Origin of the sequence: Nitratireductor sp. XY-223, from assembly GCF_004959855.1 — a bacterium.
Taxonomy (GTDB): domain Bacteria; phylum Pseudomonadota; class Alphaproteobacteria; order Rhizobiales; family Rhizobiaceae; genus Hoeflea_A.
The window spans coordinates 285,224-340,804 of record NZ_SPNT01000003.1 but is presented as its reverse complement, the minus strand read 5'-3'; the positions used below and the strand labels follow the sequence as shown (position 1 = coordinate 340,804).

The 55,581-nt window shown below is 62.1% G+C and carries 57 protein-coding genes (2 of these 57 only partly in view); 32 read left to right on the top strand and 25 right to left on the bottom strand.

The annotated features are described in order from the left end of the window. The 3 genes from E4M07_RS13165 to E4M07_RS13155 form a co-directional block, all read left to right on the top strand. On the top strand, positions 1-20 hold the 3' portion of the coding sequence (locus E4M07_RS13165) for a metallophosphoesterase (protein WP_136658806.1). Its footprint begins 871 nt before the window's first position; only the last 20 of its 891 coding nucleotides appear in the window; its start codon lies off the left edge, out of view; the stop codon is at positions 18-20. A gap of 96 nt (positions 21-116) precedes the next feature. Beyond that, positions 117-995: a metallophosphoesterase gene (locus tag E4M07_RS13160; RefSeq protein ID WP_136658805.1), complete on the top strand. Its 879-nt coding sequence runs from the start codon at positions 117-119 to the stop codon at positions 993-995. 107 nt (positions 996-1,102) lie between these two features. Beyond that, on the top strand, positions 1,103-1,876 hold the full coding sequence (locus E4M07_RS13155; RefSeq protein WP_136658804.1) for an SDR family oxidoreductase: 774 nt from the start codon (positions 1,103-1,105) through the stop codon (positions 1,874-1,876). 20 nt (positions 1,877-1,896) lie between these two features. Here the strand turns inward: E4M07_RS13155 and nusB are convergent, their stop codons facing one another. The 7 genes from nusB to E4M07_RS13120 form a co-directional block, all read right to left on the bottom strand. After that, positions 1,897-2,376, bottom strand: coding sequence for a transcription antitermination factor NusB (gene nusB, locus E4M07_RS13150; protein ID WP_136658803.1), 480 nt, complete (start codon positions 2,374-2,376; stop codon positions 1,897-1,899). Continuing rightward, positions 2,373-2,840, bottom strand: a complete 468-nt coding sequence (gene ribH / locus E4M07_RS13145) for a 6,7-dimethyl-8-ribityllumazine synthase (RefSeq protein ID WP_136658802.1) — start codon at positions 2,838-2,840, stop codon at positions 2,373-2,375. The genes nusB and ribH overlap by 4 nt, the downstream gene beginning before the upstream one ends. Before the next feature lie 103 nt (positions 2,841-2,943). Continuing rightward, positions 2,944-3,561 (bottom strand): riboflavin synthase, encoded by a 618-nt coding sequence (locus tag E4M07_RS13140; RefSeq protein WP_136658801.1) that lies wholly within the window; start codon positions 3,559-3,561, stop codon positions 2,944-2,946. Beyond that, positions 3,561-4,670, bottom strand: coding sequence for a bifunctional diaminohydroxyphosphoribosylaminopyrimidine deaminase/5-amino-6-(5-phosphoribosylamino)uracil reductase RibD (gene ribD / locus E4M07_RS13135; RefSeq protein WP_136658800.1), 1,110 nt, complete (start codon positions 4,668-4,670; stop codon positions 3,561-3,563). Before ribD ends, E4M07_RS13140 begins: the two co-directional genes overlap by 1 nt. A gap of 5 nt (positions 4,671-4,675) precedes the next feature. Then, positions 4,676-5,158: a transcriptional regulator NrdR gene (gene nrdR, locus E4M07_RS13130; protein ID WP_136658799.1), complete on the bottom strand. Its 483-nt coding sequence runs from the start codon at positions 5,156-5,158 to the stop codon at positions 4,676-4,678. Between the two features lie 198 nt (positions 5,159-5,356). Further along, a complete protein-coding gene (gene glyA / locus E4M07_RS13125) occupies positions 5,357-6,670 on the bottom strand; it encodes a serine hydroxymethyltransferase (RefSeq protein ID WP_169054208.1) in 1,314 nt (437 codons plus the stop codon). A gap of 223 nt (positions 6,671-6,893) precedes the next feature. Continuing rightward, a complete protein-coding gene (locus E4M07_RS13120) occupies positions 6,894-8,174 on the bottom strand; it encodes a L,D-transpeptidase family protein (protein WP_136658798.1) in 1,281 nt (426 codons plus the stop codon). A 291-nt stretch (positions 8,175-8,465) separates the two neighbouring features. Here E4M07_RS13120 and E4M07_RS13115 point away from each other — a divergent pair, with 291 nt between their 5' ends. Continuing rightward, on the top strand, positions 8,466-9,533 hold the full coding sequence (locus E4M07_RS13115) for a saccharopine dehydrogenase (protein WP_136658797.1): 1,068 nt from the start codon (positions 8,466-8,468) through the stop codon (positions 9,531-9,533). Between the two features lie 3 nt (positions 9,534-9,536). Here E4M07_RS13115 and E4M07_RS13110 read toward each other — a convergent pair whose 3' ends face one another. The 4 genes from E4M07_RS13110 to E4M07_RS13095 all read right to left on the bottom strand — a co-directional run bounded on the left by E4M07_RS13110 (position 9,537) and on the right by E4M07_RS13095 (position 12,830). Continuing rightward, positions 9,537-10,529 (bottom strand): 2OG-Fe(II) oxygenase family protein, encoded by a 993-nt coding sequence (locus tag E4M07_RS13110; RefSeq protein ID WP_136658796.1) that lies wholly within the window; start codon positions 10,527-10,529, stop codon positions 9,537-9,539. 168 nt (positions 10,530-10,697) lie between these two features. Next, on the bottom strand, positions 10,698-11,207 hold the full coding sequence (locus tag E4M07_RS13105) for a MarR family winged helix-turn-helix transcriptional regulator (RefSeq protein WP_136658795.1): 510 nt from the start codon (positions 11,205-11,207) through the stop codon (positions 10,698-10,700). Positions 11,208-11,349: 142 nt separating this feature from the next. Then, complete coding sequence (locus E4M07_RS13100; protein WP_136658794.1) at positions 11,350-11,775, bottom strand: DUF6163 family protein; 426 nt, start codon at positions 11,773-11,775, stop codon at positions 11,350-11,352. Then, on the bottom strand, positions 11,772-12,830 hold the full coding sequence (locus E4M07_RS13095) for an enoyl-CoA hydratase/isomerase family protein (protein WP_136658793.1): 1,059 nt from the start codon (positions 12,828-12,830) through the stop codon (positions 11,772-11,774). Before E4M07_RS13095 ends, E4M07_RS13100 begins: the two co-directional genes overlap by 4 nt. Before the next feature lie 197 nt (positions 12,831-13,027). On the opposite strand from E4M07_RS13095, the gene hemB reads away from it, so the two are divergent. The 4 genes from hemB to E4M07_RS13075 all read left to right on the top strand — a co-directional run bounded on the left by hemB (position 13,028) and on the right by E4M07_RS13075 (position 17,721). After that, positions 13,028-14,035, top strand: a complete 1,008-nt coding sequence (hemB, locus tag E4M07_RS13090; protein ID WP_136659195.1) for a porphobilinogen synthase — start codon at positions 13,028-13,030, stop codon at positions 14,033-14,035. 428 nt (positions 14,036-14,463) lie between these two features. After that, a complete protein-coding gene (locus E4M07_RS13085; RefSeq protein ID WP_246660444.1) occupies positions 14,464-14,940 on the top strand; it encodes an RDD family protein in 477 nt (158 codons plus the stop codon). Positions 14,941-15,092: 152 nt separating this feature from the next. Continuing rightward, positions 15,093-16,931: an SLC13 family permease gene (locus tag E4M07_RS13080; protein WP_136658792.1), complete on the top strand. Its 1,839-nt coding sequence runs from the start codon at positions 15,093-15,095 to the stop codon at positions 16,929-16,931. Between the two features lie 40 nt (positions 16,932-16,971). Continuing rightward, entirely contained in the window at positions 16,972-17,721 is a 750-nt protein-coding gene (locus E4M07_RS13075) for an arginyltransferase (RefSeq protein ID WP_136658791.1), read from the top strand. A 47-nt stretch (positions 17,722-17,768) separates the two neighbouring features. Here the strand turns inward: E4M07_RS13075 and E4M07_RS13070 are convergent, their stop codons facing one another. Together E4M07_RS13070 and E4M07_RS13065 are read right to left on the bottom strand one after the other, a co-directional pair. Continuing rightward, positions 17,769-19,511 (bottom strand): adenylate/guanylate cyclase domain-containing protein, encoded by a 1,743-nt coding sequence (locus E4M07_RS13070; protein ID WP_136658790.1) that lies wholly within the window; start codon positions 19,509-19,511, stop codon positions 17,769-17,771. Positions 19,512-19,721: 210 nt separating this feature from the next. Next, on the bottom strand, positions 19,722-20,891 hold the full coding sequence (locus E4M07_RS13065; protein WP_136658789.1) for a M20 aminoacylase family protein: 1,170 nt from the start codon (positions 20,889-20,891) through the stop codon (positions 19,722-19,724). A gap of 532 nt (positions 20,892-21,423) precedes the next feature. Here E4M07_RS13065 and E4M07_RS13060 point away from each other — a divergent pair. Together E4M07_RS13060 and E4M07_RS13055 are read left to right on the top strand one after the other, a co-directional pair. Then, complete coding sequence (locus E4M07_RS13060) at positions 21,424-21,993, top strand: hypothetical protein (protein WP_136658788.1); 570 nt, start codon at positions 21,424-21,426, stop codon at positions 21,991-21,993. Between the two features lie 142 nt (positions 21,994-22,135). After that, positions 22,136-23,851, top strand: a complete 1,716-nt coding sequence (locus tag E4M07_RS13055; RefSeq protein ID WP_136658787.1) for an AAA family ATPase — start codon at positions 22,136-22,138, stop codon at positions 23,849-23,851. Between the two features lie 311 nt (positions 23,852-24,162). Here E4M07_RS13055 and E4M07_RS13050 read toward each other — a convergent pair whose 3' ends face one another. Continuing rightward, positions 24,163-25,197, bottom strand: coding sequence for a hypothetical protein (locus E4M07_RS13050; RefSeq protein ID WP_136658786.1), 1,035 nt, complete (start codon positions 25,195-25,197; stop codon positions 24,163-24,165). A gap of 655 nt (positions 25,198-25,852) precedes the next feature. On the opposite strand from E4M07_RS13050, the gene E4M07_RS13045 reads away from it, so the two are divergent. Then, positions 25,853-26,485, top strand: coding sequence for a hypothetical protein (locus E4M07_RS13045; RefSeq protein ID WP_136658785.1), 633 nt, complete (start codon positions 25,853-25,855; stop codon positions 26,483-26,485). Between the two features lie 52 nt (positions 26,486-26,537). Here the strand turns inward: E4M07_RS13045 and E4M07_RS13040 are convergent, their stop codons facing one another. Next, complete coding sequence (locus tag E4M07_RS13040; RefSeq protein ID WP_136658784.1) at positions 26,538-27,665, bottom strand: aminotransferase class V-fold PLP-dependent enzyme; 1,128 nt, start codon at positions 27,663-27,665, stop codon at positions 26,538-26,540. A gap of 251 nt (positions 27,666-27,916) precedes the next feature. Between E4M07_RS13040 and E4M07_RS13035 the strand changes: the two genes are divergently transcribed. From E4M07_RS13035 to E4M07_RS13005, 7 genes are all read left to right on the top strand, one after another. Further along, complete coding sequence (locus E4M07_RS13035; RefSeq protein WP_136658783.1) at positions 27,917-28,615, top strand: GntR family transcriptional regulator; 699 nt, start codon at positions 27,917-27,919, stop codon at positions 28,613-28,615. Positions 28,616-28,637: 22 nt separating this feature from the next. Further along, complete coding sequence (locus E4M07_RS13030; protein ID WP_136658782.1) at positions 28,638-29,723, top strand: cupin domain-containing protein; 1,086 nt, start codon at positions 28,638-28,640, stop codon at positions 29,721-29,723. 77 nt (positions 29,724-29,800) lie between these two features. Beyond that, positions 29,801-31,003, top strand: a complete 1,203-nt coding sequence (locus E4M07_RS13025) for an ABC transporter substrate-binding protein (RefSeq protein WP_136658781.1) — start codon at positions 29,801-29,803, stop codon at positions 31,001-31,003. A 20-nt stretch (positions 31,004-31,023) separates the two neighbouring features. Further along, on the top strand, positions 31,024-31,797 hold the full coding sequence (locus E4M07_RS13020; protein WP_136658780.1) for an ABC transporter ATP-binding protein: 774 nt from the start codon (positions 31,024-31,026) through the stop codon (positions 31,795-31,797). Then, positions 31,794-32,510: an ABC transporter ATP-binding protein gene (locus E4M07_RS13015; RefSeq protein WP_136658779.1), complete on the top strand. Its 717-nt coding sequence runs from the start codon at positions 31,794-31,796 to the stop codon at positions 32,508-32,510. Before E4M07_RS13020 ends, E4M07_RS13015 begins: the two co-directional genes overlap by 4 nt. Beyond that, a complete protein-coding gene (locus E4M07_RS13010; RefSeq protein ID WP_136658778.1) occupies positions 32,507-33,400 on the top strand; it encodes a branched-chain amino acid ABC transporter permease in 894 nt (297 codons plus the stop codon). Before E4M07_RS13015 ends, E4M07_RS13010 begins: the two co-directional genes overlap by 4 nt. Next, a complete protein-coding gene (locus E4M07_RS13005) occupies positions 33,397-34,374 on the top strand; it encodes a branched-chain amino acid ABC transporter permease (RefSeq protein ID WP_136658777.1) in 978 nt (325 codons plus the stop codon). The genes E4M07_RS13010 and E4M07_RS13005 overlap by 4 nt, the downstream gene beginning before the upstream one ends. Positions 34,375-34,444: 70 nt before the next feature. On the opposite strand, the gene E4M07_RS13000 is transcribed toward E4M07_RS13005, so the two are convergent. Beyond that, positions 34,445-35,035, bottom strand: coding sequence for an OsmC family protein (locus E4M07_RS13000; protein ID WP_206057244.1), 591 nt, complete (start codon positions 35,033-35,035; stop codon positions 34,445-34,447). A gap of 137 nt (positions 35,036-35,172) precedes the next feature. Between E4M07_RS13000 and E4M07_RS12995 the strand changes: the two genes are divergently transcribed. Then, positions 35,173-36,246 carry a helix-turn-helix domain-containing protein gene (locus E4M07_RS12995; RefSeq protein WP_136658776.1) on the top strand — a complete coding sequence of 358 codons (1,074 nt, stop codon included), beginning with the start codon at positions 35,173-35,175 and terminating at the stop codon, positions 36,244-36,246. A gap of 42 nt (positions 36,247-36,288) precedes the next feature. On the opposite strand, the gene E4M07_RS12990 is transcribed toward E4M07_RS12995, so the two are convergent. Continuing rightward, on the bottom strand, positions 36,289-37,386 hold the full coding sequence (locus E4M07_RS12990; protein WP_206057243.1) for a TIGR03032 family protein: 1,098 nt from the start codon (positions 37,384-37,386) through the stop codon (positions 36,289-36,291). Between the two features lie 421 nt (positions 37,387-37,807). On the opposite strand from E4M07_RS12990, the gene E4M07_RS12985 reads away from it, so the two are divergent. After that, positions 37,808-40,261, top strand: coding sequence for an autotransporter outer membrane beta-barrel domain-containing protein (locus tag E4M07_RS12985; RefSeq protein ID WP_136658774.1), 2,454 nt, complete (start codon positions 37,808-37,810; stop codon positions 40,259-40,261). A gap of 28 nt (positions 40,262-40,289) precedes the next feature. On the opposite strand, the gene E4M07_RS12980 is transcribed toward E4M07_RS12985, so the two are convergent. Further along, on the bottom strand, positions 40,290-41,282 hold the full coding sequence (locus tag E4M07_RS12980) for a 4Fe-4S dicluster domain-containing protein (protein WP_136658773.1): 993 nt from the start codon (positions 41,280-41,282) through the stop codon (positions 40,290-40,292). Positions 41,283-41,440: 158 nt separating this feature from the next. On the opposite strand from E4M07_RS12980, the gene E4M07_RS12975 reads away from it, so the two are divergent. The 4 genes from E4M07_RS12975 (at position 41,441) to E4M07_RS12960 (ending at position 43,685) form a co-directional block, all read left to right on the top strand. Continuing rightward, entirely contained in the window at positions 41,441-42,052 is a 612-nt protein-coding gene (locus E4M07_RS12975; RefSeq protein WP_136658772.1) for a DUF922 domain-containing protein, read from the top strand. A gap of 156 nt (positions 42,053-42,208) precedes the next feature. Continuing rightward, the gene (locus E4M07_RS12970; RefSeq protein ID WP_136658771.1) at positions 42,209-42,697 is read left to right on the top strand and encodes a twin-arginine translocation pathway signal; all 489 of its coding nucleotides are present in this window, start codon (positions 42,209-42,211) and stop codon (positions 42,695-42,697) included. Between the two features lie 5 nt (positions 42,698-42,702). Continuing rightward, positions 42,703-43,350: a ferric reductase-like transmembrane domain-containing protein gene (locus E4M07_RS12965; protein ID WP_136658770.1), complete on the top strand. Its 648-nt coding sequence runs from the start codon at positions 42,703-42,705 to the stop codon at positions 43,348-43,350. A gap of 71 nt (positions 43,351-43,421) precedes the next feature. Beyond that, complete coding sequence (locus E4M07_RS12960) at positions 43,422-43,685, top strand: hypothetical protein (protein ID WP_136658769.1); 264 nt, start codon at positions 43,422-43,424, stop codon at positions 43,683-43,685. A 41-nt stretch (positions 43,686-43,726) separates the two neighbouring features. Here E4M07_RS12960 and E4M07_RS12955 read toward each other — a convergent pair whose 3' ends face one another. Further along, entirely contained in the window at positions 43,727-44,182 is a 456-nt protein-coding gene (locus E4M07_RS12955) for a luciferase family protein (protein ID WP_206057242.1), read from the bottom strand. Between the two features lie 126 nt (positions 44,183-44,308). Then, positions 44,309-44,902 carry a LysR family transcriptional regulator gene (locus E4M07_RS29855; RefSeq protein WP_136658767.1) on the bottom strand — a complete coding sequence of 198 codons (594 nt, stop codon included), beginning with the start codon at positions 44,900-44,902 and terminating at the stop codon, positions 44,309-44,311. A gap of 148 nt (positions 44,903-45,050) precedes the next feature. Between E4M07_RS29855 and E4M07_RS12945 the strand changes: the two genes are divergently transcribed. The 3 genes from E4M07_RS12945 to E4M07_RS12935 all read left to right on the top strand — a co-directional run bounded on the left by E4M07_RS12945 (position 45,051) and on the right by E4M07_RS12935 (position 46,445). After that, complete coding sequence (locus E4M07_RS12945) at positions 45,051-45,434, top strand: RidA family protein (RefSeq protein WP_136658766.1); 384 nt, start codon at positions 45,051-45,053, stop codon at positions 45,432-45,434. After that, the gene (locus tag E4M07_RS12940; RefSeq protein WP_136658765.1) at positions 45,431-45,958 is read left to right on the top strand and encodes an L-2-amino-thiazoline-4-carboxylic acid hydrolase; all 528 of its coding nucleotides are present in this window, start codon (positions 45,431-45,433) and stop codon (positions 45,956-45,958) included. Before E4M07_RS12945 ends, E4M07_RS12940 begins: the two co-directional genes overlap by 4 nt. A 64-nt stretch (positions 45,959-46,022) precedes the next feature. Further along, positions 46,023-46,445, top strand: a complete 423-nt coding sequence (locus tag E4M07_RS12935; protein WP_136658764.1) for a cupin domain-containing protein — start codon at positions 46,023-46,025, stop codon at positions 46,443-46,445. Positions 46,446-46,451: 6 nt separating this feature from the next. Here E4M07_RS12935 and E4M07_RS12930 read toward each other — a convergent pair whose 3' ends face one another. Beyond that, positions 46,452-46,928: an Lrp/AsnC family transcriptional regulator gene (locus E4M07_RS12930; RefSeq protein WP_169054206.1), complete on the bottom strand. Its 477-nt coding sequence runs from the start codon at positions 46,926-46,928 to the stop codon at positions 46,452-46,454. Positions 46,929-47,053: 125 nt separating this feature from the next. Between E4M07_RS12930 and E4M07_RS12925 the strand changes: the two genes are divergently transcribed. Further along, entirely contained in the window at positions 47,054-47,461 is a 408-nt protein-coding gene (locus E4M07_RS12925) for a DUF2000 family protein (protein WP_136658762.1), read from the top strand. A 164-nt stretch (positions 47,462-47,625) separates the two neighbouring features. Here E4M07_RS12925 and E4M07_RS12920 read toward each other — a convergent pair whose 3' ends face one another. After that, complete coding sequence (locus E4M07_RS12920; RefSeq protein ID WP_136658761.1) at positions 47,626-48,102, bottom strand: Lrp/AsnC family transcriptional regulator; 477 nt, start codon at positions 48,100-48,102, stop codon at positions 47,626-47,628. Positions 48,103-48,204: 102 nt separating this feature from the next. Here E4M07_RS12920 and E4M07_RS12915 point away from each other — a divergent pair, with 102 nt between their 5' ends. Together E4M07_RS12915 and E4M07_RS12910 are read left to right on the top strand one after the other, a co-directional pair. Beyond that, positions 48,205-49,077, top strand: coding sequence for an EamA family transporter (locus E4M07_RS12915; RefSeq protein WP_136658760.1), 873 nt, complete (start codon positions 48,205-48,207; stop codon positions 49,075-49,077). A 10-nt stretch (positions 49,078-49,087) separates the two neighbouring features. Further along, positions 49,088-49,495 (top strand): hypothetical protein, encoded by a 408-nt coding sequence (locus E4M07_RS12910; RefSeq protein WP_136658759.1) that lies wholly within the window; start codon positions 49,088-49,090, stop codon positions 49,493-49,495. 29 nt (positions 49,496-49,524) lie between these two features. On the opposite strand, the gene E4M07_RS12905 is transcribed toward E4M07_RS12910, so the two are convergent. Further along, positions 49,525-50,169 (bottom strand): GDSL-type esterase/lipase family protein, encoded by a 645-nt coding sequence (locus E4M07_RS12905; RefSeq protein ID WP_206057241.1) that lies wholly within the window; start codon positions 50,167-50,169, stop codon positions 49,525-49,527. A gap of 206 nt (positions 50,170-50,375) precedes the next feature. On the opposite strand from E4M07_RS12905, the gene E4M07_RS12900 reads away from it, so the two are divergent. Continuing rightward, complete coding sequence (locus E4M07_RS12900) at positions 50,376-52,814, top strand: hypothetical protein (protein WP_136658757.1); 2,439 nt, start codon at positions 50,376-50,378, stop codon at positions 52,812-52,814. A gap of 16 nt (positions 52,815-52,830) precedes the next feature. Here E4M07_RS12900 and E4M07_RS12895 read toward each other — a convergent pair whose 3' ends face one another. Continuing rightward, positions 52,831-53,628, bottom strand: a complete 798-nt coding sequence (locus tag E4M07_RS12895) for a class I SAM-dependent methyltransferase (protein ID WP_136658756.1) — start codon at positions 53,626-53,628, stop codon at positions 52,831-52,833. A 116-nt stretch (positions 53,629-53,744) separates the two neighbouring features. Here E4M07_RS12895 and E4M07_RS12890 point away from each other — a divergent pair, with 116 nt between their 5' ends. Beyond that, a complete protein-coding gene (locus E4M07_RS12890) occupies positions 53,745-54,236 on the top strand; it encodes a contact-dependent growth inhibition system immunity protein (RefSeq protein WP_136658755.1) in 492 nt (163 codons plus the stop codon). 18 nt (positions 54,237-54,254) lie between these two features. On the opposite strand, the gene parC is transcribed toward E4M07_RS12890, so the two are convergent. Then, on the bottom strand, positions 54,255-55,581 hold the 3' portion of the coding sequence (parC, locus tag E4M07_RS12885; RefSeq protein ID WP_136658754.1) for a DNA topoisomerase IV subunit A. It continues 926 nt past the right edge of the window; only the last 1,327 of its 2,253 coding nucleotides appear in the window; its start codon lies off the right edge, out of view; the stop codon is at positions 54,255-54,257.

Sequence of the window (55,581 nt, the reverse complement as noted above, 5' to 3'; positions counted from 1 at the left end):
TAATCATTGAAACCGGTTAGGGAGTTTTGTTGCGTCATTGAATCATGTTCTGTCCCCGCCTTCGCGCCTGCCGGTCAAAGTTCCGGTTCGCGGCCGCATGAATACGAAGTTCCGCCATGCTCGTTGAAACGCTGATCGGCGGCAGCGCCGTTGCCGGTGCTCTGGGCGGCTACGCTGTCGGCTACGCGCCAATGATAAAGCCGAGGATCAAGCGGTACCGCGTCCGCTCCGACCGGCTGGAGTTCTTCCGGCATGTCAATCTGACGGGATTGCGTGTCGTCGCGCTTGCCGATTTGCATGCGTGCCGGCTGTGGATGACGCGGGCGCGCATCGGCGCCATCGTCGAGCAGGCCAACGCGCTCAAACCCGATCTTGTCGTTCTCCTTGGCGATTATGTCAGCGGCATGGAGCGCCTCGGCCGCTGGACGGATCTGCCCATGACGGACTGGAGCGAAGCACTGTCCGGTCTGTCCGCGCCGCTCGGCACGTTCGCGGTCCTCGGCAATCACGACTGCTGGCGGGGCGGCGCGGACGTACGCCGCCATCTGGAAGAAGCGGGCATTGCCGTCCTTCAGAATATGGCCGTGAAGTTGCGAACAACCGCCGGCGCGCGCTTCTGGCTCGCCGGGCTCGGTTCGCAGCGGGCCGAGAAGCTGGGCCGCAAGCGTTTCCGTGGCGAGGACGATCTCGCCGGCACGCTGACCCATGTGCGCGGCGACACGGAACCGGTCGTCCTGCTCGCCCACGAGCCGGACGTGTTTCCGGAGATCCCCGACCGGATCGACGTGATGCTCAGCGGACACACGCATGGCGGACAGGTCCGCTTTCCCTATCTGGGGCCGCCCTATGTGCCGTCGCGCCACGGACGGCGCTATGCCTACGGTCATTTCACCGAGAGAAGCAGGCACCTGATCGTGTCGGGCGGGCTGGGTTGCAGCGGTCTTCCCCTGCGCTTCGGAATGCCGCCGGAGATCGTCGTGGTTGAGGTTGGTTAGACCAGCCGATAGCGCCCTGCACTTTCGACAGCACTTTAGGGTTACCCGACCGATGACCGTATGCTTCACTTCAAAGACGATGATTGCAGAGACAAAGGGGGAATGACATGCGCGTGGCACTGACGGGTGGAGCAACGGGGATCGGCGCATCGGTTGCCGCCAAACTGAAGGCGCGCGGCGCGCATGTGACCGCCTTCGACCTGAACGAACCGCAGCACAATGTCGACCGCTGGATCAAGACGGACCTTGGCGATGCCGGTTCGATCTCAGCGGCGGCCGAGGCCGCCGAAGGCCCCTTCGACGCGCTGATCAACAATGCCGGCCTGCCGCCGCGGGAAGGCCTGGAGGCGCTTATCCTGAAGGTGAATTTCGTCGGACTGCGCCTGTTCCTTGACGCCATGCTGGACAAGCTGGCGCCGAACGCGGCCATCGTGAACACCGCGTCTCGCGCCGGCTTCATGTGGCGCGACAACATCGAACAGGTGAAGGCGCTGATGGCGCTCGGCACGATGGACGACGTGCCCGGCTTCGTTGCCGCGCAGGAGATCGATGCGGTCCGCGCCTACAATCTTTCAAAGGAGGCCGTCATTGCCCTGACGATTGCCCGAACCGAGGACATGATCGCACGGAACCTTCGCATGAACTCGGTCAGTCCGGCCGCCGTCTCCACCGGCATACTCGACGATTTTTTGAACGCCTTCGGCGAGAGAGCGCAGAAAGCCGTCGCCCGTGCCGGTCGGGCCGGAGAACCGGACGAGATCGCCGACGTGATCTGTTTTCTGGCGTCGCCGGAAAGCCGCTGGATCAAGGGACAGGATATTCTCATCGACGGCGGCATATCCGCAATGACGGCGAGCGACATGCTCGGATTGCGGCCATAGCGCCCGGGACGGGTGCTACATTACTGTTTCTTGTCTTCGCCGCGCACCCGCTTGGCGATGCGGTCGAGCACCGCATTGATCAGCTTCGGCTCGTCATCGTCGAAAAACGCCCGGCCGATATCCACATATTCGGTGACAATCACGGCAACCGGCACGTCCCTGCGGTTCGCGATCTCGTAGGTCCCTGCCCGCAATATGGCCCGCAATGTCGAATCGAGCCGCGACAGCGGCCAGTCCTCGGTCAGCGATGTGCGGATCAGCGGATCGAGCGTGCGCTGCTGCTCGACAACGCCCGACACGATGGCGCGAAACCAGGCCGGGTCGGCCTGCCGATAGAGATCGCCGTCCAGTTCCTTGCCGAGCCGGTGCATCTCGTATTCCGACACGACTTCGAGGACGCCGGTGCCGCCGACATCCATCTGGTACAGCGCCTGAACCGCCGCAAGCCTGGCGGCGCCGCGCTGATTGGCCGGTCTCGTTTTCGATGCGTCCTTGCTCACTTGGCAGCGCCCAGCCTTTCCTTGACCTCGATCATCCGCAGTGCGGCCCGGGCGGCGAAACCGCCCTTGTCCTTTTCCCCGGGACCGTCGTGCTGGCGCGCCCGCGTCCACGCCTGGTCGCGATTCTCGACGGTCAGAATGCCATTGCCGATGGCAAGCGACTCGCTGATCGACAGTTCCATGATGGCCCGGCTCGATTCATTGGCGACGATGTCGAAGTGATAGGTCTCGCCGCGGATCACGGCACCAAGCGCGACGAAGCCGTCATATTCGGTCCCGCCTTCGTCCATGCCGTCGAGCGCCATGGATATAACGGCCGGGATCTCGAGCGCACCCGGTACGGTGATGACATCCCAGCTTGCACCCGCTTCCTTCAGAGCGTTGGTCGCGCCCTCCAGAAGCGCGTCGGCCAGGTCGTCGTAAAAACGCGCCTCGATGATGAGGAGATGCGGTGAACCGCTCATGGTGGCGTTCCTTTGAATTGCGAAATGTGCGGGCGTAAAACCACGCCGCCGTCCACTTGGCAAGCGCTTTTCGCGCATAGCTGCCATTTCCGGATGCCCGGTATTACGTCTTTTCCGAGCGGAAGCCGATCAGCCGTTCCGCATAGCGGGCCATCTGGTCGATCTCGAGATTGACCCTGTCGCCGGCCACCCGATCCGACCAGGTGGTCACGTCCAGCGAGTGCCGGATCAAAAGCACGTCGAAATCGCACCCGTCAACGGCATTGACCGTCAGGGACGTCCCGTCCAGCGCTACGGAGCCCTTTGGCGCGATGAACTTCGCCAGCGCATCGGGCGCGCGGATCTGAAACCGGCTTGCGTCGCCCTCCTCGCCGATCGCGACGACCTCTGCAAGCCCGTCGACATGACCCGAAACGAGATGACCGCCGAGTTCGTCGCCGATCTTCAGGGAGCGCTCGAGGTTTATGCGCGTGCCTGCCTGCCATCCGCCGATGGTTGTCAGGCGCAGCGCCTCTTCCCAGGCCTCGACCTCGAACCAGCGGCCGTTGTCGCCCTCGCCGGGCAGACCGGTGACCGTCAGGCAGGTGCCCGAACAGGCGATCGAAGCACCGATGTCGATGCTGGCGGGATCGTAAGCCGTGTGAACGCGCAGGCGCACGCCCTCGTTCATCGGTGTCACGGTTTCAATCGTGCCCACATCGGTGACGATTCCGGTGAACATCAGCGGGACCTTTCATATTCCAGACGCCGATCCGCTCCGAAGACATCGGTGCGGGTCGGAACGAAACCGTCGGGCATCTCATCGGGCGTCAGCGGCGACGCGACGCCGTCATCGCCGATCGCCTCCGGCCCGGCATAGAGTCGAATCCTGTCAACAAGATGGGCGTCGATGAACGACCGCGCGACCGTGGCCCCGCCCTCGACCATGACCGTGGAATAACCTCGCGCCGCAAGATCTTCCAACAGTTCGGGCAAGGCGATCCCATCGCCGCTCTCCTCGCAGGCAACCATGATACATCCGGCCTCGGAAAGGCTGCGGTAACGCTCATCGTCCGGAAGAACGGTCGTCGCCACCAGCACCGGATGCGCCCGCGCCGTGCGCACGAGCCTGCAGTCGAGCGGCAGCCTCAGGCCGCGGTCGAGCACAAGCCGTGCCGGCGAACGGTCTTCCATGCCCGGCAGGCGGCAGGTCAGCATCGGATCGTCCTCAAGCACCGTCCCAATACCAACGACGATGACATCGCTTGTTGCCCGTAAAATGTGGCTGGCGGCATTGCTTTGCGGCCCGGTGATCGCCACCTGACCGCCACCGCGCCGGCCGATCTTCCCATCCGACGAGACGGCCAGTTTGAGGGAGACGTGCGGTCGGCCGAACCGGCGCTGCGTCAGGTAGCCGGACATGGCGTACTGCGCCTGTTCCGCAAGGACATCGACCTCGACATCAATTCCGCCGTCTTCAAGGATCCTGTAGCCGCGGCCCGACACCCGGCCGTCCGGATCCGTCGTCGCCGCCACAACGCGCTTTACCCCGGCCCGCACCAGCGCCTCCGCGCAGGGCGGCGTGCTGGCATGATGGGCGCACGGTTCGAGCGTGACATAAGCGGTCGCGCCGCGCGCCAATTCGCCGGCTTCGGCAATCGCCTCGGTTTCCGCGTGCGGGCGGCCGCCGATCGCCGTGATGCCCCGGCCGACGATCACCGGCGTGTCGCCCTCATCGTCGCGGACAATGATCGTTGAGACCGACGGGTTCGTCCCGGTACGGCCGAGATTGCGCCAGGTGTAGCGGATTGCCGCCGCCATCATTCGCCGATCGAACGCGCTAACGGCCATTCCGGTCAGTCCTCCTGGCCGCCGCCGCCGCCATTGATCTGCGCGCTCAACTCATTGATAACGTTCTCAAAATCTTTCGGGTCGCTGAAATCGCGATAGACCGATGCGTAGCGCACAAAGGCGACATCGTCGATCGCCTTCAGCGCCTCGATCACCATCAGGCCGATCTTGTCGGAATGCACGTCGGTTTCGCCGGAGCTTTCCAGACGGCGCACGATGCCGGAGACCGCGCGTTCGACCCGGTCGCGCTCGACCGGCCGCTTGCGCAGCGCGATGTCGAAGGAACGCATCAGCTTGTCGCGGTCGAACGGCACCTTGCGGCCGGTTTTCTTGATCACCTGCAGATCGCGCAACTGCACCCGTTCGAATGTCGTGAACCGGCCGCCGCAATCGGGGCAGACACGGCGACGGCGGATCGCCGTGCCGTCCTCGGCCGGACGCGAATCCTTCACCTGACTGTCTTCGGAATTGCAATAAGGACAGCGCATAAGACCCCGCAGCCGCTGATTATTCGGTTTTTGCTCTAGGGCCGGCCCGAACCAGCCCGGCAAGTGCGAATCTTCATAGCAGAACCGTTTACGGCATGGAAACGGCGTTGCAAAAAAGGCGCGGGAAAAGGTCTCGGTGTAAGAAAAAAACCCGGCGAAGCCGTGCTTCGCCGGGCACGCGAACTGACGCGGGACCGGCTACAGACCCGGATAAATCGGGAAGCGGTCGGTGAGCGCGATGACCTTCTTTTTCACCGCCTGCTCGACCGCGGCATTCTCCTCCGCAGAGCCGGCCGCGCGAAGGCCGTCGAGGACCTCGATGATCAGCTTGCCGACTTCGCGGAACTCCGCCGGCCCGAAGCCGCGCGTCGTGGCGGCCGGCGTTCCGAGGCGGACGCCCGAGGTGATCGTCGGTTTTTCCGGATCATTCGGAACGCCGTTCTTGTTGCAGGTGATGAAGGCGCGCTCGAGTGCCGCTTCCGTCACGTTGCCGGTCAGGCCCTTCGGGCGCAGGTCGACAAGGATCAGATGGGTGTCGGTGCCGCCGGAGACGATTTCGAGACCGCCTTCGACCAGAGTCGACGCAAGAACTTTCGCATTTTCAACGACTTGGGCTGCGTATGCAGAGAATTCCGGTGTCAGCGCCTCGCCGAATGCGACGGCCTTGGCGGCTATGACATGCATCAGCGGGCCGCCCTGCAGGCCGGGGAAAACGGCGGAGTTGATCTTCTTGGCGATATCCGGATCGTTGGTGAGCACCAGCCCGCTGCGCGGGCCGCGCAATGTCTTGTGCGTCGTCGAGGTGACCACGTGGGCGTGCGGGAACGGGCTCGGATTGACGCCGCCGGCGACGAGGCCGGCAAAATGCGCCATGTCGACCCAGAACCAGGCGCCGACCTGGTCGGCGATGGCGCGGAAGCGCGCGAAGTCGATATTGCGCGAATAAGCCGAGCCGCCGGCAATGATGATGGCCGGCTTGTGCTCGTGGGCCAGCGCCTCGACCTGATCGTAGTCGATGATGCCGGTCTCGGCGACAACACCGTACTGGACGGCGTTGAACCATTTTCCGGACATGTTGGGCCGTGCGCCGTGGGTCAGGTGGCCACCGGCATCGAGGCTCATGCCGAGCACCGTGTCGCCGGGCTTGGCGAGCGCCAGCATGACCGATTGGTTGGCCTGGCTGCCGGAATTGGGCTGCACGTTGGCGAACTCGCAGCTAAACAGCTCCGTGACCCGATCGATCGCCAGTTGCTCGGCAATGTCGACATACTGACATCCGCCATAGTAGCGCCGCCCCGGATAGCCTTCGGCGTATTTGTTGGTCATGATCGAGCCCTGCGCCTCGAGCACGGCGCGCGAGACGATGTTCTCGGAGGCGATCAGTTCGATTTCCTGCCGCTGCCTTCCAAGTTCCTTCTGGATGGCGCCGAAAATGGCTGAATCGGATTCGCTAAGGGAGTTCTTGAAGAACGCGTCCGCCGGACGGTCCATGGTGGCAATTGGGTCGGACATAGATCGTCAATCCTGCATAGGGGCAGCTTCCTCGAAGCTGGCGCTTTGTTCCGGACATACCGGACCGGGCCTTGGTCAATACGTCAGCGCGGCCACGGGCGTGTCATAATGCTGCGGCGGAAATTAAACAAGGCTCGGCGCCGGTTATCCCTCGACAGCGTACTCAAACAACACTGTTTGCGGCAAAAAACGCGCCAAACGGGCGGCTCAGGCCCGTTTCGGACTATTGAAGCGCCAGTTCCTCGACGCCGTCCCTGCGATAGATGTCGTCGCGGAACTGCACGACGCGGTCGGCCGTCGACCAGGCGGTGATGTAGGTGAAATAGACCGGCACCGGCTCGGCGAGTTCAATCGGCGTGCTGACGCCGCTGGCGATCACCTGCTCCATGGTCTGCCTATCCCAGCCGGCTGTGTCGCGCAACAGCCAGGTCGATAGATCGCGGACATTCTGGACCCGGACGCAACCGGAGCTCTCGAAGCGAAGCAGCTTGCCGAACAGGCTCTGCTGCGGCGTGTCGTGCATGTAGACGGCATGCGGGTTGTGGAAGTTGATCTTGGTCGAGGACATGGCGTTGATCTTGCCGGGATCCTGCCGGAACATCAGCTTGGGCGCCTCTTCCGCATTCCAGTCGATGGTCTGCGGATCGACCTCGTCGCCCTTGCCGTCGAAGAGCCGGATGGAGTTGCGCGTCAGGTAGGTCGGGTCCTTGCGCATCAGCGGCATGATGTCTTTTTCAATGATCGAGCGCGGCGCCGTCCAATAGGGATTGAGGATCACCTCGTGGATCTTCGAATTGAGGATCGGCGTCTGCCGGCTGATCTTGCCGACAATGGCCGTGTGGCGCAGCGCCACCTTGTTCCATTCCACCGCCTCGATCTGGGCGGCGGGAATGTTGACCATCACATAGCGGTCGCCGAGATAGCCGGACATGGACCGCAGCCGGACCAGGTTGGTCTCGAGCTGGCCAAGGCGAACCGCCGCCGAAACATTGAGCGCCGCGTAGGAATAGCGGCCGAGAACGCCGTCGACGGGAAGGCCGTGGCGGGCCTGGAAGCGCTTCACCGCGCCATCGACGTAGGAATCGAACGCGGTCGAGGTTCCGGCCGATTCGGCCAGGTCACCGGATATGATCAAGCGCTGGCGGAGCGTCGAAACGGACGGATCGTCGACACCGAGCCTGAGCTTCTTGGATGACGGGACAACCGGCCAGCCGCCCCGGTAGACGATATCCTGGTAGCTGGCGATCGCTGTCTCGACATAGTTGACGGTGTCGGCGCTCAGCACCGGAACGCGCGAATTGACCTTTTCGGCATTGCGTGAGGCCTGGGCGTCGAACTGGTCGTCCCACGTGCCACGGCGCGGCGCGTTGATGATGCTCTCGATCGTCGTCTGCGTCAGGGTCTGGGCAGATGCGGCGCCCGCGGCCACGGCAGCACCCGCTGCAACGGCGCTTCCAAGGAAGGCCCGCCGAGAAACCGGTTCAGAGTATTTCTTCTTTGCCATCAGCTATTACCGTCAAGCCACTTCTGTTCAGGTCGTGTTGTCTCGCCGAATGTCGCCCATCCTGTTGAAACACAACTATAACAGCCAGTCCCCGAAACAATTCTCACGTTTTTGCGAGTCCCCACAATTCACGTCCGGATCGCGTCGGTCCGTTCCGTGTCTCACGTCGTCGATTTTCACATTAATATGGCCAATTCATGGTTAACATTCTGTTCGCTATGATCCATAGAGCAGGCATCACAGGCCGCCAAGACGGCCCGTGATGCGTGATATAGGACAGCGGAGCCGAACATGCACCTGCATTTGCGCGACGAAGCGCGCGACAGCGAGCGAAGAACGCCGGTCACGCCGGCCGATGCCGAAAGCCTGATCCGCTCCGGCTGGCGGATTTCGGTGGAAACGAGCGAAAAACGCGTCTTTTCCGATTCGGACTATCGAAACGCGGGCTGCGAGATCGCCGCTGCGGGAAGCTGGACGCACGCCGATCCGGACACCGTCATCCTCGGGCTGAAGGAACTGCCACCCGATCCGCCGGCGCTTTCCAACCGGATGATCCACTTTGCCCATATCTACAAGGACCAGTTCGGCTGGCGCGACGAGATGGAACGCTTTCGCAAGGGCGGCGGCACTCTTTACGATATCGAGTTCCTGGTCGACGGCCAGGGCCGCCGCGCTGCCGCGTTCGGCTACTGGGCGGGCTGGATGGGCGCGGCGCTGGCGCTGTGGCGGCATCTGGCGCGCGAACAGGGCCGCGACGAACCGTCCCTCCCGCTGAAGAGCTTTGCCGGGCGCGAAGCCGTGGTCGCCGAAATCCGAAGGCTGGCGGAAAGCGCCCCCGTCCTGCCCCGCTGCATTGTCATCGGCGCAAAGGGCCGCTCGGGGACCGGCGCCACCGATGCGCTGAAGATCGCCGGCTGTCCCGTCACCGAATGGGACAAGGAGGAAACCGCCGATCTCGGCCGCAACGCCCTCCTGTCGCACGACCTGCTGGTCAACTGCGTGCTGATGACGGGGCCCGGCCTGCTGCTGCTTGAAAGGGCGGATCTAGGCCGACCCGGCACCCGGCTTGCGACGATCTCCGACGTGTCGTGCGATCCACTCAGCGACTACAACCCCCTGCCGGTCTACGATGCGCCGACATCCTGGCAGCAGCCCTTCATCGACATCGGCCGCAACGGCTCGGGTCGGACCGTCGAACTGACAGCCATCGACAACCTGCCCTCGCTGGTGCCGCTGGAAGCCTCGGAGGATTTCTCCCGCCAGTTCGCGCCTTTGCTCAACGGTTTTGACGGCGGCGAGGAATGGCAGGCGGCAAAGGCGGTCTTTGAAGAAAAGCTGCGATCGGCCGCTGCGGCGTGAGCGTCATGATGCGGCCGGAACGGTCGTCGCCCTGAACTTGGCCATCAGATAAGGCCCCGACAGCACTGGCTCGTATTTCGGCGTCTCGCCCGCGGCGAGGCATGACGGCAGGCACTCGATCCGGGCGTGCCAGTTCGGCTGGTGGAAGAACGCCAGGCTCTGGCGCCGGTCCATACCGCCCTCCTCCGGCGGCGGGTTGACCACCCGGTGCAGGGTCGAAACCCAGCGGTCGTTTGTCCAGCGCGCCATCAGGTCACCGATATTGATGACGAAGGCGCCGGGAACCGGCGGGACCGGCAGCCAGCTTCCGTCCGGCGCCTGGATCTCCAGCCCGCGCGAGCCCTCCTGCGGTAAGAGGACGGTCAGGCTGCCGTAGTCGGTGTGCGCGCCGGCGCGCAACTGGCCCGGTTGCGGCGCCGTCGTCTGCCGCGGATAGTTCAGCGCCCGCAGCGCGCTGATCGGAGCATCGATGAACGGATTGAAATGGGTCTCCGGCAGTTCCAGCGCCACGGCAAAGAGGCGCATGATCCTTGCCGCCAGATCCTCCATGGACCTGTAGTAGGCGGTCCAGCGGGCAACAAAGTCCTCCGGCGCGTCCGGCCAGATGGTCTCGGCGTAGCAGAATTCCAGAGCCTCGGGATCGTCCATGCCGGGCGGCGGCGCAGACGGCCCGCCATTGAAGCTCTCCTTCAGGTCGGGCGGCGTGTCCACGCCGCGCGACTTGGCGAGCGCCTCCAGTTCAGGCCCGAGATAGCCGTAAGGATAGCCGTCATAGGGCGCTTTCGCGCGCTGCTTTATGTCCGCGGGAAGATCGAAAAAATCGGTGGCGGCGTTCCACACGCCGGAAATGACGTTCTGCGGCACGCCGTGATTGGCGATTGCCAGAAACCCGGTCTCGCGACATATCCGGTCGACCCGCCGGCCCATTTCGGCCTTGTCGCCGGTATCGGCGGCCTCGAAGGCGCCAAGATCGAAAACCGGAAAAGTCGCATCCATAACCGTGCCCGCCTCCTGTTGAGGCGGATAGCGGATCACAATGGCGCGCAAGGGTCAATGCGCGCCGGATGCGGATGGAAGGGAGATGCTAACCGGAACGTCAGCGACCGCCGGCAAGGCAAATGCCGGCGGTGCGCTAAGGCAGTGGTCCGGAGGCCGTCGAGCGACCTACAGACGATAGAGGATCTGATCGTTCCAGAAGCGATCGAGCCGCTGCAGCGCCTTGTTCATGTGCTGGAACTCGGCCACGTCGATACCGCCGACCTGCTCGATCGAGCCGATATGACGCTCGTAGAGGCCCGCGACGATGTCGGCGATCTCGTTGCCCTTCTCGGTCAGGCTGATGCGAACCGACCGGCGGTCGACACGCGAACGCTGGTGGTTGATAAAGCCGAGATCGACGAGCTTCTTCAGATTGTAGGAAACATTGGAGCCGAGGTAGTAACCGCGCGAACGCAGTTCGCCGGCTGTCAGTTCCGCGTTTCCGATATTGAACAGAAGCAGCGCCTGTATTGCATTGATGTCGCTGCGGCCGTTCCGCTCGAATTCATCCTTGATGACGTCCAGCAGCCGGCGATGCAACCGCTCCACCAGTTGCAGACACTCCATATACAACGAACGCAACGCGTCCCTGTCCTGTGCCGGCGGCACAGAGTCCGCACGCATACTATTTACCATCACTAATGCCTCACTGTCGTTTTGGCGGCTTTTTTTCTGCCACCTTGAGGCACACCCTATCGAATACGTCTAAAATTGGACTTAAAATGCAATATTAATAAGAGGTTACTCGAACAAACGCGAATTCAAAGTGAATTTTTTGTTACTCGGCCTGTTCGTCGACCCGTTTTGCAAAGTATATCGCGATCCGAAACACGGCGTAAAGCACCGCAATTGTTGCCTGGGAAGCAATGATCAGCCAGTTGCTTCCGTATAGTTCCGGGAACGCGCCGTGCATGATGATCTCGGTGGTCGCCGCGACCAGCCAGACCACCGGCCCCCAGGAGACGATCATCCACAATCCGATGCCGGCTACCGGCCATAGCACGGCAAGGCTTGCCGCGGCTATCTTCCAGTGGACAGGCAGCAGGTCGAAGCGCCACGCGCCGCCCTCGGCGATGCCGATCAGCAGCGACCAGTAGCGAAGGCCGGCGATCAGGCAAAAGATCGCAATTATCCGGTGAAAGATATCGAAGGCCAGCTCCGCCGTCGTCTGGTGCGGAGCGCCGTGTTCGCGCATGTCGCTCATGTCTCGTCCGGGAACGCGGCCAGCTCATCGTCGCCGAGCGGCTGGAAATAGGCGTCCACCGCCTCGGCGGTGACCTCGTCCAGCGTCGCCGGATGCCAGGTGGGATCGTTGCTCTTGTCGACGATGACGGCGCGGATGCCCTCGACGAATTCGTGGCCACGCAGCATCCTGACCAGGATGCGGAACTCCATGCGCATGCAGTCGGCAAGATCGAGCTTCACGCCCTCCTGGAGCTGCCGGTAGGCGACCGACATGCTAGTGGGCGACTTTGTGCGCATGGCTTCAAGCGCCGACTTCGCCAATTCGCTGCCGTCCTGCTCCCTCTCGAGATTGGCAACGATGCCGGCTACGGATTCGGCAGAAAACAGGCGTTCGATCTCGTCATGGTCCAGCCTGGCTTCCGGCAGGGACTGCCGCTCGTCGAAACGCGCCAACACCCCGTCGGCATCGCCGGACTGGCAGAGCGCCTCCTCGAGGTCCTCCAGGTTTTCCGCCGAAACGCCATGGGTGGCGATGCCCGAGATAAGCGCATCGCCGGCGCGGATGCGCGCGCCGGTCAGGGCGAGATAGAGGCCGAATTTCTTCGGCAGGCGCGGCAGGAAATGACTGCCGCCGACATCCGGGAAAAAGCCGATGCCGACCTCGGGCATCGCGAACACCGCGTTCTCGGTCATGACCCGGTAGCGGCCGTGCACGGCGACACCGACACCGCCGCCCATGACGATGCCGTCGATCAGCGCGACGATCGGCTTTTCATAAACGCCGAGACGGGCGTTGAGCTGGTATTCGTCGCGGAAGAAATCGTAGTGGGGGCGGCCGGACTTGGCCATCTCGTAGAGCGCCAGCAGGTCGCCGCCGGCGCTGAAGGCCCGCCCCTCGCCCTTCAGCACGATGTGGCGGACACGCGCATCGGCCCGCCAGGCATCGAGCGCCGCGTCCATGGCCAGCACCATGCGGTCGTTGATCGCGTTGAGTGCTTGCGGCCGGGTCATGGTTATGACGCCGGCGTTTCCCCGGACCTCAAATTCGATGTCGCCTTCGCCGCCAAATGTCATTTCCGTCCCCGATCGCGATTTTCTATGCTCTAAGCAGACCCTCGCGAATGGTCAATGGCACAGGCGCATCAGCATGCCGCATGCAACCGCCGTTCGGCCGCTTTGAAAGCGGCGGGCCGGCGTGATAAGTGTTCTGCGCAGCGACAATTATTGCAACAGGCGTTGGACCCATGAACCGTCGAATCGACAAATCCGTTTTGACCGGCAGGACCGTTGACGAAATCACCGGCGGCCGCAGGATGCGCCGCAACCGGCGTTTCGACTGGACGCGGCGCCTGGTGCGGGAGAACACGCTGAGCGTCGACGACCTAATCTGGCCGATCTTCCTGATCCCTGGCGAAAACCGCAGCGAGGACATAAAGGCGATGCCGGGCGTTGAGCGCGTCACGCCGGACCTTGCCGCGAAAAAGGCCGAACAGGCGGCCGAACTCGGCATTCCGGCGATCGCGACCTTCCCGAATATCGACATTGCGCTGCGCGACGACACGGGTTCGAACGTGCTGGCGCCGGACAACCTGATCAACGAGGCGACACGGGCGATCAAGAAGGCGGTTCCCGAGATCGGCGTCATCACGGACGTGGCGCTCGATCCGTTCACCAGCCACGGGCATGACGGCATTTTGCGCGACGGGGTCATCGTCAATGACGAGACGGTGGCGCAGCTCGCCGCGGCGGCGGTGCTGCAGGCCGAGGCCGGCGCCGACATCATCGCCCCGTCCGACATGATGGACGGGCGGATCGGCGCCATCCGCGACGCGCTCAACGAAGCCGGCTTCAGCGATGTCGGCATCATGTCCTATGCCACCAAATACGCCTCCGGCTTCTACGGACCCTATCGCGAGGCGATCGGCACGCAGGACCTGCTCAAGGGCGACAAGCGCAGCTACTATATCGACCCGGCCAACTCGGACGAGGCGGTCCGCGACGCGGCGCTCGATGTCGAGGAAGGCGCCGACATGCTGATGGTCAAGCCGGGCCTTCCCTATCTCGACATCGTCTGGCGGCTGAAGGAGACCTTCGGCATGCCGACGTTCGCCTACCAGGTGTCGGGCGAATATTCGATGATCAAGGCCGCGGCCCAGAACGGCTGGCTCGACGGCGAGCGCGCCATGATGGAAAGCCTGCTCGCCTTGAAGCGCGCCGGCTGCGACGGGATCCTGACCTATTTCGCACTGGAGGCGGCCAAGCTGCTGCGTCAACCATAATCGCCGAAATCACGGCAGCCCCTTGAACGGGCGCGCGACAATCCCCACCTCATCCAGGGTCTGTTGAGTGTCAGTCTTATGGTGTCGGTTTGAGCGGATTTGTTCAATGTCGTTCCCTGAGGAGGCGGGACATGCAGCGCATATTCAACGACGAAGGGGGCGTCAGTGGGCAAATCCGGTCAAATCCCTTTGGGACGGAGCCCATTTCGCCGCTGGACGTCGTTGCGAAACGCTTGAAGTGGCCTGCACTACGGCGCGTTTCGCGCCTCGCCAGCAACGAAATGGGCTGCGCCGACGCCACAAGACTGATACTCAACAGACCCTAGTGCCAAACAGCAAAACGCAAGACCTCCCCCAACGCCCGCGGCCCGTACTGCCGCGGGCGCCGCGTATGAGGCGGTGCTTGCCTTTGCCCAAAGGATGATGCAATGACCGAGCCATCTGGAACCAGCCACACGGTGCAGGCAATGGACGATCGCCTCGATACCTGGAAGGTCTATGACGGCGTGCGCTCGCGGCGCATCCTCGCCTTCTTCATCGACTACGCACTGGTGATCGCGCTGTGCATCCCGGTCGCCATCCTGATCTTCTTCATCGGCCTCTTCAGCTTCGGTCTCGGCTGGGTCCTCTATTCGGTGCTCTTCGCCATCGTCGCCCTGCCCTATGTCGGACTGACCCTCGGCGGTATCAAACAGGCAACCCCCGGCATGCAGATCATGGGCGTGCGCATGGTGCGCACCGACGGGCAGATGGTCGATCCGATGCTCGCCATGGTCCACGCGGTGCTCTTCTGGATCGGCAATGTCGTCTTCATCCCGATCCTTTTGATCTGCCTGTTCACCCCGCGCAAGCAGCTCCTGCACGACCTGCTTCTCGGCGTCGTCGTCATCCGCGACGATATCTGACGCACCCGCCATTCATTAGAAACCTGTTTCCACAGATGCGCGTCTTTTGCAAAGACGCGCCAAAATTGCACGCATAAAGGCAATATGCCGCTTTGATCGCGGCAGCCCGACGGATAAAATCGCAGCCCGGCGCATAAAACCAAAGGCAGGGCATGCAGGATTTCCATCTGTGGGCGACATTCGTCATCATCGGCGCGACGATCATCGCCTATGCCTCGGAACGGTTGTCGATGGAGGCGGTTTCGCTTGGAAGCCTTTCCATCCTGCTCGTATTTTTCGGCTTTTTTCCCTTCACCAGCGACAGCGGGGTCGAACTGACGCCGGCGCGGCTGCTCGCCGGCTTTTCCGACCCGGCGCTCGCCACCGTGATTGCGCTCCTGATCGTCGGCCAGGGCCTTTTCGCCACCGACGCGGTGGACGGGCCGGCGCGCAGCATCGGCCGGCTGGGCGGCACCAGCGGCCGGCGGGCGATCTTCTACGTCGTTATCGCGGCGGGCGTCCTTAGCGCCTTCCTCAACAACACGCCGGTCGTCGTCATCTTCATCCCGATCCTCACGGTGATCGCCGCGCAGCGCAACTATCCGGGCTTCAAGGTGTTCATGCCGCTCTCCTTCATGTGCATCCTCGGCGGCATGACGACGCTGCTCGGCTCCTCGACCAACCTGATCGCGGCGGGCGTGGCGCAGGATTACGGTGTCACGGTCAATTTCTTCGACCTCACCGGCATGGGCTCGATGCTTGCCTTCGTCGGCGGCCTCTACGTGCTCTTTGCCATGCCGTCGATGATGCGCGAGCGCCCTTCCGTCATGGCGCGCGGCAACACGGCGCAGGGCGCGCAGTTCATCGGCGAGATCCCGGTGACGGCCGGCCACCCCTATATCGGAATCAAGTCGAAGGCCGGCATGTTTCCCGGCATGGTCGATCTCACGCCGCGGCTGATGCACCGGCGGGATGTGCCGATCCTGCCGCCCTTCGAGGATATCACGATCTCCGCCGGCGACACGCTGGTCGTCACCGGCACGCGCCGCGCGTTCTCGCGCGCCCTTGCACTGGGCAACGCCGTCGCCGAACCGGACGAGGCCGCCGAGGGCGATCACGAGCGCGAGGAAGCCGGCGAGGACCGCCGGCCCGGCCCCGACTATCACCTCGTCGAGGCCGTCGTCGCGCCGGGCTCGCGCTTCGCCGGCCGCACCATCCAGCTTTCCGGCATCCGCGCCCGCCACGGCGTTTCCGTCTTCGGCGTGCAGCGCAAGAGCCGCATGGCGCGCATGCCGCTGTCGGAGATCCGGCTGGAGCCCGGCGACACGCTGCTGCTCGGCGGCAACTACGAGCAGATCATGCAATTGCGCGGCGACCACGACCTACTGCTCCTCGAACATTCGGCCGAGCCGGTGCCGCAGAGCCGCAAGGCAATGATCGCCATCTCGATTTTTCTGGGCATCATCGTTTTGTCGGCGCTCAACATCCTGCCCATCGTGGTGAGCGCCATCACCGGCGCCGCGCTGATGCTCGCCTTCGGGTGCCTCACCATCTACCAAGCGGCACGCGCCTTCGACCGGCAGGTCTTCCTGCTCGTCGGCTCGTCCATTGCGCTGGCGACCGCGCTGCAGGTGACCGGCGGGGCGGCGCTGATTGCCGATTCCACCGTCATGGCGCTGATGGGCGCGCCGGTGCCGGTGGTGCTGTCGATCCTTTTTGCGGTGATGGCGGTGGTCACCAACATATTGAGCAACAACGCGACGGCGGTTCTGTTCATCCCCATCGCGCTCGGCATCGCGACGCGGCTCGGCGCCCCGCAGGACGCCTTCGTCGCCGCCGTGATCTTCGCCGCCAATGCCAGCTTCGCGACACCCATCGGCTACCAGACGAACCTGCTCGTCATGGGCCCCGGCCACTACAGTTTCCGCGATTACCTGCGCGCCGGACTGCCGCTTGTTGTGATCATCTGGTTGACATTTTCGTTTATCGCGCCGTGGTATTATGGACTATAATTTCTGCTAGATTCTATGAAAGGGAATCACGCACGGATCGATGACGAACCAGCCCGTCCAGTCTCCGCAGTTCTTTCTGACTGCCCCTTCCCCGTGCCCTTATCTCGAAGGGCAGTTCGAGCGGAAGGTGTTCACGCACCTGGTGGGCGAGAAGGCGGCGGACCTTAACGATCTCCTGACGCAGGGCGGCTTCCGCCGCTCGCAGAACATCGCCTACAGGCCGGCCTGCGAGAGCTGCCGGGCCTGCATCTCGGTGCGGATCCTGGCGGGCGAATACAAGCCCAACCGGTCGATGAAGCGCATCCTGGTGCGCAACAAGGACATCGTCGCCACCGAGTTCCCGGCCGAGCCCTCCAGCGAGCAGTATTCGCTCTTCCGCGGCTATCTCGACGCGCGCCACCAGGAGGGCGGCATGTCGGACATGACGGTGCTCGACTATGCGATGATGGTCGAGGACACGCACGTGCCGACGCGCATCATCGAATACCGCCTCGGCAGCAACAGCCTGGAAGAAGATGATGACACGAAGGGCCGGCTGATCGCCGTCGCGCTGAGCGACCTGATGGGCGACGGGCTCTCCATGGTCTATTCCTTCTTCGACCCGGACTATTCGGACCGCTCGCTCGGCACCTACATGATCCTCGATCACATCCGCCGCGCACAGGACCGCGGCCTGCCGCATGTCTATCTGGGCTACTGGGTCAACGGCTCGCGCAAGATGGACTACAAGACACGCTTTTTGCCGCAGGAGCACCTGATGGCCGGCGGCTGGGAGCGGTTCGAGGGGTAAGGAGTGTTCAGGCCTGCCGTCTTTGAGGTGATGGTGCCGCCCTGTTGTTATTCCGGCAGACCTGCGTCCAGATAGATTGCCCTCTCGCCGTCGACTTCATCGCGGAAATTTCGGAAGCGGCCCTTGTGCTCCAGGAACGGCGCAACCCTGAACGAAGGTCTCCTGGCCTTGAGCAAACGGGCCTGTTCGAGCGCCTCGTCCTTTCGCCCCAACCGCCATAAACTGACTATGCTGAAGCAATACAGGACGACGATGTTCGGGTTGAGGCGCAGCCCTGAGCGCGCTTCTTCCAGTGCTTCCTCGTACCGTCCCAGTTTGATGCACCCGGACGCTATGGCGATATTGGTTCGAAACATCTGAGGATCCCGGGGGCTGAGCCGCTGAGCGACCCGGCCAAATTCGATGGCGCGTTCGGATTCGCCCTGAATGCCCTCAAGCACCGCACGTGAATTCCACGCCCAGGCAAAGCTGGGACAGCGTTCGGTCGCTTCGGCCAGCAAGGAGAACGCCCGGTCAACATCGGCACCGAAAAAGCCCAGCGTGTAGCCGGCATAGGCGGAGACCTCGATGTCCGAATTGTCCGTTTCCAGCGCCCTTTCGGCAATCGCCGTGCCGGCCAGGCGTTCCTGTTCCTGCTCGGAACCGACAAGCCAGGTGTTTCGGAGCGTATGGCACCAGGACCGGATAGCCATTGCCTTTGCGTATTCCGGCGCGATCCCGATGGCTTGATCCAAATACTCGCCGGCTTCGTCGATTTGCGCTCGATTGAGCGCGGCAAGAGCCTTCAGATAGTGATCGTATGCCGTTAGATTCAGGTTCGATTTTTGCGATACGCGATTGATCTCCACCGCCTGAACGGTGGCTCCGATGGCAGAGACCACGGCATCGGCAATCCGGTCCTGCAGGCCGAAAACATCTTCAAGCCTGCCATCAAACCTGTTTGCCCATATGTGGCTTCCGTCCGAAGCATCGATCAACTGGCCGTTGATACGCAGCCTGTCGCCTTGCTGGCGGATGCTGCCCTCAAGGACATACGCGACACCCAGATCCCGGCCGACTTTTCGGACATCGACGACCATGCCCTTGTAGGTGAAGCTTGAATTTCTGGCGATGACGAACATCCACGGCACCTGGGCCAGGGCCGTGATTATGTCTTCGGTCAAACCGTCGGCGAAATATTCATTGTCCGTCACGTCCGACATGTTGAGGAAGGGCAATACCGCCAGGGAGGGCTTGCCCGGGCGGGTTCGCTCCTGCGGCATCGGCGCATTGTCGGCAATCTCATGATTGACTTCGAAGAGGCGCACCGGGCGGGGGATGTTCTTCAGCCGATGTTCGCCCAGGTCCTTGTAGGTCAGATCCAGCTTGTTGCCGACATCTTCGTGAACCCTGCCCGTTACCAGGATACCACCCGGTGGCGTCAGGCCCTCGACACGGGCGGCGACATTGACCCCGTCGCCGAAAATGTCGTCGTCGAGGATGAGGATGTCGCCGACATGCACGCCGATCCTGAACGCCATCCTCTCGTTTTCCGCGGCGTCCGCGTTCCGCTTGGCGATGTTGGCCTGCATCATTGTCGCGCAGGACACCGCGTCGACCACCGACCCGAATTCAGCGAGTATTCCGTCCCCGGTTGTCTTCACGACCCGGCCATGGTGAAGACCAATGTCGAGTTCCACCGCGACGATGTGTGCCCGGACAGCCCTGACCGCGCGTTCCTCGTCGAGTGCCACGAGGCTGCTGTAGCCGACAACATCAGCGGCGAGAATTGCTGCGAGACGGCGTTCCATCAATACTTGCTCCAGGCGCGGGACATCCGATCCGGTTGCAGATGAACCGGATCCTGCGATGGCAGAATTCGGAACAAAAGGACAATCCAGAGCTTATCGTATTTCAAACGCGTGTGTCACTTCGCGCCGGAATTACTTCGCCTGTCTGCTAATTCTCGATGGATACTTTGGTTCGTCGTGGGTTTTGCTTTTGCCGATGGGGCGCCGCGGTCACTCCTCGACCGGCATCCGGGCCTCGATCATCCCGGAATACCAGCTTGACCCGAAGGGAATCGCCTCGTCGTTGAAATTGTAGGCGGGGTGATGGCACGCGGCGCTGTCGCCGTTTCCGACAAAGATGTAGGCGCCGGGCCTTTCCTCCAGCATGTAGCTGAAATCCTCGGCCGGCATGATCGGATCGACATTGTCGATCACGTCGGCCGTTATCGATCGCGCGACCTCCTCGGCATAGGCGGTGTTTTGCGCGGCGTTCACGGTGACCGGGTATCCGCTTTCCCAACTGACCTCGACGCTCGCGCCCATGGCGGCGGCCGTGCCCTCGGCAACCTCGCGGACGCGCTTTTCGGCCAGGGCCCGGTTTTCCGAATCGAGCGTGCGGACCGTTCCCGCCATCCGCACCTGGTGCGCGATGATATTGCTCGCCTCGCTGTCCGTCTGGAACGCGCCGACGGTGACGACCACCCGGTGCAGCGGGTCGATGTTGCGCGATACGATCGTCTGCAGGGAAATCAGGATCTGCGCGGCGACCAGGGTGGTGTCGACGGATTTGTGCGGTTCGGCCGCGTGGCCGCCCTTGCCCGTGACCACGATCTCGAATTCATCGGACGAGGCCAAAAGCGCACCGGGCCGGATCCCGAAATGGCCCACCGGCAGGCCTGGCGCATTGTGCATGCCGTAGATTTCCTCAATGCCGAAGCGCTCCATCAGGCCGTCGCGGCACATTTCGAGGCCGCCCGCGCCGCCCTCCTCCGCCGGCTGGAAAACGACGATGGCCGTGCCGTTGAAGTTGCGGGTCTCGGCAAGGTATTTCGCCGCGCCCAGGAGCATCGCCGTATGCCCGTCATGGCCGCAGGCGTGCATCTGACCGGGCGTTTCGGAAGCGTAATCGAGGCCGGTCGCCTCGTTGATGGGCAGCGCATCCATGTCGGCGCGCAGGCCGATGACCCGGCCGCTGTCGGTCGCCCGTCCCCTGATGACGCCGACAACGCCGGTCCGTCCGATCCCCTCGACAACCTCGTCGCAGCCGAAGCCGCGCAGCATCTCCGCGACCTTGCCGGCGGTGCGGTGAACCTCGAACAACAGCTCCGGATGGGCGTGAAAATCGCGCCGCCAACCGGTGATCTCGTCAAGCATTTCGGCATATCTGTTCTTAATCGGCACTGGCTTGCCCCCTTGAGTTTCAATTGCGTTTTCAATTGCCGGTAACGCGACCATCGGGCAAAAGCATGGAGATACTGCATGGCGGGCGGGTGATTGCAAACCCTCATTGAGCCGGACTATTCCGACCGCTCGCTCAGCACCTACATGATCCTCGACCATATCCCCCACGCCACCGACCGCGGCCCTGCCCCATGCCACGCCCGGCTCCCGCAGATGGACGACGAGGCGAGATTTCTGCCGCAGGAGTATCTGATGGCCGGGGGCTGGGATGATTTGAGGGGCAAAGGTATGGCACAGTTACCAGGGTTTCTGCCCCTGCGCGTTAAAAGTCGACCTTCGGGGGGAAAGCGGACATTTGTTGCAGGTGAGAACGTATCCTCGATTCCATTTGCATCTGACTGAGAAATTGGGCACGCAGCGACTCACTCTCTTCAGGAATTCGATTCATGGCCACTTACCTCAACGACACATCAATGAATTTGGCCATCGACGAAGAACTTCAAAAGCAAGGCCGGTCTGATATTAGTAGTGCATGCCAGAACTACTTGAATTGCTTGAACGGAAATGGGATTGGATAGTTGCCGATCCTTGGGCCTTCGTTTCATTTGTCGTGCTGGCGTTTGGCATAGGACTACTGGTTTCCCGAAAACTGAATAGAGTGCATGTCGCAATTCTGAAAGAGCGGATTAACCTCCATGTTGAAGAAATTGCTCGGCTGAAAACCAATTCAGACAGCGGATCTGATGTGAAATCAGAAATGGTCGGCAATCTATTCCGTAGTGACGAAATATATGCCGAAATAGCCCAGCTACGGCACGAAGGCGTTCAGCTAAGGAACGAGGCTACCCGATTGAAAGATACCCGGACGCATGCCGTTGCTAAGTGGCCCAAAAAGTCGGACGATTGGTTCGAGCGGACAAAACTGGCACTGGGCAAAATCTCGGCCACGAAAAGGGAATGGTTCATGGTCCTCGACACAGTTCCGGCACCGCGTCACAAGACATTGGTTACCGACCCGCGATTTCTAAACAAATATGCGATGCACGATTACCGCCTGATGAGACTCGAGCGCATTTTGGACGAAGCAGTTAAAGAGCATTGATGCAACATGCCTTTTCGCCCACCGCAACGGTGCAAATGATGGAGGGTTGTGTTGGGCTGTTAAGTGCTATTGATTGATTCTAAGAGCCGACTACTCGCAAAAGTATAGTCTGCGCCAGCGTGTGTCTAATCGGATTTAGAACATGAAATTACAAGGCAAGCTGCATTCAGTTTACAAATCATTTCCCGCAGGTTTTGAGTTTGAAATAGACGGACCAATTGCGGTGTTGTCTGGTGCAAACGGCAGCGGCAAATCTCAGTTCCTTGATATAATGCGTAGATTGGAACAGCCTGCGGGAAAACCCAAAATTTTGTTGGACCTGATCCTGGATGGCACGAATGTTGATGCCAATCAGATTGCATTTCGCTCGTTCAGAGAAGGTATTCAGGGATTTAAGAATGCTGATCCGGAGCTAGTGAGGTCCTCAAGGAATAACATTAAGAGCCACTACAAAAAACACAGATTGGATCGAAACCACAAAGATATTCGAAACCACCAAAGAAGCACTGTTCGTGCAAAGGAAATTCTAGTTGAGGTTTTTGGCGCAGATAAGTTCCAATCTGGAGCAATAACTGATGACGAAATTGATAGCTGCGACTCACTTGGCGATTTCATTTGGAAGGCAGATGATATCTTTGAGAATGTCGTTAGCGAGGTATTTTACAATTTTTCTGTCAAGAAATTGCAGAGAGAAAGGACTGCCGCAAAGTCAAAAATAAAGCTGTCATACAGAGGTTTGGGAGAAGCGCCGTGGAAAAAGTTCAACAAGTTGTTCAAGCAATTCAATTTTGGGTATCGCTTCAGAAACGACTACGAAATTGCTGAGAAGAGTTTTTCGCTCAGTGAAAAACCAACCCTCTATCCCATGAAGCCGAATGGTTCGCTGATACTAAATCACCAGAGAGACTTGAGTGAGTTGTCAGATGGCGAAAGAGCTATCATGTCATTGGTAATTAGCTCACTTACCGGCGAATTCGCAGATAATGCGAAACTCATTCTACTGGACGAATTTGATGCGACACTAAATCCGTCACTAATCAACATTCTCTTCGGAGTATTGGAAGAATACTTTGTCCAAAAATCGATCATGGTGATTTTAGTAACGCATTCTTCAGCGACAATTTCAATGGCGCCGGACAACACCACGTTTTACGAAGTATTCAACCCGATTGTATCATCCGAGCGAATTTTAAGGGTCAATAGAGACGAATATAGTGAACTTAGACTGGCTCATGAAAAGCTGTTCGGAAGTATCTATAATCAGAACGAACGTATTCAAAATCTAAAGGCCGAAAACGACAAGTTACGAAAAATCCTTGAGGGTACCGGAATGCCGACGGTTTTGGTCGAAGGACCAACCGATATATGCTTCATTAAAAAAGCCGCAGAATTTCACAATAAGCTCCCGGTCCTGGACAAATTGGTGCTTCAAATCGTGGGCGAAGAAGGCGGAAAGGGGACAAAAAGATCCAACAACAGGGCAATGAAAGAAGCTGGCAATTTTCTACGGTCAAACATAAATATTTTAGCACGGAAGACACTGATACTAAATGATCCCGAAGTGGATGTTGAAACCGAAGATGTTGGCGAAATCCTATTCATCAGACGTATGCTGCCGCATTCAGAATCAAGTCTAAGTGGTGGCATAGAAAAACTGTTTCCCATGACCGTCATAGATCGTGCAAAAACTCACAAACCAGAGTGGTTTAAGGTCGAAACGGAGGGTGATAAGATAACCAATATGTGGATTATTGGTAAGAAAGCAGAAGTCTGTAAGTGGATTTGCGAAAATTCTTCTGCGGATGATTTTAAGCAATTTGCGCATATTTTTGAGTTCATTGAAGAAGCAATCCAGTAGGTACTCTGGATTGAGCTACCGGCTTCGATTTCAATTGAACTAATGAACCAGCAAAGACCGCAACATTACACCCCAATAACTCACACGCATTTGCAGCGCAGCACGAACGCTTTCGTGAACGGCGGCAAAGGGCCGCAATCGACGCTCATACGGTGTTGCAAAAGAGAAACTGCTGCGATGCGGGATTCGGCCGGACCGAGCCCTTTGTTGCCGCTCGGCGCTTTCTGGCGTTATGTCTGCTTGCAACCTTTGTTGCACACGTTGGGTTTACTACAGCGTCATTTTGCAAGCTGGCACCCTGATGGGCAAGGCTATGCCAAGAGGAGCTCGGCGTAATCGCCCATCGGCCCAATGTCGAAAAATTCTGGCTGTAGGGTTTGCCGTGGTGTCCGCAGCGCTTCCATCACGATCCTCACTTCGCGTTGGTAGGCATATCCAAAATGCTTCGACATCTGGTGGACCCGCATCTTGGTATAGTCGCGATATGGATCGTAGTAAGTCACAGGGCCGTAGTGGGGCTTCCAGTCGGAATAACGCGCGAGAAAGGCTGAAATAACGCGCTGTGCGAACTTGGTCGGCTCACGGATGATTAGAGCGGCATCCGCGTCGAAATCGGTGGGCATACGGTAGTAAATGCTATCGCAAAGACTTAAGAGAAAATAATCCGGTGCCTCGACCGGCACGACGATGTCGTCGTCTCCGTACTCGATACGATGCCCTTGAAACACCATGTGGTGAATTCCCTTGAGCCGCTCGCGGAAGGTGGGAATGAAAAAGGTACGGTGGATTTCGTCGTCTTTTACCGCTGCATTATGAGAGACATCGTTGTAATACGAGGCGGGACAGATGCGCAGACGCCCTGTTCGAAGCATCGGCTCTAGAAATTCGCGACGCCCGTATTTGACCGTGAATGGCGTGGTTGGAGCTGCGTACCCCTGGAAGATCTTTGTAGCAATCGGCTCTCCGTTTTCGAAATATTTGACAGCAGGCGCCCTTGCAGCGGCTATCACTTCTGATGGGGGGTGGCCGCCCGTTCTCAGGCCGTATTCCTCTAGCAGATGGGTGAACTTTGGCATGAAATCGTGTTCTTCTCCGATCGGGAGCGGCCCGATCTTGGCGTCCGAGTTCAACTCGGTCTGATTGATGAACACGTCCTTGAAGCGCGAGCAAAGCCGGTCGTCGGGCGCACCAAGCAGGTAGGGGAATGAAGCATACTCATGCCGCCAGGTCTCGTGACGCTTGAGGGTGCCATTCTGCCGAGCCGCTGTGTCTTCAAAGTGTTGCAAGCGCGCTTCCATTGTCCGCGCGCGGTCTTTGAGCTGGTGGCGTTTTACTGTCACGTTCAATTCAACTCGGCTTTTGCACACCAAGCAATTTGGCTGATTCCGGTCAGAACTGAAAGTTGCAGTGTCTGCTTTTCTGGTTGTAGAGCTTAACAGCGGCCCGGCAGCTCCCCACCCCAGAGCAGACACAGATTGGCACCGCGGCGAGGTCCGCTTCGTCTGCGATGCGTGAATTCAGATCGTGCTTGATTTCGCACGCGCAGCGAATGTCTCTTTCGACGGATTGCAACGCAGCATTCGAGTGTTCGATGAACGGCGGCTCAGGGCCGTAAACGGCGACAAGGGCCGGGGTCAGATTACGGACGAGGCCGACGGGCGGGTCGATAACCTCGGCGCTGGCATTAGGCCGGTAGCAATCTCGTATGCTAGGCGGAAGATGACTCGCCGCTTATCCGATGTGCCAGGGGATTTTGGCCAGCTCTACCCACCATCACCCAACACCCAAATCAGCCTGTCCGTCGCTTCGGCGCTCGCTATAACCCTCGGCGATAAGCGCAGGATTGGGGGCCGCGGCTGTCGGCGTAGATGCGCGTGCAGGATAATTAGCATTGAGATAACCATGCCAGATAAAAAGCGGCGGCAGATCCGGCAACGGTAAGATTATCTTTCGAAGACCCGCGTAACCTTGTCGGCTCCTGGGGTTGTGGAAGAGTTCGTTATGCGTGCTTTATCGGTGAACTGGCTGCACTTTGTCGTCGTCCTGGTGCCCGCGGCAATTGCGCTCGCGGCCTATTACCAGCCGCTCGTGCCGGCGAAGCTGCTCTTTCTGGATCCCCTGGTCGCGGCGACGGTCACGGATAATTGCTGCCAGACTTATCTCGGCATCATATCCAATCTGGGCGTGTTCCTCTGGTTTATAACGGCCGCGACCTGTCTGTTCGCCGCCTATATTCTCTTTACGGCGCAAACCGACCGAAGCGCCTTCGAGTTTGCACTCCTCGCGGGGCTGCTCACGGCATGGCTGGCGCTCGATGACGCGTTTTTGTTCCATGAGAACATCGCGCCGAAAATCGGGATTCCGCAGATTGCCGTGCTTGCTGCAATCGCCGGGTTTGCATTGGCCTATGTACTGCGGTGCTGGCGCGTCATTTTATCGTCGGATGCCGTCCTTTTTGCCAGCGGCCTGGGTTTTCTGTTCTTGAGCCTTGTCGTCGACGTTGCACATCCAAGCACCAGCAACCTTCATTTTGCCCTGGAGGACGGCGCAAAATTCATCGGTATCTGCTGCTGGTCCATCTTCCATATCCTGACTTCGGCCAAGCTCTGCCGGGCCAGCTTCAGCAAAAGCTGAACCTTGGCGACGGGCCGCAAATTCCGGACAATCGGAGGCGTCTGCCCTCGCCCTATCGGCCACCGCCCAACACCGCAATCAGCCGTTCCGTCGCCTCGGCGCTGGTCATCACGCCCGGCGAGAGGCGCAGGATCGGGCCGCGGCTGTCGGCGTAGATGTGTTCGTCGCGCAGGGTCGAAAGGGTCTCTTCCACTGCCTTTTCGGAAGCCAGTTTCAGCATGACGCTGCCGCCGCGCTCGGCCTCGGCGCGCGGCGTCACCAGGTGCAGCCCCAGATCGTCGGCCGCGGCGATCAGGCGCACTGAAAGCGCGCGGTTGTGCGCCAGCATCGCGTCCCGGTCGGTCCGCGCATGCCAGCTGAGCGCCGGCACGGTGGCGGCGGCGGAGACCATGGCGGGCGTTCCGTTGTCGAAGCGCCGGATATCGGGCGCCAGCTCGAACCGGTCGAGCGCCCAGCTGAACGGATCGTCCTGGCTGAACCAGCCGCGCAGTTCCGGTCGGCATTTGGCAATCAGACCGGGATGGACGTAGAGGATGCCGGCGCCGGGCGTGCCGCACATCCATTTGAGGCTGGTCGAAACGGCAAAGTCGACGACCGGTGCTTCAACCGAATAGGGCAAGAGCCCCGCCGCCTGGGTGATGTCGACGCCGACGAGGCTGCCCATCTCGCGCGCGTGCGCCGTGAGCGCATCGACATCGGCCTTGCGGGACGAGGTGGAACTCACCCAGGTCACCAGGGCGAGCGCGACGTCGCGGTCCCACCGGTCGATCATGTCCTCATCGGCGACCCAGGACGCGCCCTGCCGCTTCTCCACCGTATCGAGCGTGAAGCCGAGCCGATCCTGGAGACCGGTGAGCAGGAAATGGTTCGACGGGAAACAATCCTCGGCAATGAGAACGCGCCGGCCGCGCAGGCGGTTCTCGGGGAGTGCCGTCATCAGCATGTGGAGGCCCTGCGTGACGTTCTCGCAGGTCGTCATTGTGCCCTGCCCGGCGCCGATCAGGTCGCTCCAGAGATCGAGATAGGCCGCGCGCTGGGCGAAGAGATAATCCCATTGCTGGTCGTCGGCCCTGCCCCAGACCGCCGCCAGCTCCGCCATCGCCGCGGCAAGGTCCGCCGCCTTTTCCGGGTACTGGCCGATGGAATGGTAGAGGAAATAGCCGTCGTTCTGGTCGGACATGGGTCATCTTCCGGGCTTCGGGAGCGCCCGTGAAAAGACGCCGGCGCTCCCCGTTTTTCGCGCCGCCCGGCCGCGATCCGAGTTGACGCATTTGCGGGTGTATCGTATACAGATTTTAAGGTGCTTCAAGCTTAAAGGAAATCTTGAATGCGAAAAAGGAATGCTTTCGACGGGTCTTTCGCCTCGAAACGAAGCTTTTTCGTATACAGTTTCACGCGCCCTTCCCCCTTGCTTCATTCGCAGGCTCGGCAATGAGCGTCCTTGCTACACCGGAACGGGCCGGCGGCCCGCAGAACCAGGCGCAGATCATCCACGACGTGCTGATGGGACGCCTGCAGCGCGGCGAGATCGGCCCGGACGAGCGGCTGGTCGACACCGCCGTTGCCGCCGAATTCGACGTCTCGCGCATGCCGGCGCGCGATGCGCTCATGCGGCTTGCCCATGGCGGCTATCTCGAGGCGACGACCCGCGGCTTCGTGCTGCCGCGCGTCACACACAAGGAGATCCTGGAGATCTTCGACCTGCGCCGCCTGGTGGAACCGCGCGCCGTCGCGCTGGTCGCGCAGACGATCGAGAAGGAGAAGCTCGACGAACTCGAGGGAACCCTCGTCAGCGCCCGCCGGGCCATGCAGTCGGGCGACACGGAACTGATGTTCAAGGCGAGCGAGCGGTTCCGCAACGGCTGGATTTCGGTCATTCCCAACGACTCGCTGCGCAAGGTCATCCAGCGCTACATGACGCCGATCCAGGTGGTGCGGATGATGACGTTCGACGACCGGGTCAACCACCCGCTGATCGTCGACGGCAACACCGATCTGCACGACGCCTTCGCGCGGCGCGACGCCGTCGCCGCCTCCGACACGATCCTGCGCTTCATCCACAAGGGCGAAACGGCCTATCTCAACGCGGTCAATGCCGAGCAGGCACAGGCAACGGAAAAATCGGCATGAACGGCCCGGAGGCGATGGCACGATGAACGAGACACGCGCCGAAGTGCGGCTGCCGACCGGCAACCTCAGCGACGACCTGCCGTTCTACACCAGGACGCTGGGCATGCGGCTGGACATGATCTATCCCGCCGACAATCCGGAAATCGCCGTGCTCTCCGGCCACGGCCTGCGCGTGCGGATCGAGAAGGACGCGCCCGAAGCGCCGGGCACACTGCGCATCCTCACCGACGATCCGGACGGCTTCGCGGACGGAAAGCGCGAACTGACGGCGCCGAACGGCACCCGCATCGAGATCGACGAACTCAACCCGCCGCTCGTCCTGCCGCAGACCGAGCACGCCTTCGTCGTGCGCCGGCTGGCGGACCAGGCGCCGTGGATCGTCGGGCGCGCCGGCATGGCCTATCGCGACCTGGTGCCTTCGCGGCTCGGCGGCGCGATGATCGCCTCGCACATCCGCGTTCCTGACGGGCCGGTGCCTGACATGGTGCATTTCCACAAGGTCGGCTTCCAGCTCATCTTCTGCATCAGGGGATGGGTCGACGTGCTCTACGAGGACCAGGGCGGCACGCGCCGCCTGCATGCCGGCGACTGTTTCATCCAGCCGCCCAGGATCCGCCACCGGGTCATGCATGCCGCCGACGGCATCGAGGTGATCGAGATCGGCGTGCCGGCCGACCACATCACCGAGATCGACCACGAGATGCAGCTGCCGACGGAAGTCGAGCGGCCGGACCGCGAGTGGGACGGCCAGCGCTTCGTCCACAACCTGGCGAAAGAGAGCGTCTTCATGCCGTTCCGCCTGCCCGGCTTCGAGGCGCGCGACACGACGATCAACGACAACACCAAAGGCGTCGCGTCGGTGATGGTGGCAAGACCCCTCGCCGGCGAGCCGTCTCCTTGGACGAAACATAATTGCGATATACTGTTCTATTTCGTGATGTCGGGGGAAATGACCCTGGAGGGCGAAGGCAAGGACCCATACCGGCTGACGGCCGGCGACGCGTTTGTCATTCCGCCGGATATGGCGACGCGCTTCGCCGATGCGACGCAGGACCTTGAACTGCTCGAGGTCAGCCTGCCGGGTGCATTCGACACAACGATCCTTTGAACGCTTACGGGTGGCGACACAAACACAAGCAGGGCCAAGTTCAACAACAAAGCAAATCAACCAGGGGAGAGCATTCCATGAAAAAGTGTATGACATTCGTCGCAGCGATGGCGCTGCTCGGCGGCAGCGCGGTCGCGCATGCGGCCGACACGAAAGTCGGCGTGCTGATGGACATCACCGGGCCGATCGCCAGCTTCATCCCGCCGCTGCAGAACGCCGCCAACCTGGCGGTCAAGCAGGTCAACGACCAGGGCGGCCTGCTGGACGGAAAAGCCGTCGCCATCTATGGCGACACGACCGGTTCGTCGCAGGGCGCGGTCGACGCCGCCCAGAAGCTCGCCAATGTCGAGAACGTGCCGATCGTCATGGGCGCGCTGATGTCGGGCACCACGATCGCCGCGGCCGAGGCGGTGTTCATCCCGTCGGGCATCGTCCAGATCTCGCCGACCGCGACATCGCCGGCGATGACCGACATGAAGGACAACGATCTCGTCTACCGCATCGTTCCGTCCGATAATTTCCAGGGCCAGGTGCTCGCCCAGATGGTTCTCGACGAGGGCATCGACAAGGTCGCCGTCACCTATGTGAACAACGATTACGGCGTCGGCATCGGCCAGACCTTCATGGACGCCTACAAGAAGGCCGGCGGGGAGATCGTCGCCGAGGTCAAGCACGAGGAGAAGAAGAACTCCTACCGTTCGGAACTCGCGACCCTCGCCAAGGGCGGCGCGGACCAGCTTGTGGTCATCGCCTATGCGGGCGATTCCGGCGGCAAGATCGTCAAGCAGTCGATCGAGGGCGGCCTGTTCACCAACTTCATCGGCACGGACGGCCTGCGCGACGAACTGCTGATCAAGGATGTCGGCGCCGACGCGCTGAAGACCTCCTTCTTCTCCTCGCCAACCTCCCCCGCCGACAACCCGGCCCAAAAGACGCTGCATGACGCGTTCAACGCGGAGTACGGCTCTGGCGCGGACAAGGCCTTTGTCGACCAGACCTACGATGCAACGTTCCTGACGCTGCTTGCCATCGAGAAGGCCGGCACGGCAGACCGCACCGCCATGGCCGCGGCACTGCGCGATGTCGCCTCGGCGCCCGGCGAGAAGGTCGGCCCCGGCGAATGGGCGAAGGCCAAGGCCCTGCTCAAGGACGGCAAAGACATCGACTATGACGGCGCCGGTGGCTCCTACGACTTCGACGCCAATGGCGATGTCAGCGGGCTGATCGGCAAGTTCGTCGTCGACGGAGATACGTACAAGCAGATCGCGATCTTCCAGTAAGCGGACGAAAAGTCCGTCAGATGATCCGGCTTGAGGGAATCTGCGTCGATTTTGGCGGCCTGCGTGCGATCGACAATGTCAGTTTCAACGTCGACGCAGGCCTAATAACCGGTCTTATCGGCCCCAACGGGGCCGGCAAGACAACCGCGTTCAACGTTATTGCAGGGGCCGTGCGGCCGAGTGCCGGGCGGGTGCTCTTCGACGGCGCGGACATCACCGGCCTGAAGCCCTATCAGCGGGCGCAGCGCGGGCTGGCGCGGACTTTCCAGATCCCGCACGAGTTTGCCCGCCTCACGGTGCTCGAGAACCTGATGGCCGCGGCATCGGCGCCCGAGGGCGAGAACGTCTTCAACGTCGTCTTCCGGCGCGGCAGCTTCGGCACCGAGGAACGCGCCATCTACGAGCGGGCGCGCGAGACGATCCGCTTTCTCGAACTGGAACATGTGCAGGGCGAGAAGGCCGGCAATCTCTCCGGCGGCCAGAAGAAGCTGGTCGAGCTCGGGCGGGCGCTGATGCGCGAGCCGAAGATCATCCTCCTCGACGAGATCGGCGCCGGCATCAACCGGACCCTGCTTTCCAAGCTCGCCGACAAGATCAGCGCGCTCAACGAGGAACAAGGCCTCACCTTCTGCCTGATCGAGCACGATTTGGACTATGTCTCGCGGCTGTGCAGCCACGTCCTGGTGATGGCGCAGGGCGAACTGCTGACCCAAGGCACAGTGGACGCGGTGCGCAACGACGAGCGGGTCATCGAGGCCTATTTCGGCGGCGGCAAATACGAGGCGCATCTATGAGCGCCCTCTTGTGCGTCCGCGGCCTGACGGCGGGCTATGGCGGACCGCCCATCATCGAGGACGTCTCCTTCGACGTGGAGCCGAACGAGATCGCCGTCATCCTCGGCCCGAACGGCGCCGGCAAATCGACGGTGCTGAAGACCATATTCGCGCTGACCAGCGTCACATCAGGCGAGATCGATTTCCACGGCACCGACCTTGTCGCCTGCAAGACCTCGACCCTTGTGACGATGGGCATCTCGGCGGTTCCCCAAAGCCGCAATATCTTCCCGCACCTGACCGTCGACGAGAACCTCGATGTCGGCACCTATGCCGCGCCGCCCGAAGACACGGTGGCGACGCGCGAGAACGTGCTCGAACTCTTCCCCGACCTGCGCGCCAAGCTGAAACAGCCGGCCGGAGAACTCTCCGGCGGCCAGCGGCAGATGGTGGCGCTCGGCCGCGCGCTCATGTGCGAGCCGAAGCTGATGCTGCTCGACGAGCCGACCGCCGGCCTCTCGCCCGCTTATCTCGAACGGATCTTCGACCTGCTTCTCGACATCCGCAAAACCGGCGTCACCATCCTGCTGGTCGAGCAGAATGCGCGCCAGGCGCTGCAGATCGCCGATCACGGCCATGTGCTGGTGAACGGGCGCAACTTCGCCTCCGGCACCGGCAAGGACCTGCTGGCGGACGAAAATGTCCGCCGCTCCTTCCTCGGAGGCGCGGGATGATCGAGTTCATCAATTTCTACCTTTTCCCGGCGCTCGCCATCGGCTCGGTCTACGCGCTCGGCGCCGTCGGCATCTCGATGATCTTCGGCATCCTGCGCTTCGCCCATTTCGCCCATGGCGACCTGATGACCCTCGGCGCCTACGGCGTGCTCGCCGCGGCGGCGGTCCTGCCGTTCAATTCGGTCCTGTTGGTGCCGTTCGGCATGGTGCTGGCGATCGCCGCGGCACTCATCGTGGACAAGGTGTTCTACCGGCCGCTGCGCCAGCTTCCGACCATCTACACGGTGATCTCGTCCTTCGGCGTCGCGCTGATCTTCCGCTCGCTGGTGCAGCTTGTCTGGGGGTCGCAGAACCAGGTCTACGGCTCCGGCGGCGTGCGCCCGCCGCTGATCTTCTTCGACACGATCCGCGTCTCGGCGCTGCATGTCCAGGCGATCGTCGCGACAGCCGTCATCGCGCTTTTCCTGCACGTCTTCTTGTCGCGGACGAAGACCGGCCGGTCGATGCGGGCCGTCTCCGACGATCCGGAACTCGCGGAGGTCGCCGGGCTCGACACGGAAAAGGTGGTGCGCTGGACCTGGATCATCGGCGCGGCGCTGGCCGCCGTCGCCGGCCTTTTCGCCGGCATGGATACGAGCGCCCACCCCAATCTCGGCTGGAACCTCCTTTTGCCGATGTTCGCGGCCGCCATCCTCGGCGGCATCGGCAAGCCGATGGGGGCGATGGCCGGCGGCTTCATCATCGGCCTTGCCGAAGAGCTCTCCTCCTACCCGTGGATCGGCGACCAGGCGCTGATCTCGCCCTCCTACAAGACCGCGGTCGCCTTCGTCATCATGATCGTGCTTTTGATCGTGCGGCCGCAGGGTCTCTTCAAGGGGAGGCTATTATGACGGAGATCACCGGCCTGCTCTTCTACTTGGTCAGCGTGCTGATCGCCGGCGGCATCTACGCGCTGCTTTGCCTTGCGCTCAACATCCAGTGGGGCATGGGCGGCCTTTTCAATGCCGGCATCGTCGGTTTCTTCGCGATCGGCGCCTACACCTCTGCGATCCTGAGCACCCCGGAAACGGCCAAGCACCTGGGCGGCTTCGACATGCCGGTCTTTACCGGGCTCGTGGGCGCGGCAATCATCGCCGGGGTGACCGGCTGGGCGGTCGCCCGAATATGCGTGCGCCTGAAAAGCGACTATCTGGCGATGGCCTCCATCGGCATCGCCGAGATCCTGCGCCTCGTCATCGTCAACGAGGCCTGGCTGACGAACGGCAGCCTCGGCATTTCCGGCATTCCCCGCCCCTTCGGCGAATACGCCTCGGGCCGTGCGGCCGACATCGTCTTCCTCGCCTATGTCTGGCTGATCGTGCTGATCGTCTATCTCGTCGCGACGCGGCTCTACAACAGCCCCTGGGGGCGCAGCCTGCGCGCCATCCGCGACAACGAGGCCTCCGCGGCGGCGGCGGGCAAGAATGTCGAGAAGTTCCGCATGCAGACCTTCGTCATCGGCTGCGCCTTCATGGGTGTCGCCGGCGGCCTCTCGGCGCACTATTTCCGCTTCCTGTCGCCGTCCGCCACCGACCCGCTGCTGGTGACTTTTCTCGTCTGGGTGATGCTGATGGCCGGCGGCTCCGGCAACAACCGCGGTGCCATCGTCGGCGCGCTCGGCATCTGGGCGCTGTGGTCGGTGACCGAGATCTTCACCAACCGCCTGCCGCCCGAATGGGCCACCCGCTCGTCCTTCATCCGCATGCTGCTGGTAGGCCTCCTCCTGCAGTTCGTGCTGCAGAAGTTCCGCGCCGGCATCCTGCCGGAGAAATCGCCGCCGCTGCGGTTCGATGAGGAGGCGAACGGGCCGGACAGAAAGAGATAAGGCGGGTGTTCGTTAATGATCCGGGCCGGCTCGCTCCCGAGGAGCAGACCGGCCCGGGGTACAGGCGGCATCACACCGCGACGCGTTCGATGTTCACCGCAACGGGGCGGCAGACCGTGTTGCACACCGGGGAGTGTTCCTGGGCGAAGGCCAGCAGGTCGTCCAGCTCCTCGTCAGAACAATCGGCCTCGACATGCATGCGGATGTCGATCTCCTCGTATCCGGACGGCACGGTCTCATCGAGCCCGAGCAGGCCCTGCACATCGATATAGCCCTTCAGTTCCGTTGAAAGGTTCCGGATCGTGATGCCGCGAACCATGGCATGCAGCACGAACGTCGTCGTGACGCAGCCGGCCAGGGCATGCAGCAGGAACTCCACCGGGTTGGCGCCTTCGTTGTTGCCGAGCAGCACGGGCGGCTCCCCGTTGGTGAACGCGAACGGTTCCGTACGGGACGTGTCTTCCCGCCCGGCGCCGTAAAAGTCACGGATGGTGGAACGGTTCTCACCGCCGTTCACCCAGGTGTTCGCCGCCCGGAACTGGAACCGGGCAAGGCTGCTATCGGCCTTGATGGCCGAAACGATGTCCATCGCGGCCTGAACGTCGAGGCCATTGACGTGCTTCTTCACGGTGTGTGCGTCCATGCGCGTGTTCATATTCATGATCAATTCTCCTTCGTCAGTGTTGCCGGCTGTGCCGAAATGGCGCCGGCGATGAAGGAAAATTACGGCTGGACAAGCGCGATTGTCAGCGCGAGTATTGCCAAAAACGTTCCATTTGTGCCACGAAAGCCAATGCCATGGACACCAGCAACGACGCGCCGATCGAGGCGCATATTCTCGCGCTCCCCGAGACCGCGGGGTCCGCGCTTTATGGCATGGTCGATGTTCTCGCAGCGACCGGCAAGCTCTGGAAAGAGCTTTCCGGCGACGCGCCCGGCCACCGCCTCATCGAGCCGCGCATCGTGTCGACATCGCGCAAGCCGTTCCGGTGCGGCAACGGCATTCCGGTCAGTCCCGAACTGTCGCTGAGCGGGGATCAGGCGCCCGAGATCCTCATCCTGCCGGAACTGTGGCTTGCTCCCACAGACGACCTGCATGACCGCTACGATGCCCTGAAACTGTGGATCAGGGACTGTTACGCCAGGGGCAGCTTCATCTACTCGGCCTGTTCCGGTTCGGTCCTGCTTGCCGCGACGGGACTGCTGGACGGCAGAAGCGCCACCTCGCACTGGGGATACCAGGATCTTTTCGGCCGCAGTTTTCCGAACGTCCGCTTCGATCCCGGCCCCAACCTGGTGATCGCCGACCCGGCCGGGCGGATCATCACCGCCGGGGGAACGACGTCCTGGCATGACCTCGCCCTGCACATCATTGCCCGGCACTGCAGCCCCGGCGAAGCGCTGCGCATCGCAAAGGTCTATCTGCTCAAATGGCATTCGGAGGGACAACTTCCCTACCAGAACCTCGTGCGGCACCAGCCGCATGCCGATTCTTCGGTGCGCTTTGCGGAGAACTGGCTGGCGCAGCACTTCCGAAACGAGCATGCCGTGTCGGACGTCTCGAAGGCCGCCGAAATACCGGAACGCAGTCTCAAGCGGCGTTTCAAGGCGGCGACCGGGTCGACGCTCATCGCCTACGTCCAGAACCTCAGGATCGAAGAGGCCAAGCGGCTGCTTGAGACGTCGAACATCATCGCCGATGAGATCGCCGCGCTGGTGGGCTACGAAAACCCGGCCTTCTTCCGCCGCCTGTTCAAGCGCTGCACCGGCATCACGCCCGGCGCCTACCGCCGGATGTTCCAGCCGGTCGCCGACGGCAGCGCGACGAACGTGGCGGCATTCGCCGAACCGATCGACGATGCCGTCGCTTAGCGAGTGTGCTTTGGCCGCTGCGTAAGTTCCGCTCCGGCAAGCTCACAGATCGTGATCGTCGAGCGTGATGATCCCCAACACGTCCTTTGTAAGAAAGCCGTAGGAACGTGCGCAGCCGATGCCGGGCAGGACTTCGACATCATAGAGTTCACCGATTTTGCCGTCGATGCGGAACCACTGAACACAGCTTCCCGAGTTCAGGTCGATGACCTGAACGCCGCACCAGGGTTCGCTGTCCGCCTGTTCCAGCCGGGTGTCAAGCTCGAGGCCTTCGAACCGCTCGTAGCGCGGCTTCGACAGGCCCACGAAGGCAAACTTGTCATGGAATGCGAGGCCGCGCACGAAGCCGGGGCAGAACACCACGGGCGTGAAACGACGGCTCGGCTCCGGCATTGACAGATCCACCCAGCCCAGTTCACCGGTTCCCGAATTCAGAACCCAGAGCTTGCCCTGGTACAGGCGCGGCGAATGCGGCATCGACAATCCTTCGCAGACGATCTCGTTAGTCTCCACATCGATGACAATGCCGCCATCGGCGCGCCGGTCGCGCCAACCGTCGATCGTGTCGGACTTGCTGACCGCTGTGACGTATCTTGGCCTTCCGTCCTGCATGGCCATTCCGTTCAGGTGGCAACGGTCCTCGGCAACGATGGACGAGATGAAACGCGGTTTCCACCGCGGTTTGAATGCATGGGTATCCGAGACTTCGGCGATGCAATTGTATCGGGTGTTGACGAACAGGATCCTGTCATCGCCGGTGACGCCGATATCATGCGCATCGAGCACACCGGTCAGATGCGTCGTGCGCGGAACGAAACAGTCGGTGAACTGGGCGTCCATCACTTCGCTGGGACGAAGGATGTTCCGCATCCGGTAGATATTGGCAAGTGTGGCCATATACAGCACGCCGTCGCGATAGTGCAGACCCATTGCCTTCTGGAAATACTGCTCATTCACCATCAGACCGCCCTTCGGATTGTGGCCCAGCATGTAGAGGCGCCCGGACTGGTACGAGGTGACCGCGAGGGAAATCCTGAGGTTGGTCAGCAGCGAGACGAAGCCGCCGGAGATCGAGTATTTTGCAGCCGGTTCAACCGGCTTTGCATCGTCCGGCTGCATATTTTCATTGGCTTCATTCATACGCGGCATTCCGTCCCGTGGTCGGGGCGGACCATAGTTTCATCCCCGGTTGCTTTGCAAGGCCCGGCCACGGTTGTGCATGGGTTTCGAATCAGGAAGAAGGTGTTCGCAGCGGTGCAACAACTCTCACTTCTCTGGCCGCGGATATGTTGCCAAACGGCAACAAACGCTTTCCATTTGCCGGTAATTCCGAATTGCGGTCAAAAACGCGAACCGGCCGCGCTTGCCCACCTTGAAACCAGGGTAATTTAATGATTCAGTTGCATTCCTGATATATGAGATTCTTTTAGGCAAATTTTGATTGGCGGAGCGGACCGCCCCGGGGAACAAATTGCGGGACAAAGTCATACTGAACCGGCGCGCACGACGCCGTCATGCAGCGCTGGCACGCAGGCAGCACAAACACCGTTCCAGGCCGATCGTGTCGACAGTGGCAGCCGGCGCGATGGGACTTGGAACCTTGATCGCGCAGCCGCAAGCCGCATCCGCTCAGACAGTGGTTCCGCCGTCAGGCGGCCCATGTGTCGTGACCGGCGGCGTGGTCACCTGTACCGGCGATGTCTCGGCCGGCATCGATGCCGATGGTCCGACCATTGACACGCTCAACGTCTTCAATGTTTTTCCGCCCGGTATCACGCCGGCAGCCGGCGTCGGCGGCATCGATTTCTATACGGTTGGCGATGACATAAACATCGATGTCGATACCAGCGGCACCGCCGGGATCACCACGACGGGTAACAACGCGGAGGGAATTCGCGCCTTTGTGGATGGTGACGGAAACGTCGACATCTCGAACATCGGCGACATCACCACCGATGGCAACGGAGCCGATGGCGTTTACGTCTATATCGACGGCGACGGCGATATCGTCATCTCGAACGATGGCGACATTAACACCAGCGGCTCCAACGCGGAAGGAATCTACGCCTATGTGAATGGCGACGGCGACATCACGGTCACCAACACCGGCGACATAACAGCCGGAGATGACGGGATTTACCTTTATGTCAACGAGACCGGGAACATCACCCTCCACCAGACCGGCGATGTGGTCGGGCAAGATGACGGCATCTACGCGGAAAACGACGGCCTGGGCGGAGACATTAACATCTTCGTGGACGGCGACGTCACCGGGAATGGTGCCTATGGCATTTACGCCAATTCCGAATATGGCAACACGACCATCAGGGTGAACGGCAATATCACATCACAGGATGATGGTATCGATGCACAGGCGTACGAAGATGGTCCCGGGATCGGCAACGTCGATATTATCGTCAATGGCGACATCACCAGCGACAACGACCACGGCATCGACGCCGACGCCTACAACGATATCAGCATTGTCTTGAACGGTAATATTCAATCTGACTCCGACGGCATCGACGCGGCTTCATATATCGGATCGATTAGAATCACGTCCAACGGGAACATTACCGTCGATGATGATGACGGGATAAGGACAGTGGTTAAATATGCAGCGGTTGGCGATGGTGCGGAAATCCACATTTCAAACACCGGCAATATCGATGCGAGCGACACCGCAATCGTAGGTGGACGCTATACCGGCGCCGTTGCGCCTGCGACAATCACAACAAGCGGTATTCTGACCGGCGGAAACGGCTTTGCCGTGGACCTGCGATTCGACGGCAACGATGTGGTCAACCTGCTGGGCGGTTCGATCATCAACGGGGCGATGGACTTTGGCAACGGCAATGACGGTTCGGGCGGCACCAACCCCGATGACATCGACACGCTGAACTTCCTGCCGGGGCTCAACGCCACCGTCGACTTCGCCGATACCGGCGGGTACGGCCAGGGCGATACCGATCTGGAGTCGGCGCCGGAAATCATCAACTTTTCCGGCGGCGGCGTGCTGATCAATGGCGGCCTGACGGCGGTGGCGGTGGACGCCACCGGCTTTGCCGCGCAAGGCACGATGATCAGCGACGTGACCGATGCCATCCTCAGCGCCATCGACAGCGAGGGCGGACCGCCCGGCGCCGGCCTGCAAAGCACTCAGGCCTTCGCGAGGGGCGATGGCGCCGGCGGCAGCGGCATGCGCCTTTGGGGATCGGGCTTCGGCGGCCACCATCATCTTGACGGAACCAGCAGCCTGGCGCCGTTCAACCATGATTTCGGCGGCTTTGCGACCGGCATCGAGACCGGCAAAGCGTCGGCAAACGGCGCATTCGGACTTGTCGGCGGCTACAGCTACAGCAAGCTGACCGTCGACTTCGGCGCCGGCGACACCGAGACCGATACGGCCTTCGGCGGCGCCTACTTCAAGCGCGATTACGGCGCGTACCGCGTCCATGCCGCTTTCGTGGCCGGCGCGACGGACAATGATGCGACCCGCTATGTCAACGGCGTCGCCGCGCAGGGCGATTTCAACGGCTATTTTCTCGCCCCGTCCCTGAGCGCCTCGACGCCGGTCAGTTTCGCAGGCAGGCCGATGCGCGTCGGCGGCCGTGCGACCTACGTCTATATGAACCTCGACGGCTACACGGAGAGCGGCATTGCCAATCCGCTGACGGTCGCCGGACGCTCTGTGTCGCTCTTCAACCTGCGCGGCCAGGTCAGCCTGCCGCACGCAAGACCCCATGCCAATGGCAGCACGACGCTGTTCAACCTGGCCTTCGGCGTCGATGCGACGATCGATGCCGGCTCCGACGATGTCAACGCCATTGTCGCTGCGACACCGTTCGTATTTGCCGCGGAAACGCAGGACCAGGCGGCGGCCTTCGTCGGCCTCAATGTCGCCAACACCTCGGCCGACGGCTCCCGCACCATTGGTTTCAGCGGTGAGATGCAATCGGATTTCAGCGGCGGCACGGAGATGACCGGTCAGGTCAAGGCATCGTTCCGTTTCTGATTATTGTCCGCATACGCGGAAGCGGAACTCACTTTTCAGCGGTGGTTTCCCGATCGCTTCGCCTTGCCAGCTTTTCGGCCAAATTCATCCCGACGCCCGGACGCGACCAGGGGCAGACGGCGATGCAGATGGCGCAGCCTGACGTTTCGGCAAAGAACGGGATGCACTTGTCGAAGTCGACGAACCACTTCTCGACACCGCGCACCATCTGTTTCTCGGGCCCGATCGCGAAGGGCGGACAGGCATCCTCGCAGACCCGGCACCGGGCGCAGAAATCGTCGACGCCGAAGGTGCGTTTGGGCGTGTGCGCAAACGGCGCATCCGTAAGCACAGCGCCCAGCCGGAATGCGGAGCCGAACTCCTGGTTGATCAGCGAGCCGTGCTTTCCCAACTCGCCGAAGCCGCATTCGAGCGCCGGCGGGATCATCAGGATCTCACCGACCATCGGGCCCGTCACGGGGAGCGCATCCCAGCCCTCCTCCCGCAACCATCCGGCAACGGCCTTGGCCGCCGCGGCCGCCCGGCAATACTGCCGCGTCACCTCGATGCCGCCACGGGTATCCGGCACGTGCTTCAGTTCGTCATATTCGTGCTGAACCCCCAGCATGACGACGGTGCCGAAATCCGTTTCCTGGTGATCGAAAACCCACTCGGGCTGCAACGCCGTGGCGCCGACCATCTCGCAATGGCCCTCGGCGATGAACCGGTTCAATGCGTCCGTCCATTCCTGCGGATCGCGTTGGGTGGGCGTCGGCGCAAGATCGGGCAACGGCGCTTCGAGGATCGCACGCCGCCTGGCCCGGTGTTCCATCAGGACCGGATCTTTCGGCTCGCGCTGGTAGAACCACTTCTGGGCTTCGCCGAAATCGGCGGCATCCATATCGGGCGCCCACCAGACCATTGTCGGGCGGCGCACTTCCCTCTCGCCCAGGCCGTTGGTCGTGCAGCCGTCCGTTTCCGGCAACAGCGCGACAAAGTCCGGGTCCGGCGTGAACGGTCGGTAAGGATTGTCCCTAGCCATACTTCAAGCCTAAAATATCGAATCCGGCGGGGCAAGTTGGAAAAGATTCGGCACGGCATGCACTTGCAATTCGGTGCCGGCTCGCAAATATCGTCTAACGAACGCGCGCACGCCCGGAGATATCCGGCAAACCAAGGCTCCAAGGACCCGGCCACCGAATGAAACGCACCCTCGTTTGCTGTACCGCCGCCGTGCTCCTCCTCGCCCCGCCGGCCCAGGCCGACCTCCGCACCAAGGACATCCGCGCGAGGGAAGTCGAGAAGACCTATGCGATTTCGGGAACGACCGGCCTGGAACTCTACCAATCGATCGGTGCGCGCGGCCCGCGCATCGGCAACGGGGCATCGAGCGCCATAGCCCTGACCGAATTCGACCTGAAATGGGGCCGTGACTACAAGCGCGACGGCAATGACTGCGTGCTCGCCGCCGCGCGGCACTTCCTGACCATCACCTACACCCTGCCGAAACCGCAGGGAAAACTGGCCCCGGACGTTGCCGCCCGCTGGCGCGTCTTCATCGCAGGCATGCGCGCCCACGAGGCCGTTCACGGCAAATACGTCGTCGAGATGGCGCAGGAGATCTACGACACGACCGTCGGCTTCCGGCAGCCGAACGACCCGGGTTGCAAAAAGATCCGCAACGCCATCCAGGCGCCGCTCAAGGCCGCCTTCACGCGCTACAAGGCCCGCAACCGCGCTTTCGAACAGTCGGAGATGAGCACCGGCGGCAATGTCCACCAGCTGATCCTCAGGCTGGTCACCGGGCCCTGACGAATTCGCTCCACTCACGAAACAGTGAGCGCGGATTATCCTGCCCTGTACCGTCCCGGTCTCGGAATTTGCCGCAATCGCGCTATAATCCAGCAGCGACAGTGTTTGGAATCCATCGACAGGCCGGGGGCACGAGAGCCGGCAGGAGACATCCACATGACGACTGACTTCATTACCCGCCGAACCCTCCTTGCCGCCGGCGCCGCCGTGGCAGCGACCGGGGCTTCCGGGCTGCTCGTCCCCGCCCGTGCCGCGGGCCTCGCGCCGACGCGCTCGATGCGCGGCGGCTCCAACAATTACCGCGCCGGCGCGCCGATCGTCGAGCGCATCGGCGGCGGCGGCTTCTGGATGAGCGGCACCGTGCGCCGCGCCGGTGACGGCGCTCCGCTTGCCGGCCAGCGTATCCAGATCTGGGCGCACACCACCGAGGGCCACGAGCGCGACTGGCACAGCCACGGCGCGACGCTGACCGACGCCAATGGCGTTTTCCGCCTCGAGATGCCGCAGATCGTGCCCGCCTTCGGCCAGCCGCACGGGCATCTTGCCTATGACAGCGGCGACTTCGAGACCGTCTTTTTGCGTCCCATCATGCCGAGTTCGAAAGACAAAAGCCTGGAGGCGCATTTCGTCCTTCAGCCGGTCTGACCCCGTTGGGTTCGAAAGCCAACGGCAAACCCCGCGCATTCCTGATCTGGGCGGCCCTCGCCGCCGCCATTGCCGTGCCGCTCGCCGCCGCGGCGGCAAGCCCGCTGCTCGCCTGGCGCGACCCGGTCTATATTGCCGCCGGGTTTGCCGGCGTCGTTGCCATGGCGTTGCTGCTCCTGCAGCCGCTGCTGGCGGGCGGGTACCTGCCGGGCCTGTCGGCCTACCGGGGGCGGCGCGTGCACCGCTTCGTCGGCGCGGCCCTGGTCGCGGCGGTGGTGATCCACGTCGCGGCCCTTTGGGTCACCAGCCCGCCCGACGTGGTGGATGTCCTCCTCTTTCGCTCGCCGACCCCCTTCTCCGCCTGGGGCGCGATCGCCATGTGGGCGGTGTTCGCGGCGGCGCTCGTGGCGGCGCTGCGCCGGCGGCTGCCCCTTCGCCCGCGGACCTGGCGCCGCATTCACACGTCGCTTGCGCTGCTCGTCGTCGTCGGCAGCGTGGTCCATGCGGTGCTGATCGAGGGAACCATGGAGACGGTCTCGAAGATCGTGCTGTGCGCGCTGGTCGTGGCGGCGACCATGAAGGTTATTGTCGATCTGAACATCTGGCCGATCGGAACGCGTCAGGGGCGTGCCGGTGAAGGCAGGCGGCGCTGATGCCGGTGGCCGATGACGCATGGCAAATGCACTTGAACGCGCTAATGTGCAGGCACAGGAAAGGCAAACACATGTCCCAGGCGGAACTCCTCAAATCCCTCGATCTGCTGAAGGCCGGCGACCTGCAGCCGGGCTCCGAGATGGATCAGGCGCACGAGATATGCCAGTCGCATGAAGGCTCGCCGCTTTACGACTGGATCCATGCCCTCGTCCACCGGATCGAGGGCGACGATGCCAACGCCGCCTACTGGTACCGGCGTGCCGGCCGGACACGGCACCCGGGACCGGTCGAAGAGGAGTGGCAAATCATTCGCACCGAGATCGAAAAGGCCTGACGCGTAGCGCTCGCAAGCGAAATCCCGAAAACATCCCGCCATTACAGCGAGGTTGCATCCCTTCCCGTCACGTATTCGTACGATTTCATAATGAGCTCAAGCACGACTTCCAGTTCCGCCCCCGAGACGGGCGTATAGATCATCACAAATCCGTCCCAGCCCGGCCGCCGGCCGGACCAGGGATGATGCACCGCCCATCCGCGTTGAACCGCCTGGTCGGCAAGGGCGGGGGGCAGCGAGGCGTGCAGGCTTCCGTCCGGGTGCAGGTGGGCGAACTCACGGCCGCGAACGATGGCGTCCGGGCGGGCCAGCGGAACCTCTTCGGTGACCCAGAACCCCAAGGCACCCGGCAAGGAGAGGATACTGTCCTGTATCTCGATCCCGGGTGTGCGTGATACGCGCTGCAACAATTCGGCCGAGATTTCCGGGACGGGCTCAACGCCGATCTGAACGTGCGGAACGCCGTTCGTGGTGCGCGGGACAGGCGTCTCGCGCATCGGCAGGGAGTCCTGTGCCGGAGCCGATGACACGCCAACCAGGAGGATTAAGAAAAGAAACCGGAATATTCGCACCACTCGCATTCGCCTGTTCCTCCACGTTGATTGGTCGGGCCGCCCCTCGCCTCACCGCGCCGGCGCGATGTTGCGCGTCAGGTCCTGCACGATCGCCCGCGCCTGCCGGCAGTCGGCAAGGCCCGGCTTGCAGACGAAATGAAGAGCCTGCGCGCCGCCCGAATCCGGGATGATGATGAGTGCGAGATCGCCATAGGGGCCGCCGCCCGGACGGATGAGACAGTCGATCTCGTCGGTCCGCAACAGCTCGACGTCGCCGGTCTCCACCCAGTCGCGGATGTGGTTGCGCAGGCCGCCGCTGCCGTTCGGCCAGTCCGCCGGCAGCTTGTCCCTGGCGGCAGAGCTCATGCCGACCCGGAACTTCCGGCTGTTTATCTCGGGCGCGATCGCCTCGGTCGCCGCGGTCAGGTCCGCGAAGACCTTTGTGATCGGCGGCAGGTAAGCTTCGCCCTCATGGGTCAGCAGCAGACCGTGCGGCAGGCGCCGGAACAGCGCTATACCGAGCGATGCCTCGAGTTTCTTGACCTGCTGGCTGACGGCGCCGGCGGTCACGCCGAGTTCACTCGCTGCGGTCTTGAAGCTCAGATGCCTTGCCGCGGCCTCGAAGGCACGCAGCGAATTCAAGGATGGAAGCCTGTATGTCATCGCGTTCTCCGCATCGCAGCATACACCAGGAAGCGGTCGCCGAGGGCGAGAAATTCTATCCCTGCGCAAGAGGTCTTCTGCGTTGAGCACCCGCCCCGGCAGCCGGTAACCTGGCGCTCGGCAATCGAACCGGAAGGAATATTCCCTGATGAAGATGGAGCATATCACGTCGCCCGAAGCGCACGACCTCAACGGCTCATACGCCCAGTGCGTCGCCGTCTCCGGCCACACGCGGACGGTCTATGTCAGCGGGCAGATACCGGTGCGGCCGGACGGAACGGTGCCCGAAACCTTCACCGAACAGGCTGAACAGGCCTGGGCGAATGTCGAGGCGCAGTTGAAGGCAGCCGGCCTCGGGCTGGAAAACATCGTCCGCCACACCACCTATCTTTCGGACCGCAGGTACCGGGACGAAAACAGCGCCGTGCGCCGCGCGGTGCTGAAGGACAACAGGCCGGCCCTGACGGTGATCATCACGGGCATATTCAACGAAGCCTGGCTGCTGGAAATCGAAGCGGTGGCAGTGCAATGACCGGCCCTGAGACGCAATCCCTCCACTACGGCGCCGTGAAGGACCGCGGCCGGATCTACCTTGCCGTCTTCCGCGAATTGACGCGGCGCCACGGCGAAGCCGAGGCGATCAGTGTGATGCAAGGCGCCAGCCGAGCGCACGGTCTCGAGGTCGGCGCGTCGCTGGCGCATCTCGCCCCGCGCGATTTCCCCGGCCTGCTCGAGGCCTATTTCAAGGGTCCCGACGGCGGCGCCACTTACTCGCCCGAGGTCAAGGAAATCAGCGACACATGCCTCGACGTGCAACTGATGACCTGCCCGCTGAAGGACGGGTGGCTCCAGATGGGGTGCAGCGATGACGAGGTCTGCACCCTGCTCAAATGCGCGCGGGCCTTCGACGAGGCGGTGTGGGAGGCGGCCGGCTTCGATTTCGAGCTTGAAATGTGGTCTCCCGGAAAGACCGGCTGCTGCCGAACGAGAGTGACGGAGAGGTCCGCAGGCCAAGCCGGGCCCGGCGCGTCTCGGCGCGGCGACGATGCCGGTTGACAGCGCCCCCTGCGGACACAAAGATCGGCCGGAGCCACGCAACAATCGGGACATCTTCAATCACATGACGGGACAAGCGCATTTGCTGAAAGCCGCCGCGTTCGCCGCGGCGTTCGGGTTTTTTGGCGCGCCATGCGGCGCCTTCGCGGACGACGGCGGATTTCGTCCGCAGCCGGGCAGCAACACCATGCTTAGGGCGCCGCTGGAAACGGCGCCGGGAATAGAGGTGATCATCTCGGACGTGGTGATCCCTCCCAATACGGCGGTTCCGCCACACAGCCATCCCGGCGAGGAATTCGTCTATGTGATCGAGGGCTCCGCCGTCCACCGCGAGGAAGGCAAGGAAGACCGGGTCTATCGCGCGGGCGAGGCCTTCGCGATCGGAAGGGGCAAGGTGCACGCACCCTTCACTGCCGACCAGCCGGCGCGCGCAATCGTCTTCCGGGTCCATGTGGAAGGCAAGCCGGAGCGCATTCCGGCCGAGTGACCGCAATTATCGGGCAAGCTCGAGCGCGTCCGACAGGTCGTGTTGCCGGGCGCCCTCGAATATGATCGAAGTCTCGATGCGGTGAATCTCCTCCCGCGAGGAGAATTTTTCGACGACAATCCGGTGAAGATGGGTCGTGTCGCGGGTGACGATTTCGACAATGGCGTCGAACCGGCCGCTGATCATCCAAGCCGCCCGTGTCTCCGGGATCCGCAGAATATCTTCGATGAACCTGTCCAGGTTGGTCTTTTCGTGTTCGGACATCTGCACGAACAGCAGCGCCCTCAGCGAAAGGCCCAGCCGGTCGAGGCGCACATCGGCATGGGCGCCCGCCAACAGTCCGCTTTCGAACAGGCGCCTGGTCCTTTCGTGAACGCTGGACGGCGACAGTTCCACCGCGTGCGCGAGTTCCTTGTTGCTCATCCGTGCATTCTTCGACAACAGAGCGAGAATGCGGCGATCCGTTCGGTCCAATGCCGTCATTTCAGCCATCCTCCGAATTTGTTTCGTTTGCACCCAAGTGTGGCGAAAATTACATTGTTTACAGAAGAAATCTCCAAATTTCTTCCTTCTTTTTAGCGAGAATTCCGAATCGGATGAGGTCAAACATGTTTGATACCAAGATCGCCATCATCGTGCGGGAGGATCTTCCCGTCTGGCAGAAACTGAACGTCACTGCCTTCCTGACAAGCGGCGTTCTCGGTGCGAACCCCGACCTCATTGGCGACCGCTACGAGGATGCGAACGGCAGGACCTACAGGCCGCTGATGATCCAGCCGATGATCGCGCTGGCCGCGGACGCGAAGGGCCTTGCGAAGATCCATTCCCGTGCCCTCGATCGCGGCGTCGACTTAGCGATCTACACCGAGGAGATGTTTGCAACCGGCCACGACGCAGCCAACAGGGCCGCGGTCAAAGAGTTTCCGACCGATGAGCTCAAGCTTGTCGGCCTGGCGCTGCGCGACGAGAAGAAAACGGTCGACAAGATCACCAAGGGCGCGAAGATGCATCCGTGATCTGCGCTGCCACGGAACCGCGTTTTGCAATCGAAATCAGCTTGTTGAACGCTGACTTTCAAGCATAGATTCCGCCAGGGCGTGATCGCCGTCCCACGCCCTGCCCGACCGTCTGCGCGCCAGGGCAAGGAAGCGTTGCCGCGCACCCAAATTCCATGCACTGCTCACGCCGTCCCAGCGCCCACCTGCGGAAGCCGCCGCGCGACGGGCGATGACTGGACAACGGACGTGTTGGTCGACGCGCTGTCAGCGAACTTGTCGATCAAGGCCTCGAGGTTGGCGACATCGGCCACATGGGCGCGCGCAACGTAGCAGTCGTCGCCGGTTATCCGGTCGCATTCGACGATTTCCGGCTGCGCGCGCAGGATTTCCGCCACCCGGTGGAGCGCACCGGGCAGCGGCCGGATGCGAATCCACACGGTGAGCGGCAGACCGATGGCGGCAGGGTCGATATCGAGCGTGTAACCGCGGATGATCCCGGCCTCCTCCAGACGCTTGATGCGCTCCGAGACGCTCGGTGCCGACAGGCCGACGCGGCGCGCAAGTTCGGCGACGGTCGTGCGCGCATCGGCAATCAGGTGTTCGAGGATGGCCGCATCGACGCCGTCCAGATCGCCGTTTTCGTATCGAAGGCGTTTCATGAATATTGCCTCAGTATCTTAATATTGATTCCGAAAAAGAAGTTCGAAGATCCATTCGAACGCCAGTTTACGCCTGCTATCCTTCGGTCGCAAGGATCGAATATGGCGAACAATCCCATCACATTGAACAAGGCCGCGCAGACGGTGCCGCCCCAGGCCTGGTTCGGCGTCAGCGCGGTGTTTCACTATCTGGGCCCGTCCTTCGCGGTGCTCCTGTTTCCGGCAGTCGGGGTGCTCGGCGTCGCCTGGTTCCGCATCGCCAGCGCCGCGCTCTTCTTCGCGCCGCTGACACGGCCGTGGCGCACGATCAGTCGCGCCGACAAACGTATGCGCCTCTTGCTCCTCGGCCTCGGCCTGTGTCTGGCGGTCATGAACACATCGTTCTACCTGGCGCTCGAGCGGCTGCCGATGAGCCTCGTCGCCGCCATGGAATTCGTCGGGACCATCGCCGTCGCGCTCTACGGGTTCCGGACGCGGCGCAATCTGCTGGCGCTCGTTATCGCCGCGGTCGGCGTCTTCATCCTCATCGACATGAAATGGGCGACCGATCCGCTCGGCCTCGCCTGGGCGACGCTCAACGCGGTCCTGTTTGTCGGCTACATCGTTCTCGGCCACCGGGCGGCGGCGCGCGGGGCAAGCGGCGGCGTCGAGATCCTCGGCGCGGCCATGATGGTCGCGTTCTTCGTGCTCCTGCCCATCGGCTTGTTCGAGGCCGTCCGCGCCTTCAGGCACCCGGAACTCGTGCTCGCGGGCATTGCCGTCGGCATCTGCTCATCGGTCATTCCATACATCTGCGATCAGCTCGCCATGTCGCGCCTGCCGCGCGCCAGCTTCGCGCTGATGTTGGCGCTGCTGCCGGCAACGGCTACCATCATCGCGGCCATTGTGCTTGCGCAGATTCCATCCGCCCGGGATGTCGCCGGCGTGGCCCTGGTGATGGCCGGAATTGCCATTCATCGGCCGGCAGCGGATTGAGGAGGCTCAGTTGGAACATCAAGGCGGCTGCCATTGCGGCAACATCTCGCTGGTCTTCCGGACCGATGTCGCGCCGGAACGCATGGTGCCGATCGCCTGCCAATGCGTGTTCTGCCGAAAGCACAACGTGAGCGCCGTCGCCGACCCGCAAGGGCGCCTCGACATCCGCATCGGCAACGATGCGGATTTTGCCCGCTACCGTTTCGGCCTGCGCACAGCCGACTACCTGATTTGCCGTCGCTGCGGCGTCTATGTCGCTGCGATCACCGCGGACGCGCCCAAGCGCGCGCTTGTGATTGTCAACTGCCTCGACAGCCGGGACCGCTTCACCACCGCCCCGATGGAGGCCGACTACAGCGGCGAGACCGAAGCCGAACGCCGGGAACGGCGGCGAAAGGGCTGGACGCCGCTCGCGTAGAACCGGACGCCCGTGCCCGGTCAGCGGTATTACGCATCCTCGAACCAGGACGCCCAGGCGTCCCACCGGTCGACGAGGTCGGCCATCATGGCGTAGCCCGTCCCGTCGCAATGCATGTGGTCTCCGAGCGTCAGGCTGTGCATGTAGTGGGGGCTGGCAAGCAGCGGTGAATGGATGTCGAGATAGGGCACGCCGATTTCCGCGGCCAGGCTCATGTAGCGGCGGTTCAGCGCCATTGCGGTTTCCTGCCGGAAATTGATCTCCAGCCCCGCACTGGGCCGCATCGGCGAGCACGCGACATTGGCCGGCGGCACGCCGACCCAGATTGTGGGATAGTGCGCGGCCGCCTCGCGCACGATGGCCTCGGCATTTGCGACGGATGCATCCTCTTCGACCCGCCGCCCGGAACCGGCGATCTCGGCGACATCGTTGATGCCGAACTGCAGCACGACACGGTTGTCCGCGCCGTCCGGGAAGCGCGATGCGCATTCGTGCCTCCACCGATCTCGTATCTCGTCGGTGGTCGCTCCGCGAATGCCGAGATCGTAGAAGGTGAGCCGGAACTGCCGGTCGAACCGTGCCTGGCAGAGCCGTCCAATCCAGCCGAGGCACTGCTCGTCGCCGGACCCGTTGATATAGCTATCACCCACGAAACATATGCGCAGATCCCGCATGGCGTCCTCACGAATCGGATGGTTCAGTTCGGGCTTGCCTGCCCGATTGTTAGTTGATGATGGACCCGAGGTCCATCGCATTGGTTGTCGAGGCCGTGCCGGCGACCCGCCACGATTTGAACAGATATCGCAATCGTGTTTTCGGTTCGTTGCATCCTCCCATCGCGGCACGTAAGGTTACAGTACCAGCGCCTGCGGGAGGGGATATGCAGGATGCCGAAATGCAATGTCTGACCGGTGAACGGGCCGCAGTAGATGGCCGGAGCGCCACGTCTGCCGGAAATTCCATAGCGCGCTTCAGCCTGACGCCTGCAACGCCGGCCTTACTCATCCCGCTGTTCGTTCTCGTATTATTGTCCTCGGCGCTGCTGCCGACCGCCTCGTTCGCTTGCGCATGCGACGATGCGTCCATGGTCGAAGCGATGAACATGCAGATCGCCGACCGGGCGAAAAAGCTGGAGCGGATCAGAAAGAGCGGGAAACCGCCGCGATCGCCGTCGAGCAATCCATGGGTGCTCAGGCGCGAGATCGAGGAGATACTGGTCGCCAGGGAGACCATTCTTCGCGGCATCGCCGAATGCCGCAAACAATGCCTGATGCCCGACAATGCAAACATCTACGACCGGGACAGCGCCGACACCGGGATCTCCGCCGACTGTCCGGAGTGCGGGGACCGCGAAAATGCGCTGCGCGAAGAGGAAGCCCGGCTTGGCCTTGCCCTGCGCAACCTCGATCTTTTCCGGCGAGAAGTGATGCCGGGGGTCGCCGCCGACGAAACTGCTGCGAGTTTCCACGCCGAAAACGCGGCCTATGAGCGCGAGGCCGTCCACAATGCCGAAGTGGAGGAAATATATGATGCCATGATCCGGGCGCGCGATGCGGCGTGCCGGAACAGCATCCTGGCCGAAGGCGGATGGCGCGAACAGAAACGCCGCGAAAACAGCACCATTTTCGACGATCCCCTTGAAGACCAGTCATCCGATATCCAGCCGGAAAGGGTGGCGACCGAGAATCTGGTCTATCACGGAGACATCAAAGTGCGGCGTTCGGGCAGACAACTCTACAACAATGACACACGCATGCTTGAGGACGAGTGGATCGGGGAAAACGGAGTCACATATACCCCTGCTCAAATCGAGCAACTCCGGCAGGAAGAGGACACCGATCTTTCCCAAAGCCAATGGAACCAGAAAACACTGGCGGAGATGGAATCCTCGCTTGAAACGCTGGTCCACGGCACCGCGCAGACGGCAGCCGAGCTTTACGATCAATTCATGGATCTTCCGGCCCATTTCGGTTTCGACGTCTTCCCGCATCCCGAAATCTCCGACTACGGCGCATGCATGCGGCTGGGCCGGGCGGCGCGGCGATATTTTCAGGACGTTGTTGTTCCGTCCAGGGACGCGCTGAGCAAGCTCGGCGGCGGGCTGCCCGGCGGGCGGTGGGACAGGCTGCAGGAACTGAAGGACCTCGAGGCCGAGGTGCGGCAGGCGCGCCAGCGGCGCGACGCGGCCCTGCAGGCGCTGATTGAATGCAATGTGCGGTCGTGCCTGCGTAAGGAAGACACCGGAGCCGGGTTCGAAGACGACGCGGCGAGCGAACCGGAGGATGAGGACGCGCCGGCAGCCGAAAACGAAGACAACGAGGGTGAAGACACCGCATCCCCGGGCGACGTCTCGATGCCGGGACTGGAGAGCGACGACTCGGGACCCGTGGTCATGATGCCCGAAATCGAGTTGCCTTCTGTCGAAAAACCCGGGCTTGGACACTTCATCATTCCGGGGCTTTCGGACAATGCGGCCGCGCCTGCCGCGTCCGCCGTGAGGCAGCCGCCGGGTCAATGCGGGCATGAACCCGCGAATGTCTGCGCCAAACTTGGCGAACCCCGTGCCGCGGAGTGCACCGCGATCGTTGAAAACTGGCGGGTCGCCTGCAACGAGGTCATCGCGCATCGCCGCGACAACGACATGGCGCAGTGCATACGGCGCTGCGAAATGATGGCCAGCGAAGCTTCCGACGCAAATCGGCTGCGTGCGCTTGCGCTGCGGCTGATTGCCGACAACGATCCGCAGACCAACGGCCCCCTCGCCGAGGAACTCGCCGCCGCGCAGATCGAACTGTTCAATGCGCGGCTTGATTTCGAGGAGACGGTCGAGACCCTGGAGGATCTTAAGATCCATATCTACGTCAACGCTGAGACCGGGGCCGTGGTCCAGCATGACGGCCCGTACTTCGACCCGAACCCGCCCCTGGTCTATTCGGGTTTCATGAAGAAACGTCCCTCGCCCCGCGACATGGAGCAACTGAAGTCCGCAGAGGCCAGGATCACGGCGCTGCAGGCCAAGATCGCGGATCTGACCGCCCGGCTCGGCGCATTGGGCGGATGGCGCACCGAGGCGACGGCGTTCTGGATGGGCGAGGATTCGGGTTCGCGGGTCGGCTGCCTGGCACCGTCCATTCCCGGGCAACTGCAACAGTGCGTCGCCTTTTGCGAACAGCAGCAGCATCCCGGGGCGGAGATCATTCCGGAGCCGCTTCCGATTTGCGGCGGAACGGCGATGCTGGGACTGCTTTATCAGCCCTCCTCCCGCAACCATCTCTATCCGCCGGGCCACCCATGGCGGCAGCAAGGCTTCGGCAGATAGGGCTGTTTACGCCGTCCTAGACGGTGGCAGCTGGCTTGCCGGCGCGGATGTGCAGGAAGATCGGAGCCACCTGGGTGTCTGCCACGAGCGGGTGCTTGCGGGCCGTTTCATCGGATGCGCGGGGTTCGCCGAACCGCTGGATGAGAAAGCCGGCGGCGCAGATCATCGCCACCCAGTTGGACAAGGTCCGGTGGAAGCGCGGCACGCTGAACGGATCGAGCCGTTCGCGTTCCTCGTCCGGCACATCCGAGAACATCCAGGTCTCGACCTGGCCGTCCACCTCTTTGAAATAGTCGGCGACCTCGACCGCCCGCACTTCGCCGTCCTCGCCGCGGACATTGCGCCGTTTCGGCGGGACGAAACAGGGATGCAGTATCGAGAACTGCAGGAAACCGCCCGGGCGCAGCACACGGAACATCTCGGTGAGCGCCCTGTCCTGTTCGGGCATGTCCATGAGCGACATGAAGGCGGTGACGAAATCGAAACTTGCATCGGCGAAGGGAAGCGCCAGCGCATCGGCTTCGCGGTAGTCGATGCCGAGCGGCGCCTCGTCTTCCGCTTCCCGCGCGTGGCGAATGAAGGTCGGCGCAATGTCGATGCCGGTCATGCGCGCGCCGCGCCCGGCGATGCTGCGGGTGTTCGCGCCCTCCCCGCAGCCGACATCAAGGCCTTTCAAGCCCTCGACGGGCGGCAGCATTGCCAGAAAAGCCGGCGTGTTGAGCGCGTCGCGATAGACATCGTGACCGGCGCGCGTGGTCCGCGTCCAGGTCTCGGCATTTCCTTCCCAGTGAACGGCAACGTCGCGCGAATCCATGGATCTGGTCCCGTTAGCAAGATGCGAAAAGATTTGGCGCTTGAAATTTGGCAGGCTTAGAAGTGACTCTACATGAGTCCTCGACAAAGCGGCAAGAGATGCTTCAGGATTAAAGAATGAGCAAGACGCTGGAGGAGCTTGAGGGCGATGACTGGGGCGAGGCCGAAGACGGCTCGCCTCTGGTTCAAACCTGTCACGCATTGAGGCGCAAGCCGCTCGACCAGTTCTCCACTGAAGATCTCCGGGTTATGATCGGGCAAGATATCGGTCTATATCACTTGCTCCCAAGGGCTATTGATGTGCTCCGCGAAAATCCACTCGCATCGGGCGACCTCTATGAGGGGGACTTGCTGGTGTCCGTCCTGCAATGCCGCGATGCGCAAGACAGTCGCGCTGACAATGCCGCTGAGTTGAGGACAATTTGCACCAGGGTTTTGGAGACCATGGACGGCCAGGCTGCCGAATTCCTGTTTGGTGGTAACGCACCCAAAGATTTCGGGCTGACCGATAGTTCAGCCGCAGAGCTGGTGCGGGAAAAAATAACAATTCTGTCGAGTGAGCCGCCTTTTAGAGACTGCATACTATTTCTTAAAACCCATGGCCATTGAGCGCCTGACGCATATCCACTACCCGCCGAAATGCCCTGCTCGCGGAAAACCCCGCGGGGCAACGCGGCCGGCCTGGGCGCGGTCGCCGAGCCACTCGGCGAGTTCCGCCTTCGGCTTGGTGTGGGTGCGGCCGGCCGAATCCTGCCAGGAAAGGCCCTCGTCCATGGCGAAGGTCTTCACGTCGGCGATGCCGCCGTCCTTGTAGCGCTGAAGGCGCACGCCCTTGCCGCGGGTCATTTCGGGCAGCTGCGTGAGCGGGAAGATCAGCAGTTTCTTGTTCTCGCCTATTACCGCGACGCTGTCGCCGCTGACCGGAACGCACAGCGTTGCCTCCACCGGCAGCTTGACGTTCATCACCTGCTTGCCCTTGCGGGTATTGGCGGTGATCTCCGACTGCGGCACGACAAAGCCGTTGCCGACGGTCGAGGCCAGCAGCAGCTTCTGCTCCGGATCGTGCACGAAGGCCGAGACGATGTCCTGGTCGTTGTCCATATCGACCATGATACGCACCGGCTCGCCGTGGCCGCGCCCGCCCGGCAGCCGGTCGCAGCCGAGCGTGTAGAACTTGCCGCCGGTGGTGAACAGGATGATCTTGTCGGTCGTATGGGCGGGAAAGGCGAATTTCAGCTTGTCGCCCTCCTTGAAGGAGAGGCCCGAATAATCCGTCAGGTGGCCCTTCATCGCCCGGATCCAGCCCTTCTGGGAGACGACCACCGTCACCGGTTCCTTCTCGATCATCGCCTGCTGGATGGCTTCGAGATCCGTTTCCGGCGCATCGTCGAATCCGGTGCGGCGCTTGCCGATCTCGGTGTCCTTGCCGAAGCTCTTCTTGACCTCGCCGATCTCCCAGGCAACCGTTTTCCACTGCTTCTCATCGGAAGCCAGCAACGCCTCGATTTCGGCCTTCTCCGCCGTCAGACCGTCGAACTCCTTGCGGATCTCGATTTCCTCGAGCTTGCGCAGGGACCGCAGCCGCATGTTGAGGATCGACTCGGCCTGGAGATCCGTCAGCTCGTAGCGGCGCATCAGCTCGGCCTTGGGGTCGTCCTCCTCGCGGATGATGCGGATCACCTCGTCGATGTTGAGATAGGCGATCAGGTAACCGCCGAGGATCTCGAGCCGCCGCTCGATGGCCGCCAGCCGGTGCCGCGAACGGCGCTGCAGCACTTCCTTGCGGTGCTCCAGCCACTCGAGCAACACGTCCGGCAGCGACATGACCTTCGGCACCTTGCCCTTCGACAGGACATTGAGGTTGAGCGACACGCGCGATTCAAGGTCGGTCAGCTTGAACAGCGATTCCATCAGCAGCGTCGGATCGACACTGCGGCTCTTGGGAACGAGCACC

What these genes read in the sequence shown, in the direction of transcription:
- E4M07_RS13160 (WP_136658805.1), top strand. Translation starts at nt 117, where the DNA reads ATGCTCGTTGAAACGCTGATCGGCGGCAGCGCCGTTGCCGGTGCTCTG.
- E4M07_RS13155 (WP_136658804.1), top strand. Translation starts at nt 1,103, where the DNA reads ATGCGCGTGGCACTGACGGGTGGAGCAACGGGGATCGGCGCATCGGTT.
- ribH (WP_136658802.1), bottom strand. Translation starts at nt 2,840, where the DNA reads ATGAGCGGTTCACCGCATCTCCTCATCATCGAGGCGCGTTTTTACGAC.
- E4M07_RS13140 (WP_136658801.1), bottom strand. Translation starts at nt 3,561, where the DNA reads ATGTTCACCGGAATCGTCACCGATGTGGGCACGATTGAAACCGTGACA.
- ribD (WP_136658800.1), bottom strand. Translation starts at nt 4,670, where the DNA reads ATGGCCGTTAGCGCGTTCGATCGGCGAATGATGGCGGCGGCAATCCGC.
- nrdR (WP_136658799.1), bottom strand. Translation starts at nt 5,158, where the DNA reads ATGCGCTGTCCTTATTGCAATTCCGAAGACAGTCAGGTGAAGGATTCG.
- glyA (WP_169054208.1), bottom strand. Translation starts at nt 6,670, where the DNA reads ATGTCCGACCCAATTGCCACCATGGACCGTCCGGCGGACGCGTTCTTC.
- E4M07_RS13120 (WP_136658798.1), bottom strand. Translation starts at nt 8,174, where the DNA reads ATGGCAAAGAAGAAATACTCTGAACCGGTTTCTCGGCGGGCCTTCCTT.
- E4M07_RS13115 (WP_136658797.1), top strand. Translation starts at nt 8,466, where the DNA reads ATGCACCTGCATTTGCGCGACGAAGCGCGCGACAGCGAGCGAAGAACG.
- E4M07_RS13110 (WP_136658796.1), bottom strand. Translation starts at nt 10,529, where the DNA reads ATGGATGCGACTTTTCCGGTTTTCGATCTTGGCGCCTTCGAGGCCGCC.
- E4M07_RS13105 (WP_136658795.1), bottom strand. Translation starts at nt 11,207, where the DNA reads ATGGTAAATAGTATGCGTGCGGACTCTGTGCCGCCGGCACAGGACAGG.
- E4M07_RS13100 (WP_136658794.1), bottom strand. Translation starts at nt 11,775, where the DNA reads ATGAGCGACATGCGCGAACACGGCGCTCCGCACCAGACGACGGCGGAG.
- E4M07_RS13095 (WP_136658793.1), bottom strand. Translation starts at nt 12,830, where the DNA reads ATGACATTTGGCGGCGAAGGCGACATCGAATTTGAGGTCCGGGGAAAC.
- E4M07_RS13085 (WP_246660444.1), top strand. Translation starts at nt 14,464, where the DNA reads ATGACCGAGCCATCTGGAACCAGCCACACGGTGCAGGCAATGGACGAT.
- E4M07_RS13080 (WP_136658792.1), top strand. Translation starts at nt 15,093, where the DNA reads ATGCAGGATTTCCATCTGTGGGCGACATTCGTCATCATCGGCGCGACG.
- E4M07_RS13075 (WP_136658791.1), top strand. Translation starts at nt 16,972, where the DNA reads ATGACGAACCAGCCCGTCCAGTCTCCGCAGTTCTTTCTGACTGCCCCT.
- E4M07_RS13070 (WP_136658790.1), bottom strand. Translation starts at nt 19,511, where the DNA reads ATGGAACGCCGTCTCGCAGCAATTCTCGCCGCTGATGTTGTCGGCTAC.
- E4M07_RS13060 (WP_136658788.1), top strand. Translation starts at nt 21,424, where the DNA reads ATGCCAGAACTACTTGAATTGCTTGAACGGAAATGGGATTGGATAGTT.
- E4M07_RS13055 (WP_136658787.1), top strand. Translation starts at nt 22,136, where the DNA reads ATGAAATTACAAGGCAAGCTGCATTCAGTTTACAAATCATTTCCCGCA.
- E4M07_RS13045 (WP_136658785.1), top strand. Translation starts at nt 25,853, where the DNA reads ATGCGTGCTTTATCGGTGAACTGGCTGCACTTTGTCGTCGTCCTGGTG.
- E4M07_RS13040 (WP_136658784.1), bottom strand. Translation starts at nt 27,665, where the DNA reads ATGTCCGACCAGAACGACGGCTATTTCCTCTACCATTCCATCGGCCAG.
- E4M07_RS13035 (WP_136658783.1), top strand. Translation starts at nt 27,917, where the DNA reads ATGAGCGTCCTTGCTACACCGGAACGGGCCGGCGGCCCGCAGAACCAG.
- E4M07_RS13030 (WP_136658782.1), top strand. Translation starts at nt 28,638, where the DNA reads ATGAACGAGACACGCGCCGAAGTGCGGCTGCCGACCGGCAACCTCAGC.
- E4M07_RS13025 (WP_136658781.1), top strand. Translation starts at nt 29,801, where the DNA reads ATGAAAAAGTGTATGACATTCGTCGCAGCGATGGCGCTGCTCGGCGGC.
- E4M07_RS13020 (WP_136658780.1), top strand. Translation starts at nt 31,024, where the DNA reads ATGATCCGGCTTGAGGGAATCTGCGTCGATTTTGGCGGCCTGCGTGCG.
- E4M07_RS13015 (WP_136658779.1), top strand. Translation starts at nt 31,794, where the DNA reads ATGAGCGCCCTCTTGTGCGTCCGCGGCCTGACGGCGGGCTATGGCGGA.
- E4M07_RS13010 (WP_136658778.1), top strand. Translation starts at nt 32,507, where the DNA reads ATGATCGAGTTCATCAATTTCTACCTTTTCCCGGCGCTCGCCATCGGC.
- E4M07_RS13005 (WP_136658777.1), top strand. Translation starts at nt 33,397, where the DNA reads ATGACGGAGATCACCGGCCTGCTCTTCTACTTGGTCAGCGTGCTGATC.
- E4M07_RS13000 (WP_206057244.1), bottom strand. Translation starts at nt 35,035, where the DNA reads ATGAATATGAACACGCGCATGGACGCACACACCGTGAAGAAGCACGTC.
- E4M07_RS12995 (WP_136658776.1), top strand. Translation starts at nt 35,173, where the DNA reads ATGGACACCAGCAACGACGCGCCGATCGAGGCGCATATTCTCGCGCTC.
- E4M07_RS12990 (WP_206057243.1), bottom strand. Translation starts at nt 37,386, where the DNA reads ATGAATGAAGCCAATGAAAATATGCAGCCGGACGATGCAAAGCCGGTT.
- E4M07_RS12980 (WP_136658773.1), bottom strand. Translation starts at nt 41,282, where the DNA reads ATGGCTAGGGACAATCCTTACCGACCGTTCACGCCGGACCCGGACTTT.
- E4M07_RS12975 (WP_136658772.1), top strand. Translation starts at nt 41,441, where the DNA reads ATGAAACGCACCCTCGTTTGCTGTACCGCCGCCGTGCTCCTCCTCGCC.
- E4M07_RS12970 (WP_136658771.1), top strand. Translation starts at nt 42,209, where the DNA reads ATGACGACTGACTTCATTACCCGCCGAACCCTCCTTGCCGCCGGCGCC.
- E4M07_RS12960 (WP_136658769.1), top strand. Translation starts at nt 43,422, where the DNA reads ATGTCCCAGGCGGAACTCCTCAAATCCCTCGATCTGCTGAAGGCCGGC.
- E4M07_RS12955 (WP_206057242.1), bottom strand. Translation starts at nt 44,182, where the DNA reads ATGCGCGAGACGCCTGTCCCGCGCACCACGAACGGCGTTCCGCACGTT.
- E4M07_RS29855 (WP_136658767.1), bottom strand. Translation starts at nt 44,902, where the DNA reads ATGACATACAGGCTTCCATCCTTGAATTCGCTGCGTGCCTTCGAGGCC.
- E4M07_RS12945 (WP_136658766.1), top strand. Translation starts at nt 45,051, where the DNA reads ATGAAGATGGAGCATATCACGTCGCCCGAAGCGCACGACCTCAACGGC.
- E4M07_RS12940 (WP_136658765.1), top strand. Translation starts at nt 45,431, where the DNA reads ATGACCGGCCCTGAGACGCAATCCCTCCACTACGGCGCCGTGAAGGAC.
- E4M07_RS12935 (WP_136658764.1), top strand. Translation starts at nt 46,023, where the DNA reads ATGACGGGACAAGCGCATTTGCTGAAAGCCGCCGCGTTCGCCGCGGCG.
- E4M07_RS12930 (WP_169054206.1), bottom strand. Translation starts at nt 46,928, where the DNA reads ATGACGGCATTGGACCGAACGGATCGCCGCATTCTCGCTCTGTTGTCG.
- E4M07_RS12925 (WP_136658762.1), top strand. Translation starts at nt 47,054, where the DNA reads ATGTTTGATACCAAGATCGCCATCATCGTGCGGGAGGATCTTCCCGTC.
- E4M07_RS12920 (WP_136658761.1), bottom strand. Translation starts at nt 48,102, where the DNA reads ATGAAACGCCTTCGATACGAAAACGGCGATCTGGACGGCGTCGATGCG.
- E4M07_RS12915 (WP_136658760.1), top strand. Translation starts at nt 48,205, where the DNA reads ATGGCGAACAATCCCATCACATTGAACAAGGCCGCGCAGACGGTGCCG.
- E4M07_RS12905 (WP_206057241.1), bottom strand. Translation starts at nt 50,169, where the DNA reads ATGCGGGATCTGCGCATATGTTTCGTGGGTGATAGCTATATCAACGGG.
- E4M07_RS12900 (WP_136658757.1), top strand. Translation starts at nt 50,376, where the DNA reads ATGCAGGATGCCGAAATGCAATGTCTGACCGGTGAACGGGCCGCAGTA.
- E4M07_RS12895 (WP_136658756.1), bottom strand. Translation starts at nt 53,628, where the DNA reads ATGGATTCGCGCGACGTTGCCGTTCACTGGGAAGGAAATGCCGAGACC.
- E4M07_RS12890 (WP_136658755.1), top strand. Translation starts at nt 53,745, where the DNA reads ATGAGCAAGACGCTGGAGGAGCTTGAGGGCGATGACTGGGGCGAGGCC.